We start from the raw sequence: 56,391 nt of genomic DNA on the forward strand, positions 1-56,391 counted from the left end.
GCAGGAGGAGGACGCGCTGGAGTACCGCAAGCAGCTCGCGCGCCGTGTCGATGCCGGCGAGATGACGCCGGCGCAGTTCGATCACGAGAATGAGCGCGCTCTGCAGCGGCTGAAAGCTCAACGAGGTCGAGCCTGATCAGCGACAGCCTCTCACAGGCCTGCTACAGCAGCGTTCTTCCCGTCAGTGCGCCCCAGGCGTTCGCGACACCGTAAGGCGTGTCGGTGGGTAAGCTCGCGACGACAGGTGCTCTCCGGGCCAGTTCCCCGCAGAACGCCCGTGAAGCCTTGGCCGGGCAGTCGCGTGAGGGTCGGTGCAACGCGGGGGAACTGGACACCGCAAGCGCCGGCCCATGGCCCTTGTTGTGACTAGGTGATGCTTTGAGCGAGAAGGCTGTGTAAGCCTTCCCGCTCAGCCGAAATCAGCGGTTACCGGGAGTCCCGGTCGTTCCACCGGGCTTGGACCCTGAGCCTGCGTCGTTCGCCCCGGTGCTGTTCATCGTGCCGGAGCGGCTCATTCCACCGGTCGAAGGACCACTGCCAGATGCGCCAGGCGACGAGCCGGAACCGGCGTCGTTCGGGCCGGTGCTGTTCGCGGTTCCAGAGCGGCTTGCACCCCCTGGGCTGCCCTCAGCGGCGAATGCCGGGCTGCCAAGAGCGAGGATGACGGCGATAGCGAGCATGGCCTTCATAGACGTATCTCCCGTTGTATCTGCCGATCGGTCGTGAAACTCGCCGGGCAGTTCTTATGCAATTGCGCTTCTGTGAAGCTGTTCCTCAGTTGAAAACGGACCGTCCGCGGGAGGGTCGATCCTGCTGTGGACGAGGCCTGCGTCGACGGCTGCCGAGCCGGTCGCCTCGTCGACCCGGTAATCATGCCGACCCTACGCATCACAACGGCTGGTGGCGCAGAGTTCCGCCTACCAGCCGTCGACAGATCGCTCCTAGTGGCGGTGTTCGCTGCTCGCGCTCATCCGCCTTGGAATATAGTCGCCTGACCGCGACTGCTGACCAAACACCAGCCAGCCGAGGCCGAAGCCGATCGCACCTGCGATGAACAGGCCGGTCATCGTACCGCTGTCCACGTCGCCGACAGCTCGACTGCCCTGCCGGTAATAGCGGGAACCATACTCAGAGGCGTTGTCCCACGCGTCCGAGGCCCTGCTTGTGACATCCTGCAGTGCCTCCCTGGCCTGATCGGCGACGCCAGCACCGCTGCCGGATGAGCCGCCAGTCTGGCTTGAACCGGGGCGGCCGTCTGATCGGCCAAGCGGATCGTGTGAGCGGATGTCTGCCATGGTCAGCTTTCCTCCTGCGCTCGCTTCCGAGCGGCTTGCATGCTCCTCACCCAGCAGAGCGCCTATGACCAGCCAGCGGCCTGGCTTGGCGCTGTGCAGACGTGGGCACACAGAGAGGGAACCGCCGAGTAGCTGAGGTGATCCCTCCAAGTGAAGTTCAGGCGTCGCACCGTGGCTGCACTGGCGCGTCCCCTCAGGTGTAGGGACCACCAAATAGGTCACCGATCGCCTTCCGCCGGAACAGCGTGCGCCATCGCCGCCTCTGATGCTCCGGCCGGTCGTGGATCATGTGGCAGCGCTGGCAGAAGGCCGCGAGGTTGGCGTCTGCGTTGTTGGCGGTGTCGTGATCCCGATGGGCTGCTGCCAGCACGACGTGGGTCCGACGAGCACGGCCGAGGATGTCAGTACCCGACCTGACCCGGATCCGGCGTCCCCAACCATCGCGCCACCGGCCAGCCTCGGCATCCCACCAGCGCCCATCGCCGAGGTGGTAGACCATCTGCCCGTGGGGTCGCCCGCAGCTCTCACACCGGCCCTGGGCCCGGCAGATGCGGATCGCCATCGACAGCTCGCGCCAGTCGATCGGGTAGAAGAAGCGGTGCTCGGGCCGGATCGGCATGGGGGCACTGTGCCACTAGATGTGAAGGAAGCGTAGCATTCGGGCGGCTTTGAGTTCGAACAGGGCTCATCGCATGTCGACGGCGCGCAGGCTTGCTACACACGCATGCGCGAGCTGGTCTTCGGAAGCATGACCTCAACGGTCTGGAGCAGACGCCTGTCTGCTGCTTGATGAGCCCTTGAGGATCTCACCGGATCGGGGCCCATAGGATCCGCCGGCTTCGGCCCTAGTAGCGGATAGTGGCACGCAGGCCGAACACCGCGGCGTTCTTGATCCGATCGCCATCGGCATCGCGTGGGTTGGCGGTGCCGCCGCTCGGCCGGAACACGTATTGGAAGTTCGGCTGCAGGGTGATGCCCGGGGCCAGGACCGCCTGGTAGGTCGCCTCCAGCACGGCCTCGCTGCTGCGTCGAGGACCCGGTACACCGGTCAGGAAAATCGCATCAGTGTCGAACTGTCGTGTACTGCGCGAGATCCGTGACAGGGCGAACGCCACGCCGACCGTGTCGTCGGATCGGCCTGGCAGCAGGCCTTTGTAGCCGATCCCCGCATCGAAGTAGAAGTCGAGCAGGTTGCGGTCGGTGGGCGAGGAAGACACGCGCATGAATACGGAGGCGCCGTCGTTCGGGTCGTCCGGCTCGCGGTACAGCGTCTGGTCGATCATTGCGTAGATGCCGCTGTCGCCGCGGAAGCGCCGCCCAATTCCAATGCTGTCAACGTCCGAGAGTGACCGACCTGATTGATCACGGCTCTGGCTGTTGAAGCGACCGAAATGGTACCAGCCGCCCAGCGTCACGGTCCCGGGTTCGATGTCGTCGTGTGCCTCCAGACCGTAGGCGTAGGCCGCCTCCACGATGACCAGGGCCGAGTCGTTGATGCGAAAGTTCGTGCCCGTGCGGTTGCGCCGTTGCGGATCGGGGTTGTTGTCCCCCCGCGCCGCGCCGGCCGGATCACCATTGAACACGCCGACCTGCAGCGAAAAGTTTCTGTTTGGCACGTACTTGGCTCGGATGCCCGGCGTAGCGAGCGGGTAGATGGGGCCGCCGCTCGGCAGGATGACGGCCATGATGTTGGGCCAGCCGAAGGTCGAGTTGATGAACAGCGTACCGGTCTGGCTGACGGCAAACTCGGTATCGCTGGCAAGCTGGCCGACGCGGATGCTGAGCTGATCGTCGAACAGCCGCTGCTCGAACCAAAGCTCGTAAAGGCGCGAGGACGGCAGCGCCTCAATGGCGCTGACGGTGATGAAGTTGTTAACGAAGTAGCGCGAGATGCCGGTGCCGTGGATCTGGTAGAGGTTGGAGTGGATGATGGCACCCTGCCAGCCGAGCAGCTTGTCGAGGTCGGCGTCGAACTGAACGTCGAGGCGGCCCTCAGCAACACCGCCGCGGCGTGAACCACCCGTCACGTTGCCGAAGCTCTCGCCGATGTAGGTCAGATTGTAACTGATGCCCTTCTGCAGCAGGAAACTGCGCACCCCACCGGGATCACCGTAGGGACCGAGCGGATCCTGGATTGAGGTGGTCAGATTGGCGGATGGCTTGGCTGAGGTGTCTGGCTGGGCCACCGATGTCTGTGGATCGCCACCGGCACCGCGTGGGTTCAGGAAGAAGGGTGTTTCCGACGCGATACGAGCGACCTCGGACAGAGGCGCGAGAAGGTCTTGTGCGTTTGCTGCCTGCCCAGCCAGCACCAGGCCAGCCCCAAAAACGGCCAGCCCTTTGACCCACACCACGTCTCGGACAGCCCGCTTCTGAACCACTCACCTCGTGCTGTGGGATAAAACTCAAAATCCATGACAGCGCTATGGCATGGGCACATCTGGACGCTGATGCCAGGGTATCGCCCAGCTTAACTTGCCGCTCTGAGATCCAGTAGTCGAAAACTGACGTTTGGTACCCACTCACAATGTCGGCTTCAGGTTGCAACCGGACCCTGGCCTTTCACCCTGAAGCAGACATTTCCCTTCGGATCCAAGTCAGTCGACCCTTGTCCGCTAAAATCCGCCGTAAGCCCGCGCCGGGAACACGATCGTCGGGCACCGGTTTGCTGAGGGCCTATCGTAAATCGTTAATACGTGCTGAGCGGTTGAATTTCGATGAACCTTGACCTTTCAAAGGTACTAACGACGGTTGGGCCGGCGGCTTCGATTATTTTCGCCGCGTGGATTTTTGTAGCTTTCCTGCAGACGCGCTACGACGCAGCAGTCGAACGATATCGCGACCTGATTGAAAAATTCAGAACGTCAGACCTTTCTGGAAGCAGGAAGGCCAACATGCGGGATGAGATCCTTAACTATAAACGCCGTTGCGAGTTAATGAACATGGCCATTGGTTGTGGTCTTGTGTCCGCCATGTTGCTGATATCCACAATGATATTTGGTGGTCTGTCGATTGTTTTTCAGGAAAATAATTTTTTGAAGCTTTTGAGTATGGGAACTGCGACGCTGGGATTACTACTAGTCATCGTTGGCGCGATGATCGTAGCCATGGAGGGAAGGATCATCCGCCGCCAAATTCATAGCGAACTGCTGGATATACCAGATTTGGCCCATGGCATTGATCAACAAGCGGGTGCCATAGATGATCCGCGTAGACGCGGACAGGAGCGCGTACCTACGCGGCCGTGAGGCTGCCTCATGGCTTCTACAAGTCTCAGCATTGGTTGCCAGAAAGCAGACTTTCCCAGGGTCTGCTCTGGGTCGTGAGCCGACTGGCTGCTCATGAACACCTGAAGGTAGATGTGCTGATGCGCACGTTCTGGTGACCGGATCGAGCGTAGTGATTTCGCCAAGGCCGCTATCCCCCCTCAGCGGCCCGATCAAGCGGCGCAGTGACCTCACGGGTTGCTGCGCCGTTGTCGTTTCCTCAGACCCGACGCCGTTCGTGCCGCCATAGCGCGACTGCGACCCGCCGGGCCTCATAAGATCGCCGAAGCGGTGTTCCGAGGTCGCCCTGCCCTTCAGGGGCGTAAGCGTAGATCAGAACACCATCCGGTCCGTAGTTTCGGCGCATCTCGGCTCGCCAGAGACCATCCGCTGCGGCCAGCGCGCTTTCTGTGATCGCGAGGCGGCCGAGGTTCGGCGAGATGGAGGGCTGGGCGCTCATGCCCCTCAACGCGCCAATCTTGCGGGAGGTTCGCTAGACCATCTCGACAACCTCAGGGGCGCATGCCTACCTGTGCAGTATGCGCTACGCCCTTGCCGCCGTGATCCTTGCTGCTGCTGCCCGGCCGGCCATGGCGAACATGCCTATGCTCACGTCGTTGCCGTCACCCGCGACGGCTGAGGCGTGCCAGCGATGGGTGACCTGACCGGTATTTTGGACCGAGCCAATTGAGAGGCTACTGCACGGTCGCGGTCATGGGTAGCCGGAAGGCCAGATCTGGGTAGCTGACGGGCGCAGGTGGCCGATAGCCCAGCGACGAATGCGGTCGGACGCGGTTGTAGATGGTTTGCCATAGACCAATCACGATCTGTGCCTCCTTCAACGAGTAGAAGATCTCCTGGCGTAGGCACTCGTCACGAAGCTTGCCGTTGAAGCTCTCACAGTACCCGTTCTCCCACGGGGATCCTGGCGCGATGTACTGGATCTGCGAGCCAGCTTTGGCGACCCATCTGCGCAGCCCCTTCGAGATCATCTCAGGGCCGTTATCGCAGCGGATGTGCTCCGGGATGCCCTGCAGGCACATCGCCTCGGCCAGCGCCTCGATCACGCCGAGGCTGTTGATGCGTCTCGCCACCTTCAGCGCCAAGCAGGCCCGGCTGTGCTCGTCGAGGAGCGTCAGGATGCGCAAGCTGCGGCTGTCGTGGGTCCGCGCCTGCACGAAGTCGAAGCTCCAGACGTGATTGCGGTGGAGCGGCCGTAGTCGCACACATGAGCCGTCGTTCAGCCAGAGGCGGCTGCGGGGTTTATGTCGGCTGGGGACCTTGAGCCCCTCGCGACGCCAGATGCGCTGAACCCGGTCCTTGCCCACCTGCCAGCCGCCTGTCTGCAGCAGCGCGGTGACGCGGCGATAGCCATAGCGCCCGTAATCGGAGGCCAGGGCAACGATGGCCCGGGTCAGCGCATCCTCGTCGGCCGGCACGGTCGGCACGTAGCGCTGCGTGCCCCGGTGCTGGCCGACGATCCGGCAGGCGTGACGTTCCGAGAGGCCGTACTTCTCCCGGATCCCGTCCACCGCCTGCCGGCGTCGCTCGGGGGCTACAAGTTTCCCGAGGCGACGTCCGCCAGCACCTGCTTCTCCAAAGAAAGGTCGGCGACGAGCCGGCGCAACCGAGCGTTCTCACGCTCCAGGTCCTTCATTTTCTTGGCTTGATCGACTTGGAGGCCGCCGTACTCCTTGCGCCAGCGGTAGTAACTCTGCTCGGAGATCGCCGCCTCCCTGCATGCAAGGGCTAAACTCTTACCCTGGGCTGTCTGCACCTCGATCTGCCGCAGCTTCAGCACCACCTGCTCCGCGTTCGTCTTCTGACCTCGCCGCATGTCCGACTCCTTCGGTCCTCGCTGATCCTCTCAATCAGCTCGGTCCAAAGCCAGCCGGTCAGGTCACTGGGACTCCCGGGAAGGAGCCACGACCTGGTTCTGCGACTGCAGGAAGCCCATGATCTTGCCAACCCCATTCCGGATGGCTCTCATATTTTGAGAGAACACCTGAGTGTCCGCCCTGGAAGCATCGCTGCGGAACCCGAAATTGCCGGCCACGCTCTGTAACACCCGAAGCTGATCCGCGGCCATGCCGCTCTTGCGGCCGAGCTGCCCGTGGCTAGACAGGTCGCCGGATAGGCTGTTCAAGCCTGTTGACGATGCCGGCCACCGCTACGCCCGTCCCGAGTTCCGTGACGCCGACCCTCGACTTCCACCTCGCTTGGAAGGATCTAGGAACTGTGTGGACCTGACACCCTCCCTTGGGGAAGTGCCGCCTAGGTCTGCCTAAGTACTTCCACTTGTTGATTGCGGGATCTATCGTTGCACGCTACGGTTGTGTAGCGTGAAGGGATATCCCAATGCAGGCATCCGAATGCTGCATCTTCCGAGTGACGATCGCATCGAGCCTCGGCTGGCTCATCGCACTCGCCATGATGTGGAAGCACGGCGTATTAGCTGCGCTGATCGTCAGCCCTCTGTTCGGAACTGCTGCAGCGGTCGCGGCTATGACGCTGTTCTGGTTCGTGAGCCTGTTCGTCCCGTGTGAGCCGAGGGCTCAGCAGGAAGGTGAGATTGCTCAGCGGCAAGCCTGAGCGCTTAAGGCTCAGCCTCACCGCTGTTTGATCCCGCGGTGTGGTGGTACGGTTGACCACCATGCAGCGAGAGATGCGCTATGGGCCAAATTCTCCACGGCAGCGCCCGCACGACGGAGGCGGTCCGTCGCGCAATACAGCTACGTCAAGAGAGCGTGAGAGGGGCGGCCAAGCGCTACGGCGTCGGCCCGACGACGATCCAGAAGTGGCGCACTCGGCAGACGACAGGCGATGCCGCCAGGGGCTGAAGCAGCCCCGTTCGACGGTTCTGACCCCAGAGGACGAGGCGATCATCGTGGCCTTCCGCCGGCATACTCTGCTGCCGCTGGATGACTGCCTCTACGGCCTGCAGCCGACGATCCCGCACCTGACCCGCTCGTCGCTTCACCGCTGCCTGGAGCGGCACGGCATCAGCCGCCTGCCTGAGATGGAGGGCGACAAGCCCAAGACAAATGGCTTGCTGCCGGTTTCACGGACACCCGGTTTAGGTGTGATGGTGAAGCCGGAGGTGCTCCATGCAGCGTCGCAAGTTCGGGCGTGAGTTCAAGATCGAGGCGGTTCGACTGGTTCGCGAACGTGGTGTCAGTGTCGCGCAAGCGGCGCGTGACCTCGACGTTCACGAGACTGTCCGACGTCAGCACCTGTGGGACAGATTGAGGGTCTTCACGAACGGAGGATGGCTGGTTCATCGTAGCCCCTGAGGAGCGAAGATGAAGCAGACATCCGGACCGGCCAAGAAGCCGGCAGAAGCGGTGATCCAAGACATCCGTCGGGCCACACGTCGGCAGTTCTCCTCCGAGGAGAAGATCCGGGTGGTGCTGGAAGGCTTGCGTGGCGAGGATAGCATCGCCGAGTTGTGCCGACGTGAGGGGATCGCCGCCTCGATGTACTACGGCTGGTCCAAGGAGTTCCTGGAGGCGGGCAAGAAGCGCCTGTCCGGCGACACGGCTCGTGCGGCCACCACGGATGAAGTGCGGGCTCTGCGCTGCGAGACGGGGGCGCTGAAGGAGGTCGTGGCTGATCTCGTGCTGGAGAACCGTCTGCTTAAAAAAGCATGAGCGGGGCTGGGGGCGACGAGGCATGAGGTACCCGGCCCCCGAGAAGCTGGAGATCATCCGGCTGGTCGAGCAATCCCCCCTGCCGGTGCGTGCCACCCTGGACAAGCTCGGCATTACGCGCTCGACGTTCTACCGCTGGTACGACGCTTACCAGCGCGGCGGCCCCGAGGCGTTGAGCGACCAAACTTCGCAGCCGAGCCGGGTCTGGAACCGCCTGCCTGCGGAGATCCGCGAGCAGATCGTTGCCCTGGCTCTGGAGGAGCCTGAACTCAGTCCGCGTGAGCTGGCGGTGCGCTTCACAGACGAGCGGGGCTACTTCGTCTCGGAAGCGACCGTCTACCGGTTGCTCAAGTCTCAGGACCTGATCACCAGCCCGGCCTATATCGTCATCAAAGCCGCCGACGAGTTCCGCGATAAGACCACCGCGCCCAACCAGCTCTGGCAGACGGACTTCACCTACCTCAAGGTCGTTGGCTGGGGCTGGTACTACCTGTCGACCGTCTTGGACGATTTCTCACGCTACATCGTCGCCTGGAAGCTGTGCACGACGATGCAGGCCAGCGACGTCACCGCCACGCTCGACCTGGCGCTGTGTGCAGCTGGGCTCGATCAGGCGCGGGTGATGCAGCGGCCACGCCTGCTCTCCGACAACGGGCCGAGCTACGTCGCCTGCGATCTGGCTGACTGGCTCGGCATTCGGGGCATGACCCACATCCGCGGTGCGCCATGCCATCCTCAAACGCAGGGCAAGATCGAGCGTTGGCATCAGACGCTCAAGAACCGCATCCTGCTCGAATACGCATACTTGCCCGGCGAGCTGGAGACGCAGGTTGCCGACTTCATCGAACACTACAACCATGCCCGAGCCCATGAGAGCCTGAGCAACCTCACGCCCGCTGACGTCTACTTCGGACGCGGCGAAGGGATCCTGGCCAAGCGGGAACGCATCAAGCGCCAGACCCTCATGGATCGCCGCTTGCGCCACCACGCGCAGGCCGCCTAACCTCTCACCCCAAATGGACCAGAGCCTCCGCTCCTGAACTTCGCAGACTGTCCCAAATCATCTGACGACGGACAGCAAAGCATCGCGCCGTCTGGCCGGTGGCCTGGATGTGCTCGGCACTGAGTGTGTCGCGCTCGGGATTCCAAGCTTGGCTCACCCGGACGCCCAGCCAACGCGCACGGGAGGATGAAGTCATCCTGGTCAAGCCTCGCGCCAGCTTCGTGGCCAGCGACCGCACCTACGGGGCAAGGCGCGTCTGGCGCGACGTGCTGGCCGAGGGCATCTCGTGCGGCCTGCACCGCGTCGAGCGGATCATGCGCCAGAACGCCTTGCGGGCACGGCCACGCCGACGCGGGCTGCCGAAGGACGAGGGTGAGCGGGCGACCACGTCACCCAATCTTCTGGAGCGGTGGTTCGCGGCCGATGCTCCGAACCGGAAATGGATCGCCGACTTCACGTATATCTGGACCGCCGAGGGCTGGCTCTACGTCGCCGCCGTCATTGACTTGTTCTCACGCCGTGTCGTGGGCTGGTCGATGCAGACCAGCATGACGGCGCAACTTGTCACGGATGCGCTCGTCATGGCGATCTGGCGCAGGGGCAAGCCGGATGCTTTGCTGCATCGCTCGGATCAGGGCTCGCAATACACGAGTGAAGCCTTCCAGCGTCTAATGGCCGAGCACGATGTGACTTGCTCAATGAGCCGGTCGGGCAATGTATGGGACAACGCGGCGATGGAAAGCTTCTTCTCGTCGCTGAAGACAGAGCGCACGGCCCGGCGGACCTACCGCACGCGGGACGAGGCTCGCGCGGACGTGTTCGATTACATCGAGCGCTTCTACAACCCGGCGCGGCGGCACTCGACCTTGGACTACCTCAGCCCTGTCGAGTTCGAAAACCGAGCCAAGTTAGCTTAGGACGGTGTCCACCAAACCGGCAGCAAGCAAGACGACCTGATCGCTGAGACCGTTCGAGCGATCGGGGTCCCAATCGACTTTGTCATCACAGCTCAGCAGGCTAGGGCCTACAAGCCGGATCACCGTCTCTTCCAACACGCCTACGACACGATGGGTGTCACCAAGGAGGAAACGCTTCACGTCGGGATGGGCCAGGTTACAGACATGAAAGTCTGCCAGGAGCTTGGAATCCGATCCGTGTGGATAGATCGTGTCGGTGAGCCCCTCGACCCTCGCTGGCAACCACATGCTGTCCTGAACGACCTCACCGAACTGCCGCAGCTGTTATCTGCCCCATGAGCCCTTTTCCTGAGGAGCGGAGCTACATCACAGGCGTTGATTAGGAGGCCACTCACGAGAAGTGACCGAGGAACGCCTGAGGGAAGCTGCCATGCAGAAGACTGCTTTGATCGCAGCAGTAAGCTTGCTGTCGATGGGAACCGTCAGCTTTGCCGCTGAAAATCAGGGGACCACCGGTGGCTCGAGCGCCACTCCCCGTATGCAGGGATCACCCAACGCCGCAGGCTTCGGTAAGGCGGAAACGACGGGAACAGCCGGTGCTCAAACACCGGACTCGACGCCGAACCAAGATGGCCGAATGAAAGGTCCACCTAACGCTGCTGGCTTCAAGCAGGATAGCTCGGGTTCAGGATCACCGACGAGCGGTGCTGCGTCAGGCCGTTAAATCTCTACGGCTGGGTGGCAATTTAGCTGCCACCCTGCCGACCTTCGCTTATCCTAGCAGAATGCCACCCGTCGCCGAGGCGGCTAACGGTCTTCTGCATGAACCTGAACAAATCCGATGTCTAGGCACTAGCCGAGACTGACTTATTCCTTGACAGTTGTTGTACACGTAGTCTAGAGATTTCGATTTTTGTTTGAGCTGCCGCCCTCGTAAAGTATTACTGGGTGGGAGCCTGAAAAGCTAACGCCTAGATCAAATTTTGCTGATCCACTCTTTCGAGTGCCTCGGCTCGGATTGGAAACAGAGAAATCGATCGTTGAGCGAGCCGCACATTTTTGTAATGTATAGTTGCAATCTATGCGCATAGTGCCTGGTCGATGAACGTAACGCCGAACTGGCCACTGCGAGATAGCCCTTCGCTTCTCCGCTTGTAGATCTGCTTGCGTGTAGGTCTTGCCATAAAACTGGACTGTTCGTCCATACATATAAGGCACGCCTGCAACCGGACTCACGTTGCCAGATGACCAAATCTGTAGGTATCGGTCAGCGATGAATGCTGTGCGGTCTTTCATCTCCTGAGGACCGATTGCTTTTGCGGGAGAAGCAGAAGCGATGGCAATTACACCAATTGCCGCCATATGTTTTGTGCCAATCATTTGACTGGAGCCTGTCAAAATTGAGAAATCTCATTACTGGTTCAGCCAGCGCATGACCCCTGAGGATGTCTCAGAGGTAGATGCCTGTCTATAACCCCTGCGATCGATTTGCGGAACTCTTTGGCGGAAATTCACATTGCTATTTCGGCTGGATGTATAGTAGTGCTGCGATACATCGGGGTATGCGTCACGAATCACATCTCCATGCTGAGACTGTTTGGTCGCAGAAGGAAATAAGCGATCTTGCTTTTCCGCAAGGGAAGCGGTTCTTTCGGTGGAGGGCTTACGGTTTGGTTTGATTGGTAAGGGAAGCGTTTGCGTTCGACGTGACGTTGCTTCAGCTACTCGTTGTGACAGAAGAGTTCGATCTGTCGTGCCAGAGGCAACCGCTAATGGACGGTTGATTTCTTGGTGAGCTACAAGCTCCGACGCTTCCGGCCGTCGAGGGGGGGTAGCTTGGGCCACAATGGGTTGATCGACCCGTCTCGGGCTCCTTTGCTCCGGCTCGTTGGAAACTCGTTCAGGCGCACTTTTCTGCTTTTCGTCCAGATTGAAAACGAGTGGGGGTAATGGCTGACGAGTAGGCGTCGCCACAGCAGGCTGTTTTACAGGATTAACCCACCCGTTCGCAGCAGAGCGGTTATCGGGTGCCCCCTTTGCCGAACTCTTAGTTGGGCCAGTTGGGGACGCCTCCTTCGCAGCGTCTGATGCCGCAACTCCATCCGAGATCCCGCTGGTCTTCCCTTCGTGTGCCATGGGCCTTTCAGGCTTGGCGCCGACATAGGCTGCGGTCACCCCAACTCCCGCAACGAAGGCGATCCCAAGGGCCAAAAGCGGCTTGATAGGCACACTCATGAGCCCTCGTTTCGTGAATGGTATGAACCGGGAATATGGGCAGAAACCTCCAGCCGTCGGGAGTGGTTCCGACATCCAAGCGATCTGAAAGGTCCCGGCAGACGCAGCGCATTTGCCAATGCTGATGGGAGCCGGGATGAAATCACATCGGGTTGTCTGTGGCTTGGTTCCGGCTGATCACCGTGCCATGGTCGGATATGACCTATGCCGTCCGTATCCTGTTCCTGAACCAAATTGAGCCGCTGCCGTCTAAACAATTGGACGGCTCATTCGCCGATTTGCAGGAGGCTTGGGACGCTGGGACAGCCGAGGTTTTGGCCTATCAGCTCCGTTCAATCGAGGCCGCCTTACAGGTGCTCGATGCCAACGGTCAGATTGTGGAAGTCATTGCTAAGCAGGTCGACAGCTGATCGAATTTCGAGGAGCTTATCTGGTCTGTCTTGTGGCTGAGCCGTCTCCCGCCGAGTTGTGCGAACTCGCAGAGCTGCCGTAGGGAAACACGTCCCCTTGAACCACTCACCCTAGCAAGCTGAGCAAGGCAGACGGCTTTGCCGACCCCGTTGGCGGTCCGGTTCAGCCTTCAACTCCTTTCTCGGAAAGCGGCGGAACGGACACTAGCGTTCCGATTAGGCGAAGGAGAGCTTGCTGTTCAGCCTTTCCCGATCCGTCACCTAGGAAAGCTCCAAGCTCGATATGGCTCTTTCGCCCTCCAGAGGGACCTTTTGGCTGATGGATGACAAAGGCACTTCCGTTCGTCGGCTCCCTTGCGAGATACCAGACGTCACCGCTCGGGCTTTGGTAAAGTTCACGTCGGTCGGACATTCGGGGCATCTCCCAGCCGCTCCAGCGTAAGCCAGCGGAATGGGACATGCGAGATCGCCCACGGAAAGGCTAACCGGTCCGGCGAGACAGACTACCCGTGAACTCCGGAATTGCCCTCCGAAGCTTGAATTCTCGCATGCGAGATGGCCGGCATGGGATAATCAACCGTATGGTTGAGCATCCTCGAAGCGGTCTCGACGCCGTGTTTCACGCCCTGTCGGACCCGGCCCGTAGGGCTATGATCCGGCAACTCGCTTCCAGTGGCTGCACTATCGCCGAGCTATCGCAGCCGTATGACATGTCTCTTGCGGCGGCTTCGAAGCACGTAAAGGTTCTTGAGGAGGCAGGTCTCGTCTAACGGGAGATTCAGGGGCGAGTGCACCACTGCAGCCTCAACTCAAGGGCGTTGGTGCCAGCCCTGACTTGGCTTAGCTCGATCACGGCGTTCAGGGACGTACAAAACAAAAGCAACGAAATCAGCTAAGACGAAGTCTCGATACCTGGAGCACACAGCCAATCAATCCGTCAATACCAACAGATGCATTTAAAATCCTCGAAAGATTGCGACAAAAACCAGCGTAAGCACAAGCGAGAGGACGATTGAACCGAGGCAGCCAAGACGGTTTGAGAAGAAGATAAACATGATCACCTAACCATTTGACCGTGACAGAGTCTTATCATTGGACGCTACGGAGCTGGTCAGGAATCTTAATCAGACTCGTTCCCATTCATCAGCCAGATCAGATAGGTAGTCCAGAATACGATTGGCTGCGTGGCCGTCAAAGCAATCGACTTCGACCGTCACCGATTGCGTTTGTCCTCTGTACAGACGCAGAATAGCCTCTGCGGCATCTGCCGCCTTCCGTTCTGAGTCTGATTCGATCCTGGTGGTGCATCCAGGAGCAGCGATCACAACCCGGCAAAAGATCTGTTCCATGACGGGCAACCTGGATGGAAGCGGACAGGTTCAATCGCTCTGATGCCGCAGAATCAACTGGTGACCCTCCCCCAACCGTCCGTCGAAGCAGCCGTTCGATGGCTCCCCCGGACTCCTGTGAGAGTATTCTCAACGGTACCGGCCGATCCTGACCGAGCTTGGCTATTTCGACTGAACGTCGTTCCGATGACTAGGCTTTCCATCCTCATCCATAACCACGTAGGTGAAGACCCCTTCGGTGGCCTTCTCCGCATTGCTTTCGGATCGATCCCGAGCCCATCTCTCGATCTTGACCGCTATCGACGCATCGCCGTGCTCCTGCAGGGTGCAGTAGACACGCACCTCATCTCCGACCTCGATGGGGCGAAGAAACCTCATGGTATCAATGCTGACGGTGACGAAGCTCCCCCGAACCCGCTGAGCGACAGGTCCCTACAGCTAGTTCCATCTGGGAGACGGTCTGGCGCCCAAAAATGGCTCCGGACGCATTCGTGTCTAGAGGCTGTCACTGGAGTGTCGGATCAGTCTTCGTAAGGCACGTCCTGTCCTCGCGATCTGGTCACAATCTGCCACACTGACCCCGGGAAAAGGTTCCAATTTCGACTTCCCCGGGATCGCCGACTGTAGTAGCCTATGCTGGCCTAAGGCGCTGTAAAGAAATGGTTTTTGATTGTGATCGGGCCTCGTCGATGCCGGCCCGCGTCAGCATGTAGGAGGCCATACTAGGCAATCGCGCTGCGCTACGATCAGGCGGAGAACGACGCGCCCATGGAGCTGGCCAAGGGGAAGGACATGCTGGCCCTGCGCATCCGCGAGATCGCCGAGCAGCACCGGATCGAGATCGTGGTCGACAAGATCCTGGCCCGGGCGATGTACGACAATGTCGAGATCAACCAGGCGATCCCGGCGGACTTCTACCGCGCGGTCGCCAACCTCCTCGTCTACGTCATGACGCGCAAGAAGCGCTGAGCGCGCCGCCGAGAGGGGGGCCCTCAACGGCGCGCGGTCGCGTCACATCAAACGCCCGGCGCCCGGCCGATCAGGCCTGGCCGCGCTTCGCCTCCCGGCGGAAGCGGTGCAGCACGAACTCGGTGTAGCCGTTCGGCTGGGCGCCACCCTCGAAGACCAGAGCCTCCGCGGCCCGGAAAGCCGGCCCGTCGAAATCCGGGCCCATCGGCCGGTAGGCCGGATCGCCGGCATTCTGGCGATCGACGATGCCGGCCATCCGGCGCAGGGTTTCGGCGACCTGGGTGCGGTCGACGATCCCGTGGCGGAGCCAGTTGGCGATGTGCTGGCTTGAGATGCGCAGGGTGGCGCGGTCTTCCATCAGCCCGACATCGTGGATGTCGGGCACCTTCGAGCAGCCGACGCCCTGGTCGATCCAGCGGACCACGTAGCCGAGGATGCCCTGGCAATTGTTGTCGAGTTCCTCCCGGACGGCCTCCGGCGCGAACGGCTCCGTGGCGAGCGGCAGGGTCAGCATGGCGGCCCGGGTCGCGGGCGCCCGGTCGCGCAGCTCCGCCTGGCGGGCACGCACGTCGATCCGGTGGTAGTGGAGCGCGTGGAGCGTGGCCGCGGTCGGGGACGGGACCCAGGCGGTGTTGGCGCCGGCTTCGGGATGGGCGCCCTTGGCGTCCAGCATCGCCGCCATCCGGTCGGGGGCGGCCCACATGCCCTTGCCGATCTGCGCGTGGCCCGGCAGCCCGCAGGCCAACCCGGCATCGACGTTGCCGTCCTCGTAGGCCTGGATCCAGGCGGTGGCCTTCATGGAATCCTTGCGGACCACCGGGCCGGCCTCCATGGCGGTGTGGATCTCGTCGCCGGTCCGGTCGAGGAAGCCGGTATTGATGAAGAACAGGCGGTCGGCGGCGGCGGCGATCGCGGCCCGGAGGTTCGCGCTGGTGCGCCGCTCCTCATCCATCACGCCGATCTTCAGGGTCCGCGGCGCCAGCCCGAGCAGCGCCTCGACCCGGCCGAACAGCTCCACCGCGAACGCCACCTCGTCGGGGCCGTGCAGCTTCGGCTTGACCATGTAGACCGAGCCGGCGCGGCTGTTGTGCCGGGCGCCATTCAGATCATGCAGGGCGATCAGCGCGGTGACCGCCGCGTCGAGCATCGTCTCGGGGATCTCGGCCCCGTCCAGCGTCACGGCGTCCGTATACATGTGGTGCCCGACATGGCGCACCAGCATCAGCGACCGGCCCGGCAGGGTCAGGAGGCCGCCATCGGGGGCCGTGTAGGTCCGGTCCTCGGCGAGCCGGCGCTCGATGGTGCGGCCGCCCTTGGGCAGGCGGGCGACGAGGTCGCCGCGCATCAGGCCGAGCCAGCTCCGGTACACCGCGACCTTGTCGGCGGTGTCCACGGCGGCGACGGAATCCTCCATGTCCATGATGGTCGAGAGGGCGGATTCCAGCACCACGTCGGCGATGCCGGCCGGGTCGGTGCGGCCGATCGGGCTGGTCCGGTCGATCCGGATCTCGATATGCAGGCCGTGATGGCGCAGCAGGAGGGTCTGGAGAGCCTGCGCGGCGCCGCAAAAACCCGCCAGCGCGGTGCCGTCCCGCAGGGCGGCACTTCGGCCGCCGCCGAGCTCGACGGCCAGCGCGCCCGCATTCACGGCAAAACCCGTCGCCTCGGCCCAGGTCCCGGCGGTCAGGGGCACGGCCGCGTCCAGGAACGCCTTGGTCCGGGCGACCACGGCGGCGCCGCGGGCCGGGTTGAAGCCCCGGCCGGGGGCGAGATCGCCGTTCTGCGGGATCGCGTCGGTGCCGTAGAGCGCGTCGTAGAGGCTGCCCCAGCGGGCATTGGCGGCGTTGAGGGCGTAGCGGGCGTTCGAGATCGGTACCACGAGCTGCGGGCCGGCAATCTCGGCGATCTCCGCGTCCACGTCCGCGGTGGTGACCCGCACCGAAGCGGGCTCCGGCTGCAGGTAGCCGATCTCGGCCAAGAACGCCGCATAGGCCACCGGATCGTGCGGCGCGCCCCGGCGGTCGCGGTGCCAGGAATCGATATCGGCCTGGAGCCCGTCGCGCCGATCGAGCAGAGCCCGGTTGCGCGGCGCGAGATCCCGGAGGATCGCCGCGAAGCCCGACCAGAACGCGTCCGCGTCCACGCCCGTCCCGGGCAGTGCCTCCTCGGACAGGAAGCGGCGGAGGTCTTCGGCGACGACGAGGCCCGACATGGCGATCCCCTGGGCTGGTGCGCGCTTTTGAGAAAAACTTGAGCGGCGCGTGAAGAATCTTTGACGACCCAGCGATAGAACCCTTGGCTCCCGCGAAAAAGGCGCCAAAAGGGATTTGATTCTTTCCGATGCGTTGAGAATGCGGGTCCCACCGCCGATGCAAGACCACAGCGACCTGGAGATCTTCGCCCGGGTGGTCCGGGCCGGCAGCCTGACCCAGGCCGGGTCCGAGCTCGGCTTGTCGGTGGCGGTGGTCTCGAAACGGCTGAAGCGGCTGGAGGAGCGGCTGGCGGTGCGGCTGCTGCACCGGACCACGCGGCGGGTGGCGCCCACCGATGTCGGCCAGGAATTCTTCCAGCGGATCGCCCCGATCGTCGACGCCATCGCGGAGGCCGAGACCCTGGTCTCGCAGCGGGCCTCCCGGGCCCGGGGGACCCTGCGGGTGACGGCGCCCAGCTCGTTCGGCCGGCTGCACATCGTCCCGCACCTGAGTGCCTTCTTCGCGCTCCATCCCGACCTCGTCCTGAACCTCGAGCTCAGCGACGATTTCGAGCCGATCGTCGAGCGCGGCTACGATCTCGCGATCCGGGTCGGCACCCTGGAGAGTTCCGGGCTCACCGCGGTGCGCCTCGCCCCGGTGCGCCGGGTCCTCTGCGCGCGGCCCAGTTATCTCGACGCGGCGGGGCGCCCCGCCGGCCCCGACGACCTGCGCAACCATGTTTGCCTGGCCACTGAGAACCAGAACCCCTGGCGCCTGGTCGGGCCGGACGGGCCCTGCACGGTCAGCGCCGCCGGGCCCCTGCGCACCCATTCCAACGAGGTGGTGCGCGAGGCGGTGATCGGCGGTCTCGGCATCGCCCTGCGCTCCACCTGGGACGTGCACGCCGAGCTGCGCAGCGGCCTGCTGGAGGTGGTGCTGCCCGCCTACACGGCCGCGGCCCAGGCGGGCATCTACGCGGTCTATCCCAGCCGTGCCTTCGTCCCGGCCAAGACTCGGGCCTTCATCGACTTCCTGAAGCGCTCCTACCGGTCGAGCGCCGCCTGGCCGGAGCCGTGAGGCGCCCTGCCCCGCTTACCGGCGGGCGGCCGGATTCGTACGACGCCGGATGTGACGCGGGTCCCCTCTCCGTGCGGGTGCCTCTGCGGAACGGCCCGAAGCGTCGTCTTGGACTCGCCGCCGCGTTCGCCCGGGAGATCGCCCATGCAGGGTCTGGCACGTTTCGGCCTGCCCGCCGCCGCGGATTGCGCGTCCGGCCGATCACGCTCCGCGCGCGGGGCGCTCGTCCTGCTGACGGCCGCCGCCGTCCTGGGCGCCGGCGCCCTCGCGGCCCGGGCCCCCGGCGGCGCCCTCGATCCCGATCTGGTGCGGGTGATCCGCTTCATGGCGCTGATCAAGGGCGGGTTCGCGCTGGCGGCCTTCGCGGCCTGCTTCTGGCGTCTCGCCCGGCCGGCCGGCCCGTGGCGTAGGCCGGTCTACGTCGTTGGGCCGCCGCTCATCGCGGCGGGCGCGATCGGGCTCTTGTCCGTCCAGGCCCTCCCGATCGCGGCGGCGGGCCTGCATCTCGGCCTGCTCGCTCTGCTGGCGGCCGCGCTGACCGACCCCCAATTCCTGCCCGACCTGGCGCACCTCGGTCGGGGCGGAACGGCGGACCGCCCGATCCGTTTCCCCGAGACCCGCTCGATGCGCCGGGCGCTGCCGCGTCGAACCGCCCCGACCCGTTCCCCATGATCGATACGCTGCTCCCCCTCCTCCCGCCCGGCGCGCAGGCGGCCCTGCGCAGGCTCGCCGCCCGCTGGCCGTCGCGCCCCGCCCGCGCGGAGCCGTTGGTCCGGCTCGACCACGACCCACGCCCCGGCCCGATGAAGCCGCTGCTCCCGCCGGCCGCGATCAACGACAACCCGCTGCAGGCCGTCCACGAGGCGGTGGAGCGGGACCTGCGCGCCAGCGGCCACCTGCGCTGAGGCCGTTTTCGGGTCAGAACGCAACCAGCTTGACCATTTGGGGGGCGGGTTTCGACCCAGCCCGGCCGCCCGGACCGTCGTGGGCGCTTCTCCAAAGCGACCGCTCGTCAGCCCTCCGGCATCTTCGGCTCGGGGTTTCGAGCCGTCGTTGGACGGCTGCTCAGAAGCCGACAGCGAGCTTGACGTTCAAGCTGATCATCCGACTCGGTTGGCCTCAGATGAAGTCGATGTGTTCAAGCTCGACGACCCCGTCTGGCGCCCCCATCGCCGCGTAGCGCTCCTGTGCGGCCTGCTCGACTTCGGATTGATTGCCAAGGAACAGGTCGACGGCATCGGCGTCCGGCCCGTCGAAAAGCTCACGCAGCGTGTCGGCAAGAATGCGGCAGGTGACGGCATCGTCGCCGTCCCGCATAACCCAACGCAAGTACGTTCCGCCCCTCTCCACCCTCGGGGTGCCGCACTGAGATCTATCGAGCGGCATGGCCTGTTTCCCACCGTTGATCCGAACCATGCGGTTGAGTTTCGACCTAACCGGCGCGACGCACGCACCGGACGCCCTGCGAGCCCCTAGGTGCGGATAGTCTGCGCTACCGGCCGAGCAACACCCTGTCCTGCGATGCCGGTGCTGAGATCCGCAGACCTCGCGCGGTCGCCATCATGGACGAGGATGCTGGACCGCTACCTTCCTAGCCCATGCGCAATCGTCCACGCGCTCGGCACTGCCTGCCTGAGCGCTGCCACGAGATCGTACAGCGCCGCACGTGCAGCCGCGCGCTGCTTGTACACGTCATCACGGCCATCTGGGCCATCGATTGCCGCCGCCAAAGCTTCCGACGCAGCCCTGGCTCTTTCTAGGGCCTCCTCGATCTGTGTCGTCGGTTCCGTCCATTCGCGCTGCGCCAGAACTGTTAGCCTCGTCGTCTCGCGCAGCCAGGGCGTCATGCCGGGCCCGACGCGGTCGACGACCGACATCCAAGGGCTGAGCGCGTGCGCGAGAGACCACGGGACGCCGCATCTGGTGAGGTGTTCGGTGAAGGCGTCCGCACCATCACCGGCAGGTTGAGGCGCCTTGAAGGATCCGGCCATCGCGCGCTGCCTCCGATGGCTCGCCTATCGCAGGGATTGATGCGCGATGGGCGGACCTGCCTTCCCGTGACCGCTTTCTTTCTCCTCCTGGGCTGTCACCAGCAGAGCTACGAAAGGCCCAAGGGGGGAGCGCGATCCGACATAGGATCCCGGTCGTCTCGCGGGCGAAGCTCCGTATCTCGTAGACGGCTGCACAGCCGAAGGTGAAGGCCGAGGCTAGAGCGCTCGCCGTCGAAGTGGATACCGGTTCGGCGCAAGCGAGCGCGCCAAATCAAAGGCTTAGAGCCATTCCCGATCGCAACGCGATCGGGAATGGCTCTAGCAGGATCGCGAACGCCTGTTCGCTCATACAATCCTCGTCCGGTTCACGAAGTACGCGAGAACGGGCCATCGCTCGGGCCAACCCGCGTTCGATCCCCCAGGAGGCTTCGCCCAGAGGCGATGATCTGGATGGTCTGTCGGCGGCCGCTCTCGCTACGCGCTTTGATCTCGAGATCACGCAGGTATGTCGCTAGGGCCGATCGCGTCGTTTGACCTTTGCCCAGCGCTGCATCAACCTTGACGGTGATATTGCGCTCAAGTTCATCCCAGAAATCCGGGGCTTGAATGATATCTTGCCGCATGCGCCCTGCCTCAAAAGGAAGTCGGATTGATTTTTGGGATGATTGCTCCGGGTGCGCACTCGCGTAAGTTAGTCCGAAGAGGCGTTCGTGATCTGCGTTTGATGCCGCACACAATTCTGCCGATATCTGGGCCGCTCAACCCATGAGCTTAGCCTTTGCGAGCGAGAGCGCTAAGTTCGGATCAAGGCTAGGCCGCGCGTGCCAGCCTTTGCTCGATCCAGCCCTGTGCCTCGTCAAGGTCGGCGAACATGGGTGGACAGGGATCATTGACGCGGCCGAACCCCGCCTCCAGGAACCACATCCCAGCCAAATCCCCGTGGTCGTCCGAGAGGTGCACCAGCACGGCGACGAGGAACCCGTCCGCGAACACCAGTTGGCTCTCGGTGTCGAGACTGGCGGTGGCGACCTGTACCGGCTGTAGACGCAGGCTCAGCCCGCCGCTCGCTTGTCCAGCTGGAGGTACGTCGGGTCAAATTCGGCGACACGCAGAAGTTCGTCCCAGGCCTCGATCACCAGCGTCTGGCTCCGGAGCGTGATCAAGGCCCGGCCACGCATCTCCTGGAGCACGCGGTTGACGTGCACGGAGGTGAGCCCGAGCGCGTCGGCGAGATCGATTTGCGTAAGCGGCAACGGGCAGCGGTAGTTCCCGGCCAGCCCAACGGCCTGCAGCTTGAGGTAAAGCTCGCAGAACAGGTGCGCGACATGCTCGAACGCCGAGCGCCGGCCCATGCCGACCATCCACTCGCGGAATACTCCCGCGTCGATCAAGGTGTCGCGCCAGAACAGCGATGCGATGCCGGGGTAGCGTGTGGTGAGCTCACGCATGCTCTCGTGCGGGATGAAGGCCACGGTGACCTTCGTCACGGTGGCGAGGCTGTGGTCCATCGTCGGGACGTGCAGACTCTGCAGGTCCGGGATGTCGCCGGGGATGTGGAACGAGAAGATCTGCCGCTTGCCCTCGTTCAGCAGCTTGTACCGGCACGCCCAGCCGTCGAGGATCAGGCAGCAATTCGAGGGCTTGTCGCCGTCGCGCACGATGTCCTGCCGGGCCTCAAGAGTTTGAACCCTGACCGGCAGGCGTTCGATGGCCTGACGTTCCTCGTCCGTAAGAGTGGCGATGCTCTCCAACTTACGGATGAGCCTGGCTGTGGCGTGCTGATTGGAGGCTGGCGGCATATCGCTTCACCATGCATTGCAGGCGGAAACGCACGGCTCTCCCAGTCACCAGCACCTGTGTCGGATCCGCTGATAATGAACGGCACGGTAACGCAATGGGGGCGAACGATCATAATGCATGTTAATTACGCGCCGGGATCGCGGGTTTGGTATAGCGTCGAACAGTTCTCGCGCTTCCCAGCCTCCTGCCGCTGAAGAAGAAAAACGGCAGTTTGCATTCGGTGTTGTGTCGAACATAGCACATGTTCGCTCTCGATCCGGCAACGATTGGTGTTGTATGTCTGGGCCTCACGCGCCATATTAGCGTCATCGCCTTTAATCTTTTTGGCATCAGGCGCTTGGGAGACCGTTCGTGCTCTTGCCCCAACCGGGAGCAGGGCCGTGCCTCAGCCTCATCAATCCACCGTCCGCAATCGCCTGTTGAAGGCGCTCTCGCCCGACGACTTCGCATTGCTGCAGCCGCACCTGGAGCTGATCCCCACCGAACTGCGGCAGCCGCTAATCAAGCCACATGAGCCGATCCAACAGCTGTACTTCCCCGAGATCGGGTTCGGCTCGATCACCTCGCTGAGCGCCGGCTCCGGCCGCACCAACCACGTCGAGGTCGGTCTCATCGGCCGTGAAGGGGTGGTCGGCATCATGCCCGCGCTACTGAGCGTAGATCGCACGCCGCATGATCATTTCGTCCAGGCCGCTGGCGAGATGTTGCGGATCGAGACCTCGGCGCTGACCGCCGCCGTCCGCCGGAGCCCCAGCCTGAACAAGCTCCTGCAACGCTCGATCTATGTGCAGTTCGTCCAGACGGCCCAGACCGCCTTCGCCAACGCCTCCTACGAACTGGACACGCGCCTCGCCCGCTGGCTGCTGATGTGCCACGACCGGCTCGACGGCGACGAGATCCGCCTCACCCATGAGTTCCTGTCGATCATGCTGGGCGTGACCCGATCGAGCGCGACCCTGGCGGTGCAGGCGCTGGAGGGCCATCAGCTGATCAAGGCTCGGCGCGGGCAGATCACGATCCTGAACCGTGAAGCGCTGATAGAAGTGGCCGATGGCAGCTACGGGCTGCCCGAGGCCGAGTTCGCCCGCCTGATCGAGGCCGCGTGATGCCGCGGTATTTCTTCAACGTGCGGTATCGCCCGGGCCCGGCTGGGCTGGCGGTGGATCCGGAAGGCGATGAGCTCGCGGACGTGAACGCCGCGCGGGAGCATGCGCTGGCCACGGCGCGGACCATGATCGCGCGCGAGCGTCTGGCGATGATCCGCGACTGGCTGGTGTGCGCGTTCGAGATCGTGGATGCGGACGGTCAGCCCGTGCTCACGGTGCCGTTCAGCGACACGGTCGCCGAGCTGGAGGAGTGGGATTGACCGCGGTCTGCGTCCTCTCAACAGGGTCGGCCGACGACCAGTTTGCAGCTCCGTCGCCAGAATGCCGATCGTCTCAAATCCACTGACACGGCTAGAAGGGCTGCTCTCGTCAGGCACCTTGAAGCGAACCTTCCGAACTTCCACAAACGGTCGTGAGCGGGAGGAAAGTCGACGTCCGCTTCCACGCTTTGCCGCCCCGAAGCGGACCGGCAGAAATCCATCCCAAGCAGCCCTTCAAACGGCCAAGCGGGTTGAGTTCCGACTTGGGGCGCTGCGCGGTCCTCAGCGCTTGGGGGCGCCCGCCGTGGCGGGCCGCGCGGCCGCCCCCGCCTCCATCCAGTGGCAGGCCGTGGTGGTCGGCAGGCCGGCGCATTCGTAGCTCCGGTCGCCCAGGGTCACCCGGTCGACCAGGCCGGTGATCTCGCTGCGGGTCACCAGGGTGCAGCCGAGATGGTCCGCCTTGGGATCGGCCAGCAGGGCGGCCGCCGCGGCGGCGCCGTCGTGCATCAGCATCCGGTAATTGGCCAGCGAGGGGCAGCCGATCACCTGTCCGGTCCCCGGCCCGGCGCCCTTCCGGTCCGGGCCGGAGCGGGCCGGCGCCTTGGCCGGCTGGCCCAGCGCCGGCAGGGCGCAGAGGCCGAGGGCGAGAACGGCGACGCGAAGTGGCATGCGTGTCATCGGCCGCCCCTAACGCATGACGCGGCACAGGGGAATCCGGCTCTTCGGACGCACCGTGCGGGACCGGGGCGCCGGACCGGCGGATCGGCCGGCGAATCTAGCACGGAGACCGGGCGGTGTCGTACCCGCGCCGACGCCGCGGCGGTGCTGCACGCACGCGGTTGCGGCCGGCCGCGAAACCGTCGATGAAGCCCGCGATGGAATCGCCGGCGCCGGACATCCGGGGCGCCGCGGGCGGGACGTGAAGGAGAGGTCATGGCGACGACGATCGATAGCGACCAGAAGCTCCATCTGGTCTTCGGTGGTGAGTTGCAGGACCTCGACGGCGTCCGGTTCCGGGACATCAAGGGCCTCGACATCGTCGGCATCTTCCCGGACTACGCCTCCGCGCAGGCCGCCTGGCGGGCCAAGGCGCAGGCCACCGTCGACAGCGCGCAGACCCGGTATTTCGTGGTCCACCTGCACCGGCTGCTGGAGCCGCCGGTCGCCTGAGGCCGGGGCGAGCCGGGCGCGCGCCTGTGCGGTGCGCCCGTGAAGGCATTGTGACACTTCCGGCCCGCTGCTAAGAGCCTCGCCCGTCATCAGATCCATCCGGCCCGGTGCGGGCCGGTATTCGGAGCGCGGCGCGAAGCTCGGCCGCGAGTGGGCGGACGTCATGAAATCCTCGATCAAGATCATCGCCGGCAACGCGAGCCGGCCCTTGGCCGAGGCGATCGCCGCCTATCTCGAATTGCCGCTGGCGAAGTGCATGGTCCGGCGGTTTGCCGACATGGAGATCTTCGTCGAGCTCCAGGAGAACGTGCGCGGCGAGGACGTGTTCATCGTCCAGTCGACCTCGTTCCCGGCCAACGACCACCTGATGGAGCTGCTGATCATGATCGACGCGGCGCGTCGGTCCTCGGCCCGGCGCATCACGGCGGTGATCCCGTATTTCGGCTACGCCCGGCAGGACCGGCGCACCTCGGGCCGGACCCCGATCTCGGCCAAGCTGGTGGCGAACCTGATCACAGAGGCCGGGGCCGACCGCGTCCTGACCCTCGACCTCCATGCCGGCCAGATCCAGGGCTTCTTCGACATCCCCACCGACAACCTGTTCGCCGCCCCCGTGATGGTGCGCGACATCAAGGAGCGGCTGCCGAGCGCCGACCGCATGGTGGTCTCCCCCGATGTCGGCGGCGTCGTGCGCGCCCGCGCCATCGCCAAGCGGATCGATTGCCCGCTCGCCATCGTCGACAAGCGCCGCGAGCGCCCCGGCGAATCCGAGGTGATGAACATCATCGGCGAGGTCGAGGGCCGCTCCTGCATCCTGGTCGACGACATCGTCGATTCGGGCGGCACCCTGGTCAACGCCGCCGAGGCCCTGCTCAAGGCCGGTGCCCGGGACGTCTCGGCCTACATCACCCATGGCGTGCTGTCCGGCGGCGCGGTCTCGCGCATCGCCGCCTCGCGGATGAAGGAGCTGGTGATCACCGATTCGATCCAGCCGACCCAGGCCGTCAAGCTCGCCCGCAACATCCGGGTGGCGACGATCGCGCCGCTGCTCGGCGAGGCGATCGGCCGGACCGCCACCGAGGCCAGCGTCTCGAGCCTGTTCGACTGACCGCGCCGTCTCTGCGCAGGGACGCGCGGCACTCCGTCGACGCGATGGGCAGCCGGCGCAGCATTCGTCGCAGTGCCGACGACGGATTTCGGCGCTACCTCCCGGTGCGGACGCATCGCCGATCCGGGAGGGCGGGCACTGGGTCGGACGACACTCATCGGCATCCACGGGCTCGCCAACAAGCCACCCCGGGATGAGAAGGCTGCCTGGTGGCGCGCGGCGATCCTCGAAGGCCTCGCCCGCAACCGCGGCGCCGCGCCGCCCGAGGTGCCGTTCACGTTCGTGTACTGGGCGGATCTGCGCTACCCCGAGCCCCTGGCCGGCGGGCGCAACCGCGAGCCCTACAGCCCCGATCCCGGCACCGGCCCGTTCCCCTCTCCGGTGGACGATCCCGACCAGGCGGCGCCGACGCTCACCGACCGGATCTATCGCGGCCTCTCGCACCTGCAGGAAGCCACCGGGCTCACCCCGGTCGACGACCTGATCCTGGAGCACCGCCTCGACGACCTCTGGGGCTATCACGAGGACGCCGCGTTCCGCGCCGCCGCCCGCGCGCGCCTGCTGGAGGCCCTGACGGAGGCGGCCGATCGCGACGTGCTGATCGCCGCGCATTCGATGGGCGGGCTGATCGCCTACGACGTGCTCCGGGCCGCCGAGCGGAACGGAACCGCCCTGCCCCGCTGCACCCTGGTCACCCTCGGCTCGCCGCTGGCGCTCGCCGAGCTGAAGCTGACCCTCGCCGCCGAGCACGGCGACCTGCGCGTGCCCGAAGCGGTCACGGCCTGGACCAACCTGATGGACCGGCAGGACATCGCCACGGTGGGCGACGACCTCGCCGCGATCTATCCGCCCAACGCCGCCGGGGTGCGGGTCCGGGACGTGCCGGTGATCAACGCCTATCGGCGGCCGGACGGCACCGAGAACCGGCACAAATCCTACGGCTACCTGCGCACCCCGGAATTCTCGGAGGCCGTCGCGGCGTTCCTGGCGGCCGAGGCCTGAGACGGCCCCGGCTCCGACAGGCCGCCGTCAGAGCCGGCCCGGCACGGCCTCGCGCAGGACCCGCTCCGCGGCGGCATCCTCGATCTTGTTGATCAGCCGGCTCGCCTCGTGCTCGTCGCGCAGGGTCTTGGCGAGGGTGAAGGTCGTGCCGGTGAGGAAGAGCGCCGCCATGGCGAGGTAGCCCTTGATCCAGATATCGGCGGGCAGGAAGAAGATCCCGATCGCCAGCATCGCGGCGGCGGCGGTGAAGCTTACCAGCGTGAAGGTCTTCCAGGCGGCGGTGTGGGGCATCTGCGGCATCATCGGTCGTGCTCCTGTCGCTCGGGTGGCGAACGCGGTGGGTCAGGCCTGGGCCCGGAGGCGGTCGAGCACCGCCCGCGGATCGGTGCGCGGGCGGCCGTAGCCGGCGGCGTCGAGGTCGGCCTCGATCCCGGACGCCGCCTCGGCCTCCAGGCCCGCCAGGGCCTCGGCGACATCCGCCTCGGCAGCCTGGGCCTCGCGCAGGCGCGCCAGCGTCCGCTCGGCCTCGCCGAGGGCGCCCGCCGACAGGGCCGTGACCCGGCGCCCCTCGAGCCCCGCCCGCCGCAGCGCCTCGGTGGTCCGGGCGGTCTGGAGCCCGCGGTCGAGGTCCCGCAGCCGCTCGCCGCCCTGCCCGACCAGGCGCTTGAGCCGCTCGATCTCGGCGGCGAAGCGGGCGGCGGCGGCCCGCCGGTCGGAGCGCTCGTCCTCCAGGGCGGCGATGTGGACCGCCGCCTCGCTGCCGAGATCCTCGCGCCCGTCGGCCAGCGCCCGGCGTGCCCCGTCCGACAGGGTCTCGATCCGGGCGCCGATCGCGTCCAGCGCGCGCGCCTCGGCGGCGTGGTAGGCCATGGCGACGGCGAGTTCGCGCCGGGCCGTCGCCAGGGCGCCGGCCGCGTCCCGGATCTGCTGGCGCAGGATCGTCACCGCGTTGGCATCGTGGAGCGCCTGGGCGTTGTCGGCGATCGCGCCGCGCATCAGGAGAGAGAGGGTCCTCATCACGGTTCACCCCGGGAGCGGCGCACCGGACCCGGTCCGGAATTTATTGAACGCCGTTCATGAAACACATAAGCACGACCCGACGAGCTCGGCAAGGCATTTAATGAACGACGTTCAGAAAAAACTGCGGGGCCGTCCCCGCAAGGGGCAGACCGACCGTCAGGCGGACCGCCAGGCGCTGATCGCGGCCGCGGTGGCGATCCTGGATGCGGGCGGGCCCGGGGCGCTGACCGCGCGGGCGGTCGCCGAGCGGGCCGGCACCGCGGTCGGCTCGGTCTACACCCAGTTCGACAGCCTGGAGCTGTTGCGGCTGGAGGCGAACGCCATCACGATGCGCCGCCTGCGGGACGCCCTGGCGGCGGCGCTGTCCGCCTGCCCGTCCCGGGAGACCGATGCGCGGCTCCTGTGCCTGGCCGATGCCTATCTGGGCTTCGCGGCGCAGAACCATTTCGCCTGGGTGGCGATCTTCGAGCGGCGCACGGTGGAGGCACCCGCCTCGGTCCAGGCCGATATCGCGGCCCTGTTCGGGATCCTGGAGGGCGTGCTGCGCGACGGCGGCCAGCTCGCCGAGGATGCGATCCCGGTGATGGCCCGGGCGCTCTGGTCGAGCGTCCACGGCATGACCTACCTGGCCGATCTCGGCGGACTCGGGCCCCTCGGGGCTGCGGATGTCCGGCCGATGATCGACGCCCTGGTGCGGGCGGTGGTGCGGGGCTTTTCGGCCGGCTGAAGCCTTCCCCGGGCAGTACTCGGCTCGAGCGATCGGGGCACCGCCCCGATGCCCCGCCGAAGGGCCGAGCCCTCCGGGAACCCGGTCTTCCGGTCGCTTACGCGGCTTTCACCTCAGCCAGGAACGCCTTGACGGTCTGGTCGAGGTCGTCGGAGCCGCGGGTGAGGTCGCGGGCGGCGGCCAGCACCTGCTCGGAGGCGATCCCGGTCTCGTCGGCGCCCTGGCGCAGGTCGGCGATGCTGCCGGACACCGCCTGGGCCCCGGAGGCGGCGCTCACCACCCCGCGCACGATCTCCTGGATCGCGGCGTTCTGCTCCTCCATGGCGGCCGCGACCCCGACCGCGATGCTGCGCATCTCCTCGATGGTCTGGCCGACCTCGCTGATCGCCGCCACGGCCTGCCGGGTCTCACCCTGGATCCGGCCGATCTGGGTGGCGATGTCGTCGGTGGCCTTGGCGGTCTGGCTGGCCAGCTCCTTCACCTCCGTGGCGACCACCGCGAAGCCGCGGCCGGCCTCGCCGGCGCGGGCGGCTTCGATGGTTGCGTTCAAGGCCAACAGGTTGGTTTGCGCCGCGATGCCGGAGATGAGGGCGACCACGTCGCCGATCCGCTCGGTGCCATCGGCGAGCGCCCGCACGGTCGCCTCGCCCTGGCGGGCGGTCTCGGCCGCCCGGCCGGCAATCTCCGATGTCCGATGCACCTGCCCAGCGATCTCCTGGACCGAGGCCGACATCTCCTCGGTGGCCGCCGCCGCGGTCTGGACGTCGGCCGAGGTCCCGGCCGCCTGGGCGGTGACCGCGCCCGAACGCTCGGTGCCGCGCGCGGCCGTGGCGGTCATCGCCTGAGCGGTGACTTCGAGCTCGGACGCCGCCGCCGCGAGGCCCCGGCTCAGCGCGCCCGCCCGGGTCTCGAAGGCCCGGGTCAGGCGGTCGAGGGAGGCGGCGCGGCGGGCGGCGCCCTCGGCTTCGCCGGCGGCGCGGGCATCCGCCTCGGCCTTGGCGATCAGCGCGTCCTTGAACACCTGCACGGCGCCCGCCATCGTGCCGATCTCGTCGCTGCGGCCGCGCTCGGGCACCGCGGCGGCGGTGTCGCCCGCCGCGAGGCGGTGCATGGCCTGGTTCAGGGCCAGGAGCGGTCGCGTCACCCGGCGGCCGATCAGCGCCGCCAGCAGGGCGATCAGGGCGATCACCACCAGCATCCCGGCCGCCGCCCGCCAGGCCGCATCCCACAGGATCGCGGCGGTGTCGTCGGCATAGATGCCGGTGCCGATCACCCAGCCCCAGGGGGCGAAGCCGCGGACGTAGGACAGCTTCGGGACCGGTGCCTCGGACCCGGCCTTGGGCCAGTGATAATCGACGAAGCCCTGTCCCTTCTGCTTGGCGAGGTCGACGAAGTCCCGGAACAGGTACTTGCCCGTCGGATCCTGCACCCCGGCGAGGTCCTTGCCCTCGAGCTCGGGCTTCATCGGATGCGCCACCATGCGGGGCTGCATGTCGTTGATCCAGAAGTATTCCTGGTCGTCGTAGCGCAGGGTCTTCACGGCCCGGATCGCGGCCCCCTGGGCGTCGGCCCGCGACAGCCGCCCGGCCCGCTCCTCGCCCTCGAAATAGGCCGCCACGCCATAGGCCACGTCCGTCAGGTTGCGGGTCTTGGCCATGCGATCCTGCTCAACCTGCGATTTCAGGTTGAGCAAGCCGATGCAAGAGACCACCGCGACGCCGACCAGCGCAGTGGCCGTGATCGTGTGAAGTTTTGCCCCGATTCCGATTTTCACGAGCCCCCCCGGACGACATGAATAAAAAGCCGGGAGTTTACAGCTTCGGCGTTAGCGCGCCGTGAAGGCGGTGCCGGGCCTTGCGCTCGGGGGCATGAGGCTGTCCACTCGCGGGCAACGAAAGCCCGGAGCCGGACGAGAAGCCGGCGGGCCAAGGGAGGAACGACATGGTGCGCACGCCGCGGGCGGATTCGCTTCTGGGAATCTGCCGTCGCCTCGTCCGGGCGGGACCGGCCGCCCTCGTGCTGGCGGGGCTGGCGATGGCCGCCCCGGCCCGGGCCGACGACGCCAAGGTCCGGATCAGCCGGCAGCCCGGCTTCGTCTACCTGCCGGCGGTGCTCGCCGAGCAGCACAAGCTGATCGAGAAGCACGCCAAGGCGGCCGGCCTCGGTGACGTCACGGTTGAGTGGGTGAACCTGACCAGCGGCGCCGCCGGCAACGACGCGCTCCTGTCGGGCAATATCGACATCGTCGACAGCGGCTCCACCAACATGCTGCTGCTCAACGACCGGACCCGCGGCGACGTGAAGGGGCTGTGCGGCGTCGGCAGCACGCCGATGCTGCTGCTCACCCGCAATCCGGCCGTGAAGACGCTCAGCGACTTCTCCGGCAAGGACAAGATCGCCCTACCCTCCGTGAAGGTCTCGACCCAGGCGGTGCTGCTCCAGATCGCCGCCAAGAAGGCGTTCGGGCCGGACGGGGCGACCCGGCTCGATCCGCTGACCGTCCAGCTCGGCCATCCCGATGCGGTGGCGGCGCTCGCCAGCCCGCAGAACGAGGTCAACAGCCACTTCTCTCTGCCGCCGTTCCAGCAGCGCGAGCTGCAGGACCCGGCGATCCACGCGGTGCTCAACTCCTACGAGCTGGTCGGCGAGCCGGTGAGCAACGCGATCTTCTACGCCCGCACCGGCTGGTTCAACCGCAACCCCAAGCTCGCCGCCGCCATCGTGGCCGCCATCGACGAGGCGAATGCCGAAATCGCCAAGGACCCGCTCCAGGCCGCCAAGGACTACGTCACCGCCACCAACGACAAGACGCCCCCCGAGACGCTGGTGGCGATCATGAAGGAGCCGGGCACGACCTTCTCCACCACGCCGTACGGGATCATGCTCCAGGCCCGGCACTTCTACGCGATGAAGACCATCAAGGCCGAGCCGAAGGACTGGAAGGACACGTTCTTCCCGATCGTGCACGGGCTGCCGGGGAAGTAGGGGCTGCTGGTCTTCCCGCGCGGACGTTGTTGCCGGTTGGGGGCCACGCGATATTGGGACGTGGGATCGGCGGCAGGCACCGCCGATCCCTGGCAGTTACCCGTCAGGGTTTAGCCAACTCCAGAACAGCGGGTGAACGGCGAGGCGGAGTCGGAAGCTCCACGCGCCGTTTGCTCTTCTGGAGACCGCCAGAGAGAAGATCATTCTCTGCACTGCCGGCCGCGTGCGGCCTTCGCGGGTGAGTCGGTCAGGCTCACAGCCTGTTTGTCGCTTGGCCGCTGGTGCCGGTTAATCGGTGCCCGGGACCCCCGAACCGCCGAACCCGCGATTGCGCCCCACCCCGGGCGGCCCTATAGTGAGCCATCCCCATTCAACAGCGTGAGACGGGACTTCCGGATCTGCATCCGGAGCCCGCGGCCCGGTGCCCGGCCCCCGTCCCGCCAGGCCGGAGCACGAGAGCACATGTCGCAGGGTCCGCTGATGCCGAAGGCGACCGCCGTCTGGCTGGTCGAGAACACCTCCCTGGCCTTCGAGCAGATCGCCGACTTCTGCAAGCTGCACCCGCTCGAGGTGAAGGGCATCGCAGACGGCGAGGTCGCGGCCGGCATCAAGGGGCTCGATCCGGTCTCCACCGGCCAGCTCACCCGCGACGAGATCGAGAAGGCCCAGAAGGCGCCGCACTACAAGCTCAAGCCGGCCGTCTCGAAGGTGAAGCTGCCGGAGGTGAAGCGCACCACCAAGGGCCCGCGCTACACCCCCCTCTCCCGCCGCCAGGACCGGCCCAACGCCATCCTGTGGCTGCTGCGCAACCACCCCGAGCTGAAGGATTCGCAGATCATCCGCCTGGTGGGGACCACCAAGTCGACGATCCAGCAGATCCGCGAGCGCACCCACTGGAATTCCGGCTCGCTCCAGCCGATGGATCCGGTGACTCTGGGCCTGACCACCCAGATCAACCTCGACTTCGAGGTCCAGCGCGCGGCGGCCGACCGCCCGGCCGCCCTGGCTGCCGAATCCGGCGCCTCGCTCCTGCCCACCGAGGTCTCGACGGCGCCCGAGCCCGAGGAGACGGCTGAGCATGGCGGCCGCGAGGAGCGGATCGACGCCGATTCGGTCTTCGCCAAGCTCAAGGGCCGGCACCAGGACGAGGACGACGAGGAGTAGGACGCCGTCGCGGCGCGTCAAGCCTAGCTCAGCGTGCCGCGTCGAAAGCCGCCAGGAAGGCCGTCAGGTTCTCCGGCAGGGCCGGGCAGAGGTACCCGCCCTCTTGGACGATCGCGGTGGGCAGCCCGGCCAGCGCGATCCGCTGCGCTGCGGCGGCGAAGCCCGCTTGGGTCACCGTGAGCACGCCGATCGGATCGTCCGCGGCGGCGTCGAGGCCCAGAGCCACCACCAGTCCCCGGGGCTTGAGCGCCGCGACCGCGGCGAGCCCGACCTCCACGGCCGCGAGCCACGGGCCGTCGCCGGAGCCCGGCGGCAGCGGCAGGTTGCGGTTGAGGCCGGTGCCGGCCCCCGCCCCGGTCTCGTCGGCATAGCCGGCATAGAACGGGAAATAGTCCGACGGGTCGGCGTGGACCGAGACCGTGAGCACGTCCCCGTTGGCGTAGAAGATGCCCTGCGTGCCGTTGCCGTGATGCACGTCGATGTCGAGGATCGCCACGGGGCCGCCGGCAGAGGCCAGCATCCGCTGCGCCGCGATCCCACTGTTGTTGAGGAAGCAGAAGCCGCCCGCCGAATCCGCGTAGGCGTGATGGCCCGGCGGCCGGCACAGGGCATAGGCGTGGCCGGCCTCCAGCGCGGCATCGGCGGCCGCGACGGCGCATTGCGCCGCGCCGTAGACCGCCGCCCAGGTTCCGGCCCGGATCGGCGTCGAGGTGTCGGCGGTGTAGAGGCCGACGCGCCCGAGCAGGCTGGCGGGCGTCCGGTGCATCTGCGGCCGGGCGAAGCTGCCGGTGAGGATCTCGTCGGCGATGCCCGGGATCTCCGCCCGGCGATCCCAGGCCTCGGCCAGGAACGCGACGTAGCCGGCATCGTGCACCGCCCGGATCGGGTCGAGGCCGTGATCGGTGGGCTCCGCGAGGGCGTGGCCGCCGTCCCGGGCCGCCGCGTGCAGGATGGCGTAGCGGGAGGCCTGCTCGGGATGCGGGATCGGCGTGCCCCGCCGCAGGTACAGTTCGGGATCGTGCCGGGCGGAGGCGGTGGTGTGGAAGACGCGCATGGACGCAGGTTAGGCGCCCCGGCGCCGCGCGTCACCCGCCTTCGGATCGCGGCTTGAAGTCCGGGTTCCCAAAGGGCTCGGCCCTTTGGCGGGGTCTCGGGGCGGAGCCCCGATGGACCGGGCTCGCAATGGTCCCGGACCTTTTAAATCCGAGGTTTTCACGGATGAATCGTGCTCAGCGACCGCGCCCGCGCGCTCATCCGTGGCGCCGGAGAGCCGGGGCTTCCTCCCAAGCGGGGCGGGCGTTGGGGCCGTCGGCGAACCGGCCCGGGAGGACGGGCGTCTCGGAGGCGATCTCGCGCAGCAGGGTCGGCACCCGGGCCCAGGGCTCGGTGACGGCGTGGGCGCCCCGCCAGCCGGCGGCCCGCTCCTGGCCGCCGGCCACGCGGACGTCCGGCCAGCGTGCGCAGAAGGCCTCGACGCAGGCCGGATCGAAATGGCGGCCGCTATCGGCCCGGATGCAGTCCAGGGCCGCCTCGAACGGCATCGCCTCCTTGTAGGGCCGCTGCGTGGTCAGGGCGTCGAACACGTCCGCCACGGCGACGATCCGGGCGGAGAGCGGGATCTGGGGACCGGCGAGGCCCTTCGGATAGCCGCTCCCGTCCCACTTCTCGTGATGCGCCTCGGCGATCTCGGCGGCCAGCCGGATCAGCTCGGAGGTGCTGCCGCCCAGGATGCGCTGGCCGATGGTCGCGTGCGTCTTGATCAGGGCGAACTCGTCCGGGTCGAGCCGGCCGGGCTTCAGCAGGATGCCGTCCGGGATCGCCACCTTGCCGACATCGTGCAGCGGCGCGGCGAGGTACAGGTTGCGGCAGACCTCCGCCGGCAGGCCGAGCGCCTCGGCCACGATCTGGCTGTAGCGGGCCACCCGCCAGGTGTGGTCGCCGGTGTCGTTGTCGCGGTACTCGACCGCCAGCGACAGGCGGAAGATGATCTCCTCCTCCCGCTCGCGCATGTGCCGCAGGGCGGCCTCGACCTCGCCGTCGAGCCAGGCGGCCTGCTCGGCCAGCCGCCGCACCGCCTTGGCGAGGCGGATCAGGTTGCGCAGCCGCACGGTCTGCTCGACGCCCCGCATGGACTTGTCGAGGAAATCGGTCGCCCCCGCCTCCAGGGCGGCGAGCCGCACCGCGTCCGAGATGTCGCTGGTGACCATCGCGATGGGCACCTGGGCGTAATGCGGGATGGTGCGCATCTGCTGGATGAACGCGATCCCGTCCATCGTGGGCATGTAATAATCGACCAGAACGAGATCGAAGGCGCGCATCTGCGCCTCGACGAGGGCCGCGGCCGGGTCGGCATAGTCGGTGACGCTGACGTCGGGCTTGGCTTCCAGCATCTGCCGCAGCCGCAGGCGCATGGTCGCGCTGTCGTCAACCAGGAGCGCGTCCATCATGGCGTGTCGTCTCGCTCCGCGGGCCCGTGCCCGACGCGGGAAGGGCAGGAGGTCGAGGCTGCGCCGGCCGCCAGGGCCGCGATCACGCGAGCCCGGCGGCCGGCGCAGCGGGGGGCCGAAGACGGATCCAGAAGACTGAGAGCGGTCATGGTCCGATCCGGTGACGATCGCGGGTGAAGCTGCCGTCCTCGATGTGGAAGGTCTCGCCGGCTATGCGATACATTTGGAATATTGCACGTTAAAGGGGAGTAAATGATCTCCGGCTCGCGTGCGGGTCTGTTTTTCAATATATGCTGGATATAGAGAGCGAATTGTTTGGAATAAATTTCGTGAATTCGCGGTAAAGCTTAGATTTCCGAATCATGGTGGTGCGATTACGGATGATATCGATCGGCTATTCCGGTGTCTGAGCTTCGATATTGACGTTTCCGGTTCGACGCCGGCGCCGTCGCCTCTCGTGCTGCGGGACCGCTCCGCGCGCCGCGCCTGCCGCGGGGCGCTGACAGGCCGGCCGGGCGGCGATACCGTCCCGGGCTGTCGCCGAGAGATGGATGGTCCGGGCGATGCGATGCCCGGGAGAGGCCTCCGGCGATGATGCGGTTCGATCTCGTCGATCTCGGCCTGTTCCGGCACGTGGTCGAGGCCGGTTCGATCACCCACGGGGCCGCGCGGGCGAATCTCGCTCTGGCGGCGGCCTCGACGCGGATCCGGCTGATGGAGGAATCCCTCGGCGCCGCGCTCCTGACCCGGGGGCGGCAGGGCGTCAGCCCGACCCCGGCCGGGCGTACGCTCCTGGCCCATGCCCGGGAGGTGCTGGCGGGCGTCGAGCGCCTGCGCGAGGAGATGGCGGTGTTCTCGGGCGGCGCGGTCGGGCAGATCCGGGTCCTGGCGAACACCAACGCGCTGACCGAGTTCCTGCCCGACGCGCTCTCGGCCTTCCTGGCCACCCATCCCGGGATCGGGGTCGAGATCGAGGAGCGCACCTCCGAGGAGATCGTCGGGCTGGTGGCCGAGGGCGCAGCCGATCTCGGCATCCTGTCCGGCACGGTCGATACCGGCTCGCTCCAGACCTTCCCGTTCCGGGAGGACCGGTTCGTGCTGGTGGCGGCCCGGGACCATCCCCTGGCGGCGCACACCGACATCGCCTTCGCCGAGGTGCTCGGCCAGGACCTCGTCGGCCTCGACCGGCGCAGCGCGATCAGCCGGTTCCTGGTCGCCCAGGCGGTGCGGGAGGGGCGGCCGATGCGCCTGCGCGTGCAGCTGCGCGGCTTCGACGCCGTCTGCCGCCTGGTCGAGGCCCGGGTCGGTCTCGCGGTGCTGCCCGAGAGCGCGGCCGCGCGCGCAGCGCAGGGCCTCGCCATCGCGGTGGTGCCCCTCTCCGATGCCTGGGCGCGCCGCGACCTGACCCTGTGCCTGCGCGACCTCGACGGCCTGCCGCCGTTCATGCGCGCCTTCGTGGCGCAGCTGCGCGCGTAAGCGCAGGGCAGATCGGAGGCGGCCGAGAGATCGGTATAAGGTGCGGGGCTTCAATCAGAAGATGAGGTCGCCGACGCGGTCATGTAGATCGCCGTCTCCGGGTGCTGGAAAATTACGTACGTGCTTTACGGAAACCATGATCGCTGGCATGTCTGCGTTTTCGCACGTTGAGATCCTGACGTCGCGGGCGGGACAACTTCACAGATGACAGCGATGGGCAGCGGGGCGGACAGCTACGACGTGGCCGTGATCGGGGCCGGGCTGGCCGGGAGCTGCCTGGCCGGGGCGCTCGCCCGCGCCGGGACCCGGATCGCGCTGATCGATGCCCAGGCCGAACGCGGTGCGGCGCGCCGCGACTTCCGGGCGGAGAAATTCGGGGCCGACCAGATGGCCCTGTTCGAGGGCCTCGGGTTCGGCCGGGCGCTCGCCGCCTGCACGACGGCGACCGAGGAGGTCGCGGTGGTCCGCTACGGACGCCTCGCCTACCGGGAGGCCGCCCGCGAATGGGGCGCGCATTACCCCGTGCTGGTCGGGGCCGCCCGGGCCGCCCTGCCCGACGGGCTGCTGGTGCCCGGCCGGGTCGCCGATCTCGATCTCGGACCCGAGCGCCAGGCGCTCACCTTGAGCGACGGGCGCCGGATCGAGGCGCGCCTCGTCGTACTCGCCACCGGTCTCGGCCACGCGCTGCTCGCCAAGGCCGGCATCACCAAGCGGGCGCTGAGCCCGCGCCACTCCCTGGCGGTCGGCTTCGACATGGCGGCGCCCCGGGGCGACTTCCCGTTCCCGGCCATGACCTACTTCGCCGAAGGGTTCGGCGCCCGCGACGCCTACCTGACCCTGTTCCCGATCGGGGACGTGATGCGGGCGAACCTGTTCTGCTACCGCGACCCCGGCGAGCCCTGGGTCGCGTCCCTGCGCCAGGACCCGGAGGCGACCCTGCGGGCGATGATGCCCCGTCTGGCGCAGCATTGCCCGGACCTGTCCGTGGCCGGGCCCCTCGAAATCCGGCCGATCGACCTCGCCCGGGCCGAGGGGGTGGAGCGGGACGGGCTGGTGCTGATCGGCGACGCCTTCCAGACCGCCTGCCCGATCCCCGGCACCGGGATCGGCAAGCTGCTGACCGATGCCGACCGGCTCGCCCGGGTCCACGTGCCGGCCTGGCTCGCCAGCCCCGGCATGGGCCGCGAGAAGATTGCGGCCTTCTATGCCGACCCGGTCAAGCAGGCCTGCGACGCGCGCAGCCTGCGCGCGAGCGTCTACGCCCGCGGCCTCGCCGTGGAGACGGGCGCGCTCTGGCGGGCCCGGCGCCTGCGCAACCGGCTCGCCCGCACGGCGATCCGCATGGCGAAGGACGGACCCAGGGCCGCCGCGGCTCTGGCGCCCGGATTGCTGCCGATCGGACTGTAACCAGCTTGGTCAGGGCTCCGCCCTGACAACCCGCCGAAGGGCTCGCCCTTCGGAAACCCGATCGCGCCCCGCGGGCCTTCGTCGCGGCGCGGCCATGGGGTAGCGTCGCGCTGATTCCGCCGGGGGCGGAGGAGGGTTGCGCATGCCGATCGAGACCGTGGACGCTGCCGGGAGCCGCAGGGGCGCCGAGCTGCTGCTGGATGTGCTGCGCTCGGAGGGCGTGCGCTACATCTTCGGCAATCCCGGCACCACCGAATTACCGTTGATCGACGCGCTCACCGAGGCGCAGGACATCGGCTACATCCTCGCCCTGCAGGAGGCGACCGTGGTGGCGATGGCCGACGGCTACGCGCAGGGCGCACGCCGGCCCGCCTTCCTCAACCTGCACACCGCCGGCGGTCTCGGCCACGGGATGGGCGCCCTGTGGAACGCGCAGGTCAGCGGCACGCCGCTGGTGGTCACGGCCGGCCAGCAGGACCTGCGCCACGCCCTCTCCGACCCGCTGCTGATGGGCGACCTCGTCGCCATCGCCGACCCGGTGGTGAAATGGGCGCGCGAGGTCACCAGCCCGGACCAGATCCCGGTGCTCCTGCGCCGCGCCTTCCACGATTGCGCCGCCGCGCCGTCCGGCCCGGTCTTCCTGTCCCTGCCGATGGACGTGATGGAGGCGAAGACCGCCGTGCCGGCGGGCGAGACCTCGACCATTGACCAGCGGGCGGTGGCGGGATCCCTCGACAAGCTGTCCGAGAAGCTCGCCGCCATCGCGCCCGGCCGCCTGGCCCTGATCGCCGGCGACGAGATCGACGCCTCGGACGCCTCCGCCCAGGCGGTGGCGCTGGCCGACCTGCTGTCGGCGCCGGTCTACGGCTCGTCCTGGCCGGCCCACATCCCCTTCCCCACCGCCCACCCGCTCTGGGCCGGCAACCTGCCGACCCGGGCCGACGCCATCGCCGACATCCTCGGGCGCTACGACGCGGTCTTCGCGCTGGGCGGCAAGTCGCTGATCACCGTGCTCTACTCGGAGGTCTCGGCGGTGCCGCCGGGGACGCAGGTCTTCCAGCTCTCGGCCGACGTCCGCGACCTCGGGCGCACCTACGCCACCAGCCTGTCGACGGTGGGCGACATCCGCGCCTCCCTGGACGCGCTGCTGCCGCTGCTGGCCCCCCGCGTGGCCGATCGCGCCGCCGCCTTCGCGGAGCTGCGCGCGCAGGCGGAGACGGCCCGGACCGAGCGGCGGGCCAAGCTCGCCGCCGCGGCCGATGCAGCCTTCGAGGATCCGGTGATCGCGCCGCTGGTCGCGGCCCGCGAGGTGGCCCGGGCGGTGGGTGCCGAGACGACGATCATCGACGAGGCGCCCGCGACGCTGACCCATCTGCGGACCTTCCTCGACAGCGCCTCCACCCACCAATACGCGGCGATGCGCGGCGGCGTGCTCGGCTGGGGCATGCCGGCGGCGGTCGGCTTCTCCCTCGGCATCGACCGGGCGCCCGTGGTCTGCGTCGTCGGCGACGGGGCCGCGATGTACTCGCCCCAGGCGCTCTGGACCGCCGCCCATGAGAAGCTGCCGGTCACCTTCGTGGTGATCAACAACGCCGAGTACAACATCCTGAAGAACTTCATGAAGGGCCAGGCGCACTACGCCTCGGTGCGGGCCAACCGCTTCATCGCCATGGATCTCACCGACCCGCGGGTCGACTACCTGGCGCTGGCCACCTCCATGGGGGTGCCGTCCCGGCGGGTGACCCGGGCCGCCGACATCGCCCCGGCGATCGAGGCCGGGATCCGGTCAGGCGGTGCCAACCTCGTGGAGGTCGTGGTCCGGGCGAGCTGACCCGGGGCGTCGACGGAAGGCGCTACGGATTCAAGCACGAGCCCGGCCGTGGGCTTCCTTACGGCGCCTCATGCATCCGTCGCGAGGACGGGCGAGACAATGCTGACGGGCGATCGCCGCGACATGTCTCCCGCGGGCGGCTGACCTCGCTTCAGACGCGCCTCCACAGGCCCGACAGGCTCTGCCAAGCCGGCGCCAAAACGAAGCTCGTCAGCGGGATCAGCAGACCGCCGACCACCAGCCCGATCAGGCCCGACGCCATCGCGGTGACCAGCCACGCGACCAAGCCCTTGGCAAATGGGACGTAGGAGGCCGCGCTCACGGCGGCTTCGTGCGACGCGTGTGCCGGCCCCGACAGGCCGTACGTTTCCAGCCCGTGCATCAGGATCCCGCCGCCGACCCAGATCATCGCGGCCGTTCCGACGATGGCCAGGAGCTTGAGCAGGATCGGCATGCCTCTGACCACGCCGCGCCCGAGACCGCGGATGAGGGTTCCGAGCGGCGGCCCCGCTTGGCTGCGGGCGAGCGCGAGGCCCGCATCGTCGGCCTTCACGATGAGCGCGACCGCGCCGTAGACCCCCGCGGTGATGCCGAGGGCGACGATGGCGAGCACAGCCGCCCGCATCCAGAAGCTGCCCTCCGGCAAGGCGGCCAGGGTGATGGCCATGATCTCGGCCGACAGGATGAAGTCGGTCTTGATGGCACTCGCCACGCGGCTGTCTTCCCGGGCCTGATCGCTTCCCGTGTCGCCCTGGCCCTCCGCCTCATGCCCGTGAGCGCGATGGGGAAAGAGGGCCTCATAGACCTTCTCGGCGCCCTCGTAGCAGAGATACGCACCGCCCAGCATCAGGAGCGGGGTGATCGCCCAGGGCGCGAAGGCGCTGAGCGCCAGCGCGCCCGGCAGCAGGAACAGGAGCTTGTTCCGGATCGATCCCAGGGCGATCTTGCCGACGATCGGCAACTCGCGCGCCGCCGCGAAGCCGACGACGTAGCGCGGCGTGACCGCGGCATCGTCGATGACGACGCCGGCCGCCTTCGTTCCGGCCTTGGCGGCTTGACCCGCGACGTCGTCGAGGGACGCGGCCGCCCCCCTGACCATGAACGCGACATCGTCCAGGAGGGCGATCAATCCAACGCTCACAGGTCGTTCCTCGTCCACGGTAAGTCCGCCAGACAGACGATCCGCGACCGAATTTGATCCCTCGCAGACGATCGCGGCGGCGGCACAGCCGGAATCGTCCGCCCGGGTCGGCGCGATGCCCGCGCGGAAAGGCTCACTCCAGCCCCGGGACCGGCAGGCCGAACGCGGCGGCCAGCAGCACCATGTTGAGGCCGAGCACGACGGCCGCCCCGGCTACGGAGGCGATCTGGGTGAGCGGGCCGTTGGCGAAGGCCCCCATCACGCTCCGGCGGCGGGTGAACACCACCAGCGCGACCATCGGCACCGGGAGGGCGAGCGACAGCACCACCTGGGACAGGACCAGCGCCCGGGTCGGGTCGACGCCGATCGCCACCACCACGAAGGCCGGCAGCATGGTCACCAACCGGCGGACGATGAGCGGGATGCGCCAGCCGGTGAAGCCCTGCATCACCATCTGCCCGGCGAGCGTCCCCACCACCGAGGAGGAGATCCCCGAGGCGAGCAGCGACATCAGGAAGGCGCCCCCGGCCGCCGGCCCGAGCAGCGGCGTCAGGGTGCGATAGGCCTGCTCGATCTCGGCGACCTCGCTGTGGCCGGCATGGAAGGCGGCCGCCGCCATGATCACCATCGCCATGTTGACCAAGCCGGCGAGCAGCAGCGCCACCACCACCTCGCGGTTGGAGTAGCGCACCAGCAGGCGCCGGTCGGCGTCGGTCCGGGGGCTGCCCCGCCCCTGGGTCAGCCCCGAATGCAGGAACAGCGCGTGCGGCATCACGGTGGCGCCGATGATCCCGACCGCGATGGTTAGGGCCTGGGCGTCCGGGATCCTCGGGGTGACGAGGCCCTTGGCGGCGTCCGCCCAATCCACCGGGGCGATCACGAGCTCGACCGCGTAGCAGAGGCCGATCGTGCCGACCATGACGCCGATCGCGATCTCCAGCGGCCGGAAGCCCTCGTGCTCCAGCAGCAGGATCGCGTAGGTGACGATGGCGGTGATCGCCATGCCGGCCATCAGCGGCATGCCGGTGAGCAGCGACAGACCGATCGCGCCGCCGAGGAACTCCGCGAGGTCGGTGGCCATGGCGGCGACCTCGCTGATGCTCCACAGGCCGAGCCGCACCGGCAACGGCGTCGCGTCGCGACAATGCTCGGCGAGGTTCTTGCCCGTGACGATGCCGAGCTTGGCCGAGAGCGCCTGGAACAGCATCGCGGTGAAGTTGGCGAGCAGCACCACCCAGAGCAGGCCGTAGCCGTAGCGGGCGCCCGCCTGGATGTTGGTGGCGAAGTTGCCGGGGTCCATGTAGGCGATCGACGCCGTCACGGCGGGACCCACGAACAGCAGGAACCGGCCGCGTCCGCCCGACCGCCCGTCGAGCGTGTCGCGGATCGCCTGCTCCGTGCGCCGGCTCATCCTGCCGAGCACAGGGCCATCCGGTGCCGTTCCCTTAGGCGCAGGTCCCTTGTGAGCAGGTCCCTTGGGAGCAGGTCCCTTGGGAGCAGGTCCCTTGGGCGCAGATCCCCGGGGCATCTGGCCCCGCGGGACCGTCGCCGCGTCCGGCGTTGCCATGCCTCACCCTTTTCTCAAAGATATAGCTTGGGCTATATTCAGGGGATCGGCCCCGGGTTTCAAGGGGGCATTTATGGGGGGCCGCGATCGCGTCGCGGGACTCCCCTCTCCGGGGCGGACTTTGCTAAACAGGGGTCGGGCGGCGCCGGGGGGCGGCGAGAGGGAGAGCCGATGCAGGAACCGTCCGAGCCGATTGCCCCCGAGACCGTGCTGGTCGATCCCGAGCGGCATGTGGAGAGCTTCCGCCAGGCCCGCGAGGCGCGGCGCTCCGAACTCGTCGAGGATTACGTCGAGCTGATCGACGACCTGATCGGGGACGGCGGCGAGGCGCGCCAGGTCGATATCGCCGCCCGCCTCGGCGTGGCCCAGCCCACGGTCGCCAAGATGCTCAAGCGGCTGTGCGAGGACGGCTTCGTCCAGCAGCGGCCCTATCGCGGCGTCTTCCTGACCGAGGCCGGCCGCCGGCTCGCCAGCCAGGCGCGCGAGCGCCACCGCATCGTGGAGCGCTTCCTGTGCACCCTCGGGGTCAGCCCCGAGACCGCGCGGCGCGATGCCGAGGGGATCGAGCACCATGTCAGCGCCGAGACCCTGGCGGCGTTCCGCGCCTTCGTGGAGGGGCGGCAGGAGACCTGATCGGCGACCGGGCGCATTGCGTCCGGGAGACAGAGACTCATCGTGCTCATCGTGTATGCCATGCGGGCTCGGCTTCCGAAGTCGTACGTGCAGCCGCCTATAGGGGCTGATTCGGATGAGCCGATCGCGCTTAGCAGCATCCACAGGTTGTGGCAGGGGTGACAAAGGGCACCTGATGCAACGCCCCGTGGTCCGATCCGCCCACGCGAAACGCCTGACCCTTGCCCGTGCGCTGGCGGTGGCCAAGTCGGGCCTCGGCGCCAACGTCCGCTGTGAGATCATCGCCGGCGCAGCGCGATCAGCATTCACGGAAACCTGGCTCGGACACCAAGGCCGACCGGTGGATTGGGACTGGGCCGCGCTGTCGGCCCGTTTCCAGAACAACCATCCGAAGTGCTTCAATGCTGCGATCTGGCACGACGAGACGCTGTGCGGGTTGGCGATCGGTGCCGTGAACCGAGACAGGTTCGTTGCCGTGGACTTCCTGGAGGGCAATCCGGATCCGACGCATCCGCTCAAAGGGAGGTGATTGAGATCACCCTGAATATGGCGGAAGCCTACAGGCGGCTGATCGGTGTGCCGGAGCTTCGGCTTCACCACGTCGATCCGGCTCTTATCCCCCTGTATGAAATGCAGGGCTTTGCGCTTGCGCCCGATCTGGCTGACTCACATCATATGGTCCGGAGGTGATCTCAGTGCCGAAAGCTGCGCCCGTGACGGAACCGACGGTGGCCAGCCGCGAGGTGACCCACGGCCGTGCCCTCAGGCTGGAGCATCGACGCCTGCCTGACATCGAGCAGGCAGCGGCGGCCTTCATGGCTGCTGATCTCCCTTGGCTGGCACCAGAGGCGAGGGAATTGCTTTCCGCGGCGCCGGAGATTCACGGTCGGCCAGACGGTAAAGTATCCCCGCCGCTCGCGAAGAGAGTTCGGCGCTAACACTTCGGCTGACCGTCCGCCACTCACACCGTCGGCGCCGCCACCTTCTGGCGCAGCCCCAGGATCACCGCGCGGAGCATCTCGGCGCCCGCCTCGCCGGGATCCGGCAGGGTGCCGGAGCGGGAGGCGTAGATCCGCTCGTGCACGAAGGCGAGCTTGGCGATCACCGTGGGGGTCAGCTTGAACGGGTAGAGCGCCGGCTGGCCCATGCTGTGAGACAGGGAGTTGATCGCGTAGGTCAGCGGTAGCCACGCCTCGATCAGGCGGTCGAGGTCCTGGGTGTCGTAGGGATCGAAATCGATCACCGTGGGCGCCGGCCTGGCGTGGCGCAGGCGCGGGCGCACGTGCAGCTCGAAGGTCGAGGCGGTCTCCACCGTGTCGACGATGTGCAGGTAATGCGCGAAGGTCTCGGCGAAGTCCTCCCAGGGATGAGCGGTGGCGTAGGCCGAGACGTAGGAATCCTCCCAGTCGGCCGGGGCGCCGCGGGCGTAATGGTCCTGCAGGGCCTGGACGTAGTTCAGGCTCTCGTCGCCGAACAGCGCCCGGAACGCGCCCATGGTCGGCCCGTTCATCACCAGCAGGTACCAGAAGTAATGCCCGATCTCGTGCCGGAAATGGCCGAGCAGCGTCCGGTAATGCTCGCCGAACAGGATCCGCCGCCGCTCGCGCTCGACGTCGTCGGCCTCGGCGATGTTCATGGTGATCAGGCCGTTGATATGGCCCGTGAGCACCGGCGTCCCGGCCGAGAACGTCTCGGAGGGATCGACCAGGAAGTCGAAGGCCAAGCCGTCCGTGTACTGGGCCCGGGTCGCCAGCGGCAGTTCGAGGCGCAGCAGCGAGTAGAACAGCCGGCGCTTGGCCGCCTCGATCTGGCGCCAGCGGGTGAGGTTCCAGGATTGCGAGAGGTCCGGCACCACCCGGTTGTGCCGGCAGGCGGTGCAGAAGATGTCGGGGCTGTCCTCCGGCACCAGCCAGTTGCAGGCCCCCGACAGGGCGTTGTTGCAGTAGCGGTAGCGCCGGCCGGGATCCGCGTAGGCGTGGAAGGTCTGGGCGCCGCCCATGGCGGGATGGCTTGAGAGCGCCACGGGCTCCAGGGCCGAGACCTCGTGCACCGCGCAGGCATAGCCCAGCTGCCGCGCGCAGCTCTCGCAGGCGGTCGCCTCGAAGGTGACCGGCTGGTCGCAGGCCTGGCACTGGAAGAGCTTCATCGCGCCGTCCCGGGCCGGCAACCGGCCCACCTTCCGGTCAAACGAGGGCGGCCGGCAAAGTTCCGGCCAAGGTCGGCGGCGATCCCCGGAAGCGGGCGCCGCCGCACGAAAATTGCTTGTGACCCCGTCCTTGGCACATAACCACGCGGTGGGGCTTGGCGATCGACCCGCTGCGGCGCCCGGTACCGGCTACGAGACCGCATTCGATCCTTCAGACGGAGCTATCGTGTCGATCAAAGCCGCCCTGCACCACGTCACGCATTACCGCTACGACCGGCCGATCAGCCTCGGCCCCCAGGTGGTGCGCCTGCGCCCGGCTCCGCACGCGCGCACCAAGGTGCCGGCCTACGCGCTGACGGTGACGCCCGCCAACCATTTCCTGAACTGGCAGCAGGACCCGAGCGGCAACTGGCTCGCCCGCCTGGTCTTCCCGGAGAAGACCGACGAGCTGAAGATCGAGGTCGACCTCACCGCCGAGATGGCAGTGATCAACCCGTTCGACTTCTTCGTGGAGGATTACGCGCAGACCCGCACCTTCGCGTACGAGCCCGACCTGTCGGAGGAACTGGCACCCTACCTGGTGCCCGTGGACGCGGACGGGCCCGAGATCGAGGCGCTGCTCGCGCGGCTGCCCGAGGAGACCAGCACGGTCCTGTTCCTGGTGGCCCTCAACGGCATGATCGCCCGCGAGATCGCCTACGGCGTGCGCCTGGAGCCGGGGGTCCAGACGCCGGCCGAGACGCTGCGGCTCAAGAGCGGGTCCTGCCGGGATTCGGCCTGGCTGCTCGTTCAGGTGCTGCGCCGGATCGGGCTCGCGGCCCGGTTCGTCTCCGGCTACCTGATCCAGCTCGTGCCCGACACCACCGCGGTCGACGGCCCGGCCGGCGCGTCGGCCGACTTCACCGACCTGCACGCCTGGGCCGAGGTCTACCTGCCGGGCGCCGGCTGGATCGGCATGGACGCGACCTCCGGGTTGCTCACCGGCGAGGGCCACATTCCGCTCGCCGCGACCCCGCATTACCGCTCGGCCGCGCCGATCTCGGGCGTGGCCGAGCCGGCCAAGACTGAGTTCGGCTTCGAGATGCGGATCACCCGGGTCGCCGAGACGCCGCGGATCACCAAGCCCTATTCCGAGGCGGTCTGGTCGGCCATGGACGCGCTGGGCGAGCGGGTCGACGCCGACCTCGTGGCCCAGGACGTCCGGCTGACCATGGGCGGCGAGCCGACCTTCGTGTCGGTGGACGATTTCGAGGCGCCGGAATGGAACATCGCCGCCGTCGGCCCGACCAAGCGGCGGCTCGCCGACACGCTGATCCGGCGCCTGCGCGACCGTTTCGGCCCGGGCGGCCTGCTGCATTACGGCCAGGGCAAGTGGTATCCCGGCGAGAGCCTGCCCCGCTGGGCCTTCGCGTTGTACTGGCGCAAGGACGGCAAGCCGATCTGGAAGGACTCAGGCCTGATCGCCCCGGAGGCGGGCGAGGGGTCTGAGGGCACCGCCACGATCGCCCAGGCGCAGGCGCTGGCCGACACCCTGGCCCGCCGGCTCGGCTTGGCCGACTACGTCTTCCCGGCCTTCGAGGATGGCGAACTCTGGGAGAAGAAGGCCGCGGAGTTGCCGGTCAACGTCACGCCGGCCGCCGCCAAGTCCGGTTCGGTGGAGTTCGACGCCCGGATCCGGCGCGTCTACGCCCGCGGCCTCGGCGAGCCGGCGGGCTACGTCCTGCCGCTGGCGAGCCTGCCCACCGGCAAGGACGGCGACGCCGACCGGGTCTGGATCTCGGAGAAATGGGCGTTCCGCCGGGGCCAGGCCTTCCTGGTGCCGGGTGATTCGCCCCTCGGCTTCCGGCTGCCCCTGTCGTCCCTGCCCTACGTGCCGCCCGAGCACTATCCCTATTATCAGCCGCAGGACCCGCTGGAGCCCCGCGGGCCCCTCCCCGACGACCCGACCGTCAAGACCGTCGTCAACGGCGCCGGCATCACCGGCGTCGCGGTGCGCACCGCGCTGGCGATCGAGCCCCGGGACGGGATCGTACGGGTGTTCATGCCCCCGACCCAGCGCGCCGACGAGTATCTCGAACTCGCCGCCCATCTCGAGGCGGCGGCCGCCGCGCTGAAGCTGCCGATCCACATCGAGGGCTACGAGCCGCCCTACGATCCGCGCATCGGCCTGATCAAGGTCACCCCCGATCCCGGGGTGATAGAGGTCAACGTCCACCCGGCCGCCTCCTGGCGCGAGGCGGTGGCGATCACCTCCGACCTCTACGCCGAGGCCCGGCAGACCCGGCTCGGCGCCGAGAAGTTCATGGTCGACGGGCGCCATACCGGCACCGGCGGCGGCAACCACGTGGTCATGGGCGGCGTCACGCCCGACGATTCGCCGTTCCTGCGCCGGCCCGACCTGCTCAAGAGCCTGGTGCTCTACTGGCAGCGCCACCCGGCGCTCTCCTACCTGTTCTCGGGCCTCTATATCGGGCCGACTAGCCAGGCCCCGCGGATGGACGAGGCCCGCCACGACGGGCTCTACGAGCTGGAGATCGCGCTGGCCCAGATCCCGGCCCCCGATGCGCCCAACATCCCGCGCTGGCTGGTCGACCGGGTGTTCCGCAACATCCTGGTGGATGTCACCGGCAACACCCACCGGGCCGAGATCTGCATCGACAAGCTGTACTCGCCGGACGGGCCGACCGGGCGCCTCGGCCTTCTGGAGTTCCGGGCCTTCGAGATGCCGCCGGATGCCCGCATGAGCCTCGCGCAGCAATTGCTGCTGCGGGCCCTGGTCGCGTGGCTGTGGCGGGAGCCGCAGACCGGCGGATGTGTCCGCTGGGGCACGACGCTCCACGATCGGTTCATGCTGCCGCATTTCCTCTGGGCCGACTTCCTCGGGGTGCTGGAGGATCTGCGGGTGGCAGGCTACGCTTTCGATCCGGTCGCCTTCGAGGCGCAGGCCCAGTTCCGCTTCCCGGTCTTCGGCGTGGTCGAGCAGGGCGGGGTCCGGATGGAACTGCGCCAGGCGCTGGAGCCCTGGCACGTGATGGGCGAGGAAGGGACGAGCGGGGGCACCGTGCGCTTCGTCGACAGCTCGGTCGAGCGGCTTCAGGTCAAGGTCGAGGGCTTCGTGCCCGAGCGGCACGTCATCGCCTGCAACGGGCGCCGGCTGCCCATGACCGGCACCGGCCGGGCCGGCGAGGCCGTGGCCGGCCTGCGCTTCAAGGCCTGGCAGCCGGCCTCGTCGCTGCACCCGACGATTCCGGCCCACTCGCCGCTGACCTTCGACATCCTGGACGCCTGGAGCGGCCGGTCGCTCGGCGGCTGCCGCTACCACGTCGCCCATCCGGGCGGCCGCAACTACGAGACGCACCCGGTCAACGCCTACGAGGCGGAGGGGCGCCGCCTCGCCCGCTTCGAGCCGCTGGGCCACACGCCGGGCCGGATCGAGATGCCCCGCGCCGAGGCGAGCGCCGAGTTCCCGCTCACCCTCGACCTGCGCATGCCAGCCCCGACATGACCGGGGTCCGGTGATGGAGGCGGCGCTCGCATCCGGCGCCGCCCGGGCCGAGGCGGTCGAGAGCCCGCGGGAGCGCGTCGCGCGCTGGACCGCGGGTTATCGGCCTGCCCCCGGCCGGCCGGACGAGTTCCTGGGGCCCGACGGTGCCCCGCGTGGGGCGTGGCCGCGCCTGCTCGACCATCTCGGCGCGCTGACCGAGCCGGAGATCCTGGCCCGCTTCGTCTCGGCGGAGCGGCACATCCGGGATGCCGGCATCTCCTTCCGCATCTCCGGCGACCAGCGCGAGCATCCCTGGCCGCTCGGCTGCCTGCCCCTGGTCATCGAGGAAGCCGAGTGGCGCGATCTCAGCGCCGGCATCGTCCAGCGCGCCGAACTGATGGAGGCGATCCTAGCCGATTCCTACGGCGCGGGCCGACTGGTCGCCGACGGGCTGCTGCCCGCCGCGATCGTGGCCGGGACGCCGGAATTCCTCCACCCCCTGCACGGGGTCGCGCCCCCCGGCGGCCATTACCTGAAGCTCTACGCCGCCGATCTCGGCCGGGGGCCCGACGGGCGCTGGCAGGTGCTGGCCGACCGGACGCAGGCGCCCTCGGGCCTCGGCTGGGCGCTGGAGAACCGCATGGTCCTGGCCCGGACCTTCCCGGACTTCTTCCAAGACCTCCATGTCGAGCGCCTGCCGGGCTTCTTCCAGGCGTTCCGCGAGGGCCTGGCCCTCGGGGCCGAGCGCTCCGACCCGCGCATCTGCCTGCTGACTTCGGGCCCCTACAGCAGCACCTATGTCGAGCAGGCGGCGCTCGCCCGGTATCTCGGCCTGATGCTGGTCGAGGGCGACGACCTCGTCATGCGGGACGGCGCCCTGCACGTGCGCACCGTCTCGGGGCTGAAGCGGGCCGACGCCCTGTGGCGCCGGATCGACGCCGATTATCTCGATCCCCTCGAGCTCAACCCGGCCTCGCGGCTGGGCGTGCCCGGCGTGATCGAGGCCCTGCGCAACGGCTCCCTGGTGATGGCCAACATGCCGGGCTCCGGCCTGGTCGAGTCGGCGGCGCTCGCCCCTTATCTCGACGGCATCGCCCGCCGGCTTCTGGGCGAGTCCCTGCGGCTCGGGCATCCGCGGGCCTGGTGGTGCGGCGACCTCGAAGGTCTGGCCCACGCGCAGGCGAATCTCGACAGCCTGATCCTGCGTCCGGCCGCCACGCCCCAGCGCGGGGCGGGGCGCGACGCGATGCTGGCGCCCCAGGCCCTGGCGGCGGAGCGGGCGCGGGTCGTGGCGGCCCTGCGCGACCGGCCGTTCGACTACGTCGCCCAGGAGGCCGCGCCGCTCTCGACCATGCCCGGCTGGGAGCGCGGCGAGGATGGCGGCCTCGTCCTGGTGCCCCGCCCCTTCGTGGTGCGCGTCTTCGCCGCCCGGACCGCCACGGGCTGGCAGGTGATGCCGGGCGGCTTCTGCCGGGTCTCCGAGCGCGAGGATGTGGACCCGATCGAGATGCGGCTCGGCATCCGCTCGGCCGACCTGTGGGTGCTGTCCGAGAGCCCGGTCGAGGCGCCGCTGATCGGCTCCCACGCGGCCCCCCGGGTGCGGCGGGTCGGCGGCCACCTGCCCTCCCGGGCCGCCGACGGCCTGTTCTGGCTCGGCCGCTACCTCGAGCGCACCGAGGCGGTGATCCGGCTGGTCCTGGCCCATCTGCGCAGCGTCGGCGACGCGGTCGGGGCCGACATCTCCGGGGCCCTCGACACCCCGGCCGCCCTGGCCCTGCGGGCAATCCTCTACGATTGGGGCGCCATCGGCGCCACCGACCTGCCGACCGCCCGGCTCGCCCAGGAGGCGCTGACCGGGCGCGAGCAGTACGGCTCGGCCCGTGCCCATATCGTCTCGGCCCGGCGCAACGCCGCCGCGCTCCGCGCCCGGCTCTCCGGCGAGGCCTGGCGGGTGCTCGCCGACCTGATCGAGAGCGTGTCCCTGGACACCGAGCGGACCTTCACCGAGTCGCAGATCGCGGGCCGGGCCGAGCGGGCGCTGAGCCAGCTGGCCGCCCTGTCGGGGCTCACCCACGAGAACATGAGCCGGGCGGAGGGCTGGCACTTCGTCGAGCTCGGCCGGCGCGTCGAGCGGGCGATCAACACCTGCACCTTCGCGCTCTCCTTCGCCAACGACGAGGCGACCCCGGGCTGTCTCGGAGTGATGCTGTCGCTGTGCGATTCGCAGATCAGCTACGGCCGGCGCTACATGCAGGGCGCGGCCCTCGACCCGGTCCGCGACATGGTGCTGCTCGACCCCTACAACCCGCGCTCGATCGCCTTCCAGGCGGAGGCGATCGCCCGGCATCTCGACGACCTGCCGGCGCTGTCGGCCGACGGCATCCCGGAGCCGCATCGCCGCCTCGCCTCCCGGATCCTGGCGGAGCTGCGCAGCGGCGAGGCTGCCGATCTCGACGCCGTGCGCCTCACCGCCCTGGAGACCGATCTCGAGCGCCTCGCCGACGGTATCGCGGTGCGCTACTTCCCGGCCGGGCCGAACGCCCTGCGCCCGGAAAAGCTGACGGGCCTCGCGTAATGAGGGGCGCCGCGCAATCCGGCCCGGATTCCTGTTCCTGCGTCAGGATCGCCGCAAAACCGATGGCCCTTTCGGCCTATGATGCGCGCGACAGACATCGAGTCGCGCGGCCGCCGGGATGATCTACACGCTGCGCCACCGCACCACCTATCGCTACGGCAAGCCGGTGCGCTTCGCCCGCTGCGCCCTGCGGCTCAAGCCACAGGACGGCGAGGGGCAGAGCGTGCTAGCGAGTGCCGTGACCATCGACCCGAGCCCCACCAATGCGGTGATGCGGCGCGACTATTTCGGGATCGAGGCCGTGGCGATCACCCTCGATACGCCCCACACCACCTTCAGCGTCGAAGCGCTGTCCACGGTGCGGGTCGAGCGCCGCGTCCCGCCGGAGCCGGAATCCGGCCAGGCCTGGGAGCGGGTCCGCGACGCCGTGGTGGCCTCGCGCGACCTCGGCGGCCGGGCGCCGGTCCACTTCCTGTTCCCGAGCGGCCGGGTGCCCCTCGTCCCCGACGTGACCGAGTATGCCCGGGCCAGCTTCGCGCCCGGCCGCAGCGCCTACGGGGCGGCGCACGACCTGATGCTGCGCATCGGTGCCGATTTCCGGTTCGATGCCAAGGCCACGAATGTGCGCACGCCGCTGGCCGAATCCTTCGCCCTCCGGGCCGGGGTCTGCCAGGATTTCGCCCACGTGATGATTGCAGGCCTGCGCGGCATGGGCCTGCCCGCGGCCTATGTCAGCGGCTACCTGCGGACCGTGCCGCCCCCGGGCAGGCCGCGGCTGCGCGGGGCGGATGCGAGCCACGCCTGGGTGGCGGTCTGGTGCGGCGAGGGCTGGCTCGGCCTCGACCCGACCAACGGCGTGCCGGTGCGGGACGACCACATCGTGGTGGCCCGCGGCCGGGATTACGGCGACGTGGCGCCGGTGGACGGCATCGTCAGTGGCTCGGGCAAGCAGCGCCTGAAGGTCGAGGTCGACGTGATCCCCGAGACCGAGACGCAGGATCTGTCCCAGCCCGGCCTCGCCCTGGTGAGCTGACGCGGCTCACCACATCGTCTTGGCGGCCCGGGCCGGCCATTCCGCGTCGTAGGCCTGGCCGCCGACATCGCCCGCGGTGAGCGCGGCCAGGATCGCTCCGGGGCTCGGCAGCTCCACCGGATCGACCCGGGCCTCGGGCTCCCACAGCCGGGCGCGGACGATCGCCCGGGCGCACTGGAAATACGCTGCCTCGACCGTGATCACGAGGGCCGTGCGCGGCGCGTGGCCGTCCACCCGGAACGAGTCCAGGAGAGCCGGATCGGCCGAGATCACCGCCGTCCCGTTCACCCGGAAGGTCGTGCCCGAGCCCGGGATCAGGAACAGCAGCGCCACCCGCGGATCGCGCACGACGTTGCGCAGGGAATCGATCCGGTTGTTGCCGCGCCGGTCCGGCAGGATCAGCGTGCGCGGGTCGGCGACCCGGACGAAGCCCGGCCGGTCGCCCCGGGGGCTGCAATCGAGCCCCTCCGGGCCGGATGTCGCCAGCACTGCGAAGGGCGCGGCGGCGATCAGCGCCGCGTAATCCGGCGTGATCGCCGCGGTGACCTTGGCCACGGAGGCGGGGGCCAGCGGCGCATGATAGATCGCCTCCAGCTGCGCGACGGTCTCGACGATCATCGCCGTCAGGCGACCTTGGTCGCGCCGGCCGTGAAGGCGGCGTGCTCGGCCACCAGGGCGCCCGACAGGGCCGATGCGATCAGCGCCCGGGTCTCCGCCACCCCGTACAGGGCCACGAAGGAGCCGAAGCGCGGCCCTCGCGCCTCGCCGAACAGCACGTTGTACAGGCTCGTGAACCAGGCCTGCGACACGCCGGGGCGCCCGTCCGGGCTCTTGGCCTTGCCGGACAGGTCCGGGAAATGCCGCCGCCCGACCTCGTAGACCGCCGCCTGCAGCGCCTCCGGGTCGGTGGAGCCGGCATGCTGGCCGAGGGTTTCCGAGAGATCCTCCAGGGCCGCCCGCTCCTCCGGGGTGGGCTCCCGGTAGGTCTTGGCCGGACGCACGAAGTCGGAGAAGTACGTCAGGGCGTGGACCACAAGCCGGTCGAGGCCCGGATGGGTCTCCGGCCCGGTCTGCGGCGCGTAGCGGCGGATGAAGCCCCACAGCACCGCCGGATCCTCGGTGTTGGCCACCGCGGCGAGGTTGAGCAGCATCGCGAAGGTCAGGCTCGCGCCCTCGACCTTCTCGGGCTCCGGCGGGTTGCCGGCGTGCAGGTGCCAGACCGGGTTGCCCAGCCGCAGCTTCGCGTCCTGGCCGGCATAGCGGTCGAGGAAGCCGATATACTCGTCGACGTGGCGCGGGATCACGTCGAAGAACAGGCGCTTGGCCTCCCGGGGCTTGTTGTACATGAACAGGCCTAAGGATTCCCGCGTGCCGTACTTCAGCCATTCGTCGATGGTCAGGCCGTTGCCCTTCGACTTCGAGATCTTTTGGCCCTTCTCGTCGAGGAACAGCTCGTAGTTGAACCCGTCCGGCGGCTCGCTGCCGAGCGCCCGGGCGATCTTGCCGGACAGCTTGACCGAATCGATCAGGTCCTTGCCGGCCATCTCGTAATCGACGCCCAGCGCCACCCAGCGCATCGCCCAGTCGGGCTTCCATTGCAGCTTGGCGTGGCCGCCGGTCACCGGTGTCTCGTAGCGCGCGCCCGTGGCCGGGTCGCGCCAGACCAGGGTACCGGTCTCGACCCGCACCTCGTCGATCGGCACCTGCATCACGTGGCCGGTGACCGGGTGGAGCGGCAGGAACGGCGAGTAGGAGGCCGAGCGCTCGGCGCGCAGCGACGGCAGCATAATCTCCATCACGGCGTCGTAGCGCTCGAGCACGCGCAGCAGCGCCGCGTCGAACCGGCCCGACGTGTAGTAATCGGTCGCGGAGGCGAACTCGTAATCGAAGCCGAAGCTGTCCAGGAAGGCGCGCAGCCGGGCGTTGTTGGCCGCCCCGAAGGAGGGGTACTCGTTCGAGAACGGGTCCGGGATCCGCGACAGCGGCTTGCCGAGATGGGCGGCCAGCATCTCGCGGTTCGGCACGTTGTCCGGGACCTTGCGCAGCCCGTCCATGTCGTCCGAGAAGGCGAGCAGCCGGGTCGGCACCGCGTCCCGCGTCAGCACCCGGAAGGCGTGGCGCACCATGGAGGTGCGGGCGACCTCCCCGAAGGTGCCGATATGCGGCAGCCCCGACGGCCCGTAGCCGGTCTCGAACAGCACCTCGGTCTTGCCGGATTTCTCCAGCCGCGCGACGAGCTTGCGCGCCTCCTCGAACGGCCAGGCGGCGGCGGTGGCGGCGGCCTCGATCAGGTCGGGGTCGAGGGTCAGGGCAGGTGCGGTGGGCATGATTTCGTGGGTGACGGAACGCTGGGATCGCGTACCCTAGAGCGGTTCGCGCCCCAGCGGAACGCCCGTGCGCGCAATCCGGTGTCCCCGGGGCGTTCGAGGCGGGCTGATTGGGTTAAGCGCAGCCTCACAAACCATATTTGGCCCAGATGACGCGCGCCTCGGCATCGGTCGCGAAATCACCCCGCGCGGCCGCGGCCCCGGATTCGTCGAGCTCTGCCTCCTCTTCCGGGGTGAACTGGTAGAGGGGGCCTCCTCATTGACGAAGGCCAGCATCACACGGGCGATCTCGTCCTGCATCTCCGGGGCGAGGTCCCGTGCCTTCGCCACGGCCTTGTCGAGAAGATCCGTCATGCCTCGATCCTGTCGGGGAGACCCGGCGCGGCGCAGGATCCCCGATTCCCGACTGGGAAGAAAGCCCCTCAGAACGGGCTCACCGGGAAGAAGCGCAGGTACAGCTCGGTGTATTTTCCGTCGTCCCAGACCCGCTGGAGCGCGTCGTCCAGCGCCCGGGACAGCGCCGCATCCTCCTGGCGGGTGATCAGCCCGATGCCCTCGCCGAAATAGCGGTTCTCCAGATAGTCGCCGCCGATCAGGGCGCAGCAATTGTCCGCCTCCTGGCCGCCGACATAGAGGGCGAGGTTGAGGCCGTCGGCGAACAGATAGTCGACCTCGCCGCGCTTGAGCGCGCCCTCGGCGGCGGCAAGGTCGAGGAATTCCTTCGGGACGGCCTTGGGGAAGAAGGCCTTGAGGTAGGCCGCATGCGCGCTGCCGCCCATCACCCCGATGCTGCGGCCGGCCAGCGCCGCGGCCGAGGGGACCGGCAGGCCCTTGTCGGTGCGGGCGGCGAAGCGCGCCGGCCAGCGGAAATACGGCCGCGTCGCCAGGAATTTCTCGCGCAACGGGGCGGTCAGGGGGATGGCGGCCGCGATCACGTCGCCCTGCCGGGCGTCCAGGGCGTCGAGCAGGGTATCGAACCGGCGCGCCTGCACCGTGCAGGTGATCGTCAGCTTCTCACAGACGGCGCGGGCGAGCTCGACCGCGAAGCCGGTGGGGTTGCCGTCCGGGCCGGCGAAGTGCAGCGGCGGAAACTCGTCGTCGGTCAGGAACCGGATCGCCCGGCCGGTCTGGGGCGCCTCGACCCGCTCGCCCCGGCTGCGCGGGTTCCAGAAATTCGGGACCGTCACGGCGGGCGCCGCAGCTTGTGTCGCGGCCGGCGGCGCGGCGCTGGCGGGTCCGGATCCGGCCCATAGGAAAGCCGTGAGCACGACCATCCCGAGGGACGATCGCGCGCGTCGTCCGCCCGATCTTGACGACGGGAAGACGGCGATGCTCCTCTCGGAGGACGGGAATCGGGTCTGGCTCACGCCCCTCCCCTAGCACGTCCTGGAGCCACCAGGGGAGCGCCGGCGTGTCGGTCCAGCGCCTGCCCACGGCCGCATTCGCACGCAGGATCTCCCTGCCGCCGGAGATCGGTTTCCTGCTCGCCGAAGGTGTCGAGGCCCGCCTGCTGATTCGCGCGGCCCGGGACGCTGCCGCGGCCGGGACCGACGCGGCAACCGCCCTCCTGAATGCCGGGCTGCTGGACGAGACGGCGTATTATCGTGCCCTGGCCCGGAAACTCGGTG

51 protein-coding genes and 4 pseudogenes (1 of these 55 only partly in view) are annotated in these 56,391 nt (G+C 68.0%); 30 read left to right on the forward strand and 25 right to left on the reverse strand.

The features are described 5' to 3' along the window. Positions 1-419: 419 nt before the first annotated feature. The 4 genes from AKJ13_RS32840 to AKJ13_RS24285 form a co-directional block, all read right to left on the reverse strand. Positions 420-689: a hypothetical protein gene (locus AKJ13_RS32840; RefSeq protein WP_082317103.1), complete on the reverse strand. Its 270-nt coding sequence runs from the start codon at positions 687-689 to the stop codon at positions 420-422. Between the two features lie 252 nt (positions 690-941). Beyond that, entirely contained in the window at positions 942-1,295 is a 354-nt protein-coding gene (locus AKJ13_RS24275; RefSeq protein WP_050735680.1) for a hypothetical protein, read from the reverse strand. A 193-nt stretch (positions 1,296-1,488) separates the two neighbouring features. After that, positions 1,489-1,914: a hypothetical protein gene (locus AKJ13_RS24280; RefSeq protein WP_050735681.1), complete on the reverse strand. Its 426-nt coding sequence runs from the start codon at positions 1,912-1,914 to the stop codon at positions 1,489-1,491. Positions 1,915-2,140: 226 nt separating this feature from the next. Beyond that, the gene (locus AKJ13_RS24285; protein WP_244471711.1) at positions 2,141-3,649 is read right to left on the reverse strand and encodes a carbohydrate porin; all 1,509 of its coding nucleotides are present in this window, start codon (positions 3,647-3,649) and stop codon (positions 2,141-2,143) included. Between the two features lie 363 nt (positions 3,650-4,012). Here AKJ13_RS24285 and AKJ13_RS30760 point away from each other — a divergent pair, with 363 nt between their 5' ends. Beyond that, complete coding sequence (locus AKJ13_RS30760) at positions 4,013-4,543, forward strand: DUF2721 domain-containing protein (protein ID WP_082317104.1); 531 nt, start codon at positions 4,013-4,015, stop codon at positions 4,541-4,543. A 713-nt stretch (positions 4,544-5,256) separates the two neighbouring features. On the opposite strand, the gene AKJ13_RS24290 is transcribed toward AKJ13_RS30760, so the two are convergent. Continuing rightward, positions 5,257-6,398, reverse strand: a protein-coding gene (locus tag AKJ13_RS24290) for an IS3 family transposase (protein ID WP_144426369.1) whose coding sequence is annotated in 2 segments (ribosomal slippage) — positions 5,257-6,131 and positions 6,131-6,398 — 1,143 coding nt in all. Because the reading frame shifts where the segments join, the coding sequence is not laid out codon by codon here. A 521-nt stretch (positions 6,399-6,919) separates the two neighbouring features. Between AKJ13_RS24290 and AKJ13_RS24305 the strand changes: the two genes are divergently transcribed. From AKJ13_RS24305 to AKJ13_RS33160, 8 genes and pseudogenes are all read left to right on the forward strand, one after another. Next, positions 6,920-7,153 (forward strand): hypothetical protein, encoded by a 234-nt coding sequence (locus AKJ13_RS24305; RefSeq protein ID WP_050735685.1) that lies wholly within the window; start codon positions 6,920-6,922, stop codon positions 7,151-7,153. Positions 7,154-7,233: 80 nt separating this feature from the next. Then, positions 7,234-7,601 (forward strand): annotated as a pseudogene (locus AKJ13_RS24310) (IS481 family transposase); the annotation flags it as partial. 67 nt (positions 7,602-7,668) lie between these two features. Then, positions 7,669-7,791 (forward strand): annotated as a pseudogene (locus AKJ13_RS31600) (transposase); the annotation flags it as partial. Positions 7,792-7,863: 72 nt separating this feature from the next. Further along, a protein-coding gene (locus AKJ13_RS24320) for an IS3 family transposase (RefSeq protein ID WP_144426370.1) occupies positions 7,864-9,214 on the forward strand; the annotation gives its coding sequence in 2 pieces (ribosomal slippage) (positions 7,864-8,201 and positions 8,200-9,214; 1,353 coding nt in all). 74 nt (positions 9,215-9,288) lie between these two features. Further along, a pseudogene (locus AKJ13_RS24325) lies at positions 9,289-10,131 on the forward strand (IS3 family transposase); the annotation flags it as partial. 36 nt (positions 10,132-10,167) lie between these two features. Then, positions 10,168-10,470, forward strand: a complete 303-nt coding sequence (locus AKJ13_RS30775; protein ID WP_082317107.1) for an HAD family hydrolase — start codon at positions 10,168-10,170, stop codon at positions 10,468-10,470. 2,093 nt (positions 10,471-12,563) lie between these two features. Then, entirely contained in the window at positions 12,564-12,776 is a 213-nt protein-coding gene (locus AKJ13_RS24335; protein WP_244471712.1) for a hypothetical protein, read from the forward strand. A 581-nt stretch (positions 12,777-13,357) separates the two neighbouring features. Then, a complete protein-coding gene (locus tag AKJ13_RS33160) occupies positions 13,358-13,546 on the forward strand; it encodes a metalloregulator ArsR/SmtB family transcription factor (protein WP_050735689.1) in 189 nt (62 codons plus the stop codon). A 354-nt stretch (positions 13,547-13,900) separates the two neighbouring features. On the opposite strand, the gene AKJ13_RS31605 is transcribed toward AKJ13_RS33160, so the two are convergent. Beyond that, entirely contained in the window at positions 13,901-14,125 is a 225-nt protein-coding gene (locus AKJ13_RS31605; RefSeq protein WP_144426371.1) for a hypothetical protein, read from the reverse strand. 735 nt (positions 14,126-14,860) lie between these two features. Here AKJ13_RS31605 and AKJ13_RS32850 point away from each other — a divergent pair. After that, entirely contained in the window at positions 14,861-15,094 is a 234-nt protein-coding gene (locus AKJ13_RS32850) for an EscU/YscU/HrcU family type III secretion system export apparatus switch protein (RefSeq protein ID WP_280137127.1), read from the forward strand. 70 nt (positions 15,095-15,164) lie between these two features. Here the strand turns inward: AKJ13_RS32850 and AKJ13_RS24355 are convergent, their stop codons facing one another. Further along, entirely contained in the window at positions 15,165-17,306 is a 2,142-nt protein-coding gene (locus AKJ13_RS24355) for a malate synthase G (RefSeq protein WP_050735692.1), read from the reverse strand. A 157-nt stretch (positions 17,307-17,463) separates the two neighbouring features. On the opposite strand from AKJ13_RS24355, the gene AKJ13_RS24360 reads away from it, so the two are divergent. The 3 genes from AKJ13_RS24360 (at position 17,464) to AKJ13_RS24370 (ending at position 19,268) form a co-directional block, all read left to right on the forward strand. Next, positions 17,464-18,363 (forward strand): LysR family transcriptional regulator, encoded by a 900-nt coding sequence (locus tag AKJ13_RS24360; protein ID WP_050735693.1) that lies wholly within the window; start codon positions 17,464-17,466, stop codon positions 18,361-18,363. Positions 18,364-18,507: 144 nt separating this feature from the next. After that, a complete protein-coding gene (locus tag AKJ13_RS24365; protein WP_050735694.1) occupies positions 18,508-19,035 on the forward strand; it encodes a hypothetical protein in 528 nt (175 codons plus the stop codon). Continuing rightward, positions 19,032-19,268, forward strand: coding sequence for a hypothetical protein (locus AKJ13_RS24370; protein WP_050735695.1), 237 nt, complete (start codon positions 19,032-19,034; stop codon positions 19,266-19,268). The genes AKJ13_RS24365 and AKJ13_RS24370 overlap by 4 nt, the downstream gene beginning before the upstream one ends. 214 nt (positions 19,269-19,482) lie before the next feature. Here the strand turns inward: AKJ13_RS24370 and AKJ13_RS24375 are convergent, their stop codons facing one another. From AKJ13_RS24375 to AKJ13_RS24390, 5 genes are all read right to left on the reverse strand, one after another. Continuing rightward, positions 19,483-19,692: a DUF1488 domain-containing protein gene (locus AKJ13_RS24375; protein WP_144426372.1), complete on the reverse strand. Its 210-nt coding sequence runs from the start codon at positions 19,690-19,692 to the stop codon at positions 19,483-19,485. Between the two features lie 254 nt (positions 19,693-19,946). After that, on the reverse strand, positions 19,947-20,354 hold the full coding sequence (locus tag AKJ13_RS24380) for a hypothetical protein (RefSeq protein ID WP_050735697.1): 408 nt from the start codon (positions 20,352-20,354) through the stop codon (positions 19,947-19,949). 365 nt (positions 20,355-20,719) lie between these two features. After that, positions 20,720-20,977 carry a hypothetical protein gene (locus tag AKJ13_RS30800; protein ID WP_082317112.1) on the reverse strand — a complete coding sequence of 86 codons (258 nt, stop codon included), beginning with the start codon at positions 20,975-20,977 and terminating at the stop codon, positions 20,720-20,722. A 187-nt stretch (positions 20,978-21,164) separates the two neighbouring features. Continuing rightward, positions 21,165-21,347 (reverse strand): hypothetical protein, encoded by a 183-nt coding sequence (locus AKJ13_RS24385; protein WP_348270972.1) that lies wholly within the window; start codon positions 21,345-21,347, stop codon positions 21,165-21,167. 59 nt (positions 21,348-21,406) lie between these two features. Further along, entirely contained in the window at positions 21,407-22,153 is a 747-nt protein-coding gene (locus tag AKJ13_RS24390) for a Crp/Fnr family transcriptional regulator (RefSeq protein ID WP_050735699.1), read from the reverse strand. 381 nt (positions 22,154-22,534) lie between these two features. Here AKJ13_RS24390 and AKJ13_RS24395 point away from each other — a divergent pair, with 381 nt between their 5' ends. Both AKJ13_RS24395 and AKJ13_RS24400 read left to right on the forward strand, forming a co-directional pair. Then, positions 22,535-23,260, forward strand: coding sequence for a Crp/Fnr family transcriptional regulator (locus AKJ13_RS24395; protein ID WP_050735700.1), 726 nt, complete (start codon positions 22,535-22,537; stop codon positions 23,258-23,260). Then, positions 23,260-23,520, forward strand: coding sequence for a hypothetical protein (locus tag AKJ13_RS24400; RefSeq protein WP_050735701.1), 261 nt, complete (start codon positions 23,260-23,262; stop codon positions 23,518-23,520). The genes AKJ13_RS24395 and AKJ13_RS24400 overlap by 1 nt, the downstream gene beginning before the upstream one ends. Before the next feature lie 282 nt (positions 23,521-23,802). Here the strand turns inward: AKJ13_RS24400 and AKJ13_RS24405 are convergent, their stop codons facing one another. Further along, on the reverse strand, positions 23,803-24,189 hold the full coding sequence (locus AKJ13_RS24405; protein ID WP_244471713.1) for a hypothetical protein: 387 nt from the start codon (positions 24,187-24,189) through the stop codon (positions 23,803-23,805). Between the two features lie 264 nt (positions 24,190-24,453). On the opposite strand from AKJ13_RS24405, the gene AKJ13_RS24410 reads away from it, so the two are divergent. The 3 genes from AKJ13_RS24410 (at position 24,454) to AKJ13_RS24420 (ending at position 26,800) form a co-directional block, all read left to right on the forward strand. After that, positions 24,454-24,690: a DUF4170 domain-containing protein gene (locus AKJ13_RS24410; protein ID WP_007563053.1), complete on the forward strand. Its 237-nt coding sequence runs from the start codon at positions 24,454-24,456 to the stop codon at positions 24,688-24,690. A 163-nt stretch (positions 24,691-24,853) separates the two neighbouring features. Continuing rightward, positions 24,854-25,798 (forward strand): ribose-phosphate pyrophosphokinase, encoded by a 945-nt coding sequence (locus AKJ13_RS24415; protein WP_050735703.1) that lies wholly within the window; start codon positions 24,854-24,856, stop codon positions 25,796-25,798. A gap of 72 nt (positions 25,799-25,870) precedes the next feature. After that, positions 25,871-26,800, forward strand: coding sequence for a hypothetical protein (locus AKJ13_RS24420; RefSeq protein ID WP_244471714.1), 930 nt, complete (start codon positions 25,871-25,873; stop codon positions 26,798-26,800). A gap of 27 nt (positions 26,801-26,827) precedes the next feature. Here AKJ13_RS24420 and AKJ13_RS24425 read toward each other — a convergent pair whose 3' ends face one another. Then, positions 26,828-27,103 (reverse strand): YiaA/YiaB family inner membrane protein, encoded by a 276-nt coding sequence (locus AKJ13_RS24425; protein ID WP_007563059.1) that lies wholly within the window; start codon positions 27,101-27,103, stop codon positions 26,828-26,830. Between the two features lie 39 nt (positions 27,104-27,142). Continuing rightward, entirely contained in the window at positions 27,143-27,817 is a 675-nt protein-coding gene (locus AKJ13_RS24430) for a PspA/IM30 family protein (RefSeq protein WP_050735704.1), read from the reverse strand. Between the two features lie 103 nt (positions 27,818-27,920). Here AKJ13_RS24430 and AKJ13_RS24435 point away from each other — a divergent pair, with 103 nt between their 5' ends. Further along, positions 27,921-28,547: a TetR-like C-terminal domain-containing protein gene (locus tag AKJ13_RS24435; protein WP_050735705.1), complete on the forward strand. Its 627-nt coding sequence runs from the start codon at positions 27,921-27,923 to the stop codon at positions 28,545-28,547. Positions 28,548-28,644: 97 nt separating this feature from the next. On the opposite strand, the gene AKJ13_RS24440 is transcribed toward AKJ13_RS24435, so the two are convergent. Beyond that, complete coding sequence (locus tag AKJ13_RS24440; protein ID WP_050735706.1) at positions 28,645-30,321, reverse strand: cache domain-containing protein; 1,677 nt, start codon at positions 30,319-30,321, stop codon at positions 28,645-28,647. Between the two features lie 167 nt (positions 30,322-30,488). Here AKJ13_RS24440 and AKJ13_RS24445 point away from each other — a divergent pair, with 167 nt between their 5' ends. Together AKJ13_RS24445 and AKJ13_RS24450 are read left to right on the forward strand one after the other, a co-directional pair. Continuing rightward, positions 30,489-31,532, forward strand: coding sequence for an ABC transporter substrate-binding protein (locus AKJ13_RS24445; protein ID WP_050735707.1), 1,044 nt, complete (start codon positions 30,489-30,491; stop codon positions 31,530-31,532). Between the two features lie 462 nt (positions 31,533-31,994). After that, entirely contained in the window at positions 31,995-32,696 is a 702-nt protein-coding gene (locus AKJ13_RS24450) for a cell cycle transcriptional regulator TrcR (protein ID WP_050735708.1), read from the forward strand. 28 nt (positions 32,697-32,724) lie between these two features. Here the strand turns inward: AKJ13_RS24450 and AKJ13_RS24455 are convergent, their stop codons facing one another. Both AKJ13_RS24455 and AKJ13_RS24460 read right to left on the reverse strand, forming a co-directional pair. Continuing rightward, positions 32,725-33,750 carry a histone deacetylase family protein gene (locus AKJ13_RS24455; RefSeq protein WP_050735709.1) on the reverse strand — a complete coding sequence of 342 codons (1,026 nt, stop codon included), beginning with the start codon at positions 33,748-33,750 and terminating at the stop codon, positions 32,725-32,727. A 196-nt stretch (positions 33,751-33,946) separates the two neighbouring features. Continuing rightward, positions 33,947-35,140 carry an HD domain-containing phosphohydrolase gene (locus AKJ13_RS24460; protein WP_244471719.1) on the reverse strand — a complete coding sequence of 398 codons (1,194 nt, stop codon included), beginning with the start codon at positions 35,138-35,140 and terminating at the stop codon, positions 33,947-33,949. A 594-nt stretch (positions 35,141-35,734) separates the two neighbouring features. Between AKJ13_RS24460 and AKJ13_RS24465 the strand changes: the two genes are divergently transcribed. The 3 genes from AKJ13_RS24465 (at position 35,735) to AKJ13_RS24475 (ending at position 39,857) form a co-directional block, all read left to right on the forward strand. Further along, the gene (locus AKJ13_RS24465) at positions 35,735-36,619 is read left to right on the forward strand and encodes a LysR substrate-binding domain-containing protein (RefSeq protein WP_082317113.1); all 885 of its coding nucleotides are present in this window, start codon (positions 35,735-35,737) and stop codon (positions 36,617-36,619) included. Between the two features lie 204 nt (positions 36,620-36,823). Beyond that, a complete protein-coding gene (locus AKJ13_RS24470) occupies positions 36,824-38,026 on the forward strand; it encodes an NAD(P)/FAD-dependent oxidoreductase (protein ID WP_050735711.1) in 1,203 nt (400 codons plus the stop codon). A 142-nt stretch (positions 38,027-38,168) separates the two neighbouring features. After that, on the forward strand, positions 38,169-39,857 hold the full coding sequence (locus AKJ13_RS24475) for a thiamine pyrophosphate-binding protein (RefSeq protein WP_050735712.1): 1,689 nt from the start codon (positions 38,169-38,171) through the stop codon (positions 39,855-39,857). A 151-nt stretch (positions 39,858-40,008) separates the two neighbouring features. On the opposite strand, the gene AKJ13_RS24480 is transcribed toward AKJ13_RS24475, so the two are convergent. Together AKJ13_RS24480 and AKJ13_RS24485 are read right to left on the reverse strand one after the other, a co-directional pair. Beyond that, complete coding sequence (locus tag AKJ13_RS24480; protein WP_050735713.1) at positions 40,009-40,998, reverse strand: DUF808 domain-containing protein; 990 nt, start codon at positions 40,996-40,998, stop codon at positions 40,009-40,011. Between the two features lie 133 nt (positions 40,999-41,131). Continuing rightward, complete coding sequence (locus AKJ13_RS24485) at positions 41,132-42,409, reverse strand: Nramp family divalent metal transporter (protein WP_050735714.1); 1,278 nt, start codon at positions 42,407-42,409, stop codon at positions 41,132-41,134. Positions 42,410-42,736: 327 nt separating this feature from the next. Between AKJ13_RS24485 and mntR the strand changes: the two genes are divergently transcribed. Beyond that, positions 42,737-43,198, forward strand: coding sequence for a manganese-binding transcriptional regulator MntR (mntR, locus tag AKJ13_RS24490; protein ID WP_007563085.1), 462 nt, complete (start codon positions 42,737-42,739; stop codon positions 43,196-43,198). Positions 43,199-43,373: 175 nt separating this feature from the next. After that, on the forward strand, positions 43,374-43,727 hold the full coding sequence (locus tag AKJ13_RS24495; protein WP_144426373.1) for a hypothetical protein: 354 nt from the start codon (positions 43,374-43,376) through the stop codon (positions 43,725-43,727). 432 nt (positions 43,728-44,159) lie between these two features. On the opposite strand, the gene AKJ13_RS24500 is transcribed toward AKJ13_RS24495, so the two are convergent. Next, positions 44,160-45,344 (reverse strand): putative zinc-binding peptidase, encoded by a 1,185-nt coding sequence (locus tag AKJ13_RS24500; protein WP_039902888.1) that lies wholly within the window; start codon positions 45,342-45,344, stop codon positions 44,160-44,162. A 226-nt stretch (positions 45,345-45,570) separates the two neighbouring features. Between AKJ13_RS24500 and AKJ13_RS24505 the strand changes: the two genes are divergently transcribed. The 3 genes from AKJ13_RS24505 to AKJ13_RS24515 all read left to right on the forward strand — a co-directional run bounded on the left by AKJ13_RS24505 (position 45,571) and on the right by AKJ13_RS24515 (position 52,436). Beyond that, a complete protein-coding gene (locus tag AKJ13_RS24505) occupies positions 45,571-48,849 on the forward strand; it encodes a transglutaminase family protein (RefSeq protein ID WP_050735716.1) in 3,279 nt (1,092 codons plus the stop codon). Positions 48,850-48,862: 13 nt separating this feature from the next. After that, on the forward strand, positions 48,863-51,403 hold the full coding sequence (locus AKJ13_RS24510; protein WP_050735717.1) for a circularly permuted type 2 ATP-grasp protein: 2,541 nt from the start codon (positions 48,863-48,865) through the stop codon (positions 51,401-51,403). Between the two features lie 118 nt (positions 51,404-51,521). Next, entirely contained in the window at positions 51,522-52,436 is a 915-nt protein-coding gene (locus AKJ13_RS24515; RefSeq protein WP_050735718.1) for a transglutaminase family protein, read from the forward strand. 6 nt (positions 52,437-52,442) lie between these two features. Here AKJ13_RS24515 and AKJ13_RS24520 read toward each other — a convergent pair whose 3' ends face one another. The 4 genes and pseudogenes from AKJ13_RS24520 to AKJ13_RS24530 form a co-directional block, all read right to left on the reverse strand. Further along, positions 52,443-53,054 (reverse strand): pyridoxamine 5'-phosphate oxidase family protein, encoded by a 612-nt coding sequence (locus AKJ13_RS24520; protein WP_050735719.1) that lies wholly within the window; start codon positions 53,052-53,054, stop codon positions 52,443-52,445. 5 nt (positions 53,055-53,059) lie between these two features. Beyond that, positions 53,060-54,763 carry a lysine--tRNA ligase gene (locus tag AKJ13_RS24525; RefSeq protein WP_050735720.1) on the reverse strand — a complete coding sequence of 568 codons (1,704 nt, stop codon included), beginning with the start codon at positions 54,761-54,763 and terminating at the stop codon, positions 53,060-53,062. A 127-nt stretch (positions 54,764-54,890) separates the two neighbouring features. Further along, positions 54,891-55,117: pseudogene (locus tag AKJ13_RS32855) on the reverse strand (hypothetical protein). 68 nt (positions 55,118-55,185) lie between these two features. Beyond that, positions 55,186-56,037, reverse strand: a complete 852-nt coding sequence (locus tag AKJ13_RS24530) for a transporter substrate-binding domain-containing protein (RefSeq protein WP_050735721.1) — start codon at positions 56,035-56,037, stop codon at positions 55,186-55,188. A 137-nt stretch (positions 56,038-56,174) separates the two neighbouring features. Between AKJ13_RS24530 and AKJ13_RS24535 the strand changes: the two genes are divergently transcribed. After that, on the forward strand, positions 56,175-56,391 hold the beginning of the coding sequence (locus AKJ13_RS24535; RefSeq protein ID WP_144426374.1) for a glycosyltransferase family 2 protein. It continues 1,643 nt past the right edge of the window; 217 of the gene's 1,860 nt are visible here — the first part of the coding sequence; the start codon lies at positions 56,175-56,177; its stop codon lies off the right edge, out of view.

Source organism: Methylobacterium sp. ARG-1 (genome assembly GCF_001262595.1).
GTDB lineage: Bacteria > Pseudomonadota > Alphaproteobacteria > Rhizobiales > Beijerinckiaceae > Methylobacterium > Methylobacterium brachiatum.

Excerpts from the sequence above, each read along its gene's own strand:
- AKJ13_RS32840 (WP_082317103.1), bottom strand. The coding sequence starts at position 689 with ATGAAGGCCATGCTCGCTATCGCCGTCATCCTCGCTCTTGGCAGCCCG.
- AKJ13_RS24275 (WP_050735680.1), bottom strand. The coding sequence starts at position 1,295 with ATGGCAGACATCCGCTCACACGATCCGCTTGGCCGATCAGACGGCCGC.
- AKJ13_RS24280 (WP_050735681.1), bottom strand. The coding sequence starts at position 1,914 with ATGCCGATCCGGCCCGAGCACCGCTTCTTCTACCCGATCGACTGGCGC.
- AKJ13_RS30760 (WP_082317104.1), top strand. The coding sequence starts at position 4,013 with ATGAACCTTGACCTTTCAAAGGTACTAACGACGGTTGGGCCGGCGGCT.
- AKJ13_RS24305 (WP_050735685.1), top strand. The coding sequence starts at position 6,920 with ATGCAGGCATCCGAATGCTGCATCTTCCGAGTGACGATCGCATCGAGC.
- AKJ13_RS24335 (WP_244471712.1), top strand. The coding sequence starts at position 12,564 with ATGACCTATGCCGTCCGTATCCTGTTCCTGAACCAAATTGAGCCGCTG.
- AKJ13_RS33160 (WP_050735689.1), top strand. The coding sequence starts at position 13,358 with ATGGTTGAGCATCCTCGAAGCGGTCTCGACGCCGTGTTTCACGCCCTG.
- AKJ13_RS31605 (WP_144426371.1), bottom strand. The coding sequence starts at position 14,125 with ATGGAACAGATCTTTTGCCGGGTTGTGATCGCTGCTCCTGGATGCACC.
- AKJ13_RS24355 (WP_050735692.1), bottom strand. The coding sequence starts at position 17,306 with ATGTCGGGCCTCGTCGTCGCCGAAGACCTCCGCCGCTTCCTGTCCGAG.
- AKJ13_RS24360 (WP_050735693.1), top strand. The coding sequence starts at position 17,464 with ATGCAAGACCACAGCGACCTGGAGATCTTCGCCCGGGTGGTCCGGGCC.
- AKJ13_RS24365 (WP_050735694.1), top strand. The coding sequence starts at position 18,508 with ATGCAGGGTCTGGCACGTTTCGGCCTGCCCGCCGCCGCGGATTGCGCG.
- AKJ13_RS24370 (WP_050735695.1), top strand. The coding sequence starts at position 19,032 with ATGATCGATACGCTGCTCCCCCTCCTCCCGCCCGGCGCGCAGGCGGCC.
- AKJ13_RS24380 (WP_050735697.1), bottom strand. The coding sequence starts at position 20,354 with ATGGCCGGATCCTTCAAGGCGCCTCAACCTGCCGGTGATGGTGCGGAC.
- AKJ13_RS30800 (WP_082317112.1), bottom strand. The coding sequence starts at position 20,977 with ATGCGGCAAGATATCATTCAAGCCCCGGATTTCTGGGATGAACTTGAG.
- AKJ13_RS24390 (WP_050735699.1), bottom strand. The coding sequence starts at position 22,153 with ATGCCGCCAGCCTCCAATCAGCACGCCACAGCCAGGCTCATCCGTAAG.
- AKJ13_RS24400 (WP_050735701.1), top strand. The coding sequence starts at position 23,260 with ATGCCGCGGTATTTCTTCAACGTGCGGTATCGCCCGGGCCCGGCTGGG.
- AKJ13_RS24405 (WP_244471713.1), bottom strand. The coding sequence starts at position 24,189 with ATGCCACTTCGCGTCGCCGTTCTCGCCCTCGGCCTCTGCGCCCTGCCG.
- AKJ13_RS24410 (WP_007563053.1), top strand. The coding sequence starts at position 24,454 with ATGGCGACGACGATCGATAGCGACCAGAAGCTCCATCTGGTCTTCGGT.
- AKJ13_RS24415 (WP_050735703.1), top strand. The coding sequence starts at position 24,854 with ATGAAATCCTCGATCAAGATCATCGCCGGCAACGCGAGCCGGCCCTTG.
- AKJ13_RS24425 (WP_007563059.1), bottom strand. The coding sequence starts at position 27,103 with ATGATGCCGCAGATGCCCCACACCGCCGCCTGGAAGACCTTCACGCTG.
- AKJ13_RS24430 (WP_050735704.1), bottom strand. The coding sequence starts at position 27,817 with ATGAGGACCCTCTCTCTCCTGATGCGCGGCGCGATCGCCGACAACGCC.
- AKJ13_RS24435 (WP_050735705.1), top strand. The coding sequence starts at position 27,921 with ATGAACGACGTTCAGAAAAAACTGCGGGGCCGTCCCCGCAAGGGGCAG.
- AKJ13_RS24445 (WP_050735707.1), top strand. The coding sequence starts at position 30,489 with ATGGTGCGCACGCCGCGGGCGGATTCGCTTCTGGGAATCTGCCGTCGC.
- AKJ13_RS24450 (WP_050735708.1), top strand. The coding sequence starts at position 31,995 with ATGTCGCAGGGTCCGCTGATGCCGAAGGCGACCGCCGTCTGGCTGGTC.
- AKJ13_RS24455 (WP_050735709.1), bottom strand. The coding sequence starts at position 33,750 with ATGCGCGTCTTCCACACCACCGCCTCCGCCCGGCACGATCCCGAACTG.
- AKJ13_RS24460 (WP_244471719.1), bottom strand. The coding sequence starts at position 35,140 with ATGGACGCGCTCCTGGTTGACGACAGCGCGACCATGCGCCTGCGGCTG.
- AKJ13_RS24465 (WP_082317113.1), top strand. The coding sequence starts at position 35,735 with ATGATGCGGTTCGATCTCGTCGATCTCGGCCTGTTCCGGCACGTGGTC.
- AKJ13_RS24470 (WP_050735711.1), top strand. The coding sequence starts at position 36,824 with ATGACAGCGATGGGCAGCGGGGCGGACAGCTACGACGTGGCCGTGATC.
- AKJ13_RS24475 (WP_050735712.1), top strand. The coding sequence starts at position 38,169 with ATGCCGATCGAGACCGTGGACGCTGCCGGGAGCCGCAGGGGCGCCGAG.
- AKJ13_RS24485 (WP_050735714.1), bottom strand. The coding sequence starts at position 42,409 with ATGAGCCGGCGCACGGAGCAGGCGATCCGCGACACGCTCGACGGGCGG.
- mntR (WP_007563085.1), top strand. The coding sequence starts at position 42,737 with ATGCAGGAACCGTCCGAGCCGATTGCCCCCGAGACCGTGCTGGTCGAT.
- AKJ13_RS24495 (WP_144426373.1), top strand. The coding sequence starts at position 43,374 with ATGCAACGCCCCGTGGTCCGATCCGCCCACGCGAAACGCCTGACCCTT.
- AKJ13_RS24500 (WP_039902888.1), bottom strand. The coding sequence starts at position 45,344 with ATGAAGCTCTTCCAGTGCCAGGCCTGCGACCAGCCGGTCACCTTCGAG.
- AKJ13_RS24510 (WP_050735717.1), top strand. The coding sequence starts at position 48,863 with ATGGAGGCGGCGCTCGCATCCGGCGCCGCCCGGGCCGAGGCGGTCGAG.
- AKJ13_RS24515 (WP_050735718.1), top strand. The coding sequence starts at position 51,522 with ATGATCTACACGCTGCGCCACCGCACCACCTATCGCTACGGCAAGCCG.
- AKJ13_RS24520 (WP_050735719.1), bottom strand. The coding sequence starts at position 53,054 with ATGATCGTCGAGACCGTCGCGCAGCTGGAGGCGATCTATCATGCGCCG.
- AKJ13_RS24525 (WP_050735720.1), bottom strand. The coding sequence starts at position 54,763 with ATGCCCACCGCACCTGCCCTGACCCTCGACCCCGACCTGATCGAGGCC.
- AKJ13_RS24530 (WP_050735721.1), bottom strand. The coding sequence starts at position 56,037 with ATGGTCGTGCTCACGGCTTTCCTATGGGCCGGATCCGGACCCGCCAGC.